Raw genomic sequence first — 57437 nt, 5'->3', positions numbered from 1 at the left:
CGTCGCCGAACATCTCGATCCGGACGGCGAGCTCCTCGTACACCGGGAAGATCTCGATGGTGTCGCCGCGCACCCGGAAGGTGCCACGGGTGAAGGCCAGGTCGTTGCGGGTGTACTGGATGTCGACGAAACGGCGCAGCAGCTGGTCCCGGTCGATCTCCTCGCCGACCTTGAGGGGGACCATCCGGTCCACGTACTCCTGGGGCGTGCCGAGGCCGTAGATGCAGGAGACGGAGGCCACCACGACCACGTCCCGGCGGGTCAGGAGCGAGTTCGTGGCGGAGTGGCGCAGCCGCTCGACCTCCTCGTTGATCGAGGAGTCCTTCTCGATGTAGGTGTCCGACTGGGGGACGTACGCCTCGGGCTGGTAGTAGTCGTAGTACGAGACGAAGTACTCGACGGCGTTGTTCGGCAGGAGCTCGCGGAACTCGTTGGCCAGCTGGGCGGCCAGGGTCTTGTTCGGCGCCATCACGAGGGTGGGGCGCTGGAGCTTCTCAATCATCCAGGCGGTCGTCGCCGACTTGCCGGTGCCGGTCGCGCCGAGCAGGACGACGTCCTTCTCGCCCGCGCCGATACGACGGGCCAGGTCGGCGATGGCCGCCGGCTGGTCGCCGCTGGGCTGGAAGGGGCTGACGACCTCGAAGGGCGCCACCGAGCGTTCGATCTTGGAAACGGGCCGCATGCAACCACCGTACGACCCGGCACCGACAGTCGGGGGGCCGAGCGCCGTGCCCGGCCCCGATCGCGCGGTTCCGGCGGGCGCCGGCGGGCCCGTCAGCGGCCGTCAGCGGCCCTCGGCGCGCTCCCGGCGGCGGAGCCCGCGGAACGGCGGACGCCCGGCCGCCGCGCCGTAGGGAGGGCTCTCCCACCCGGCGGACACGGCGGTGCGGGGCGCCGCGAGGGCGGGCCGCCGCCGGTCGCCGTCCCCCGTCACCAGCAGCGGGTCGATCATCACCATGACCCCGGCGAGCAGCAGGAACACCGCCGGGCCGATGAGCATCGGGGCGAGGAGCGAGCTCGCGGCGTCGCCGCCGGCCGGCGTGGCGCCGTCGCCGTGCAGGTGCACGCTGACGGCGGCCATGCCGGTGTAGTGCATCCCGGTGACCGCGACGCCCATGCCGACGCTGCCGCCGAGGCTGGGCAGGAACCCGTGGATCGAGACGGCGGCCCACAGGGCGGAGGTGGCCGCCACGACCGCGATCACGACGGAGAGGGTGACGGTGGGGGTGTCGTACCGGAGCTCGCCCGCCAGTCGCATTCCGGCCATGCCGAGGTAGTGCATGGTGGCGATGCCGAGGCCGGTGATGGTGCCGCCGGTGACCAGGGCCAGCGCGGTGGCGCCCCGGTACCCGACGATGAAGATGCCGATGCCGACCATCACGATCGCCACGGCCAGGCCGGCGAAGGTGGTGGCGGGGTCGTAGCCGATCGGCGTCTCCCTGACGGTGAAGCCGAGCATCGCGATGAAGTGCATGGTCCAGATGCCCGAGCCGATGGCGGTGGCGCCGAGCGCGAGCCAGCCGAGCCTGGGGGCGCCGTGTTTCCGCAGGGACCGGGTGGTGCAGCGCAGTCCCAGGGCACCCCCGAGGCACGCCATCAGGAAGGCGGCCAGAGGTGTGACGAAGCCGTGGCTGAAACCGTCGACCGTGCCCTGCATCCCGTACGCCCTTCACTCTTGGTGCCCCGTCGTCCGGATGTCTCGCGCGCGTGCCGCGGCGCCGGTGCTGCCATGTGTACCGGCTGGTACGGGTGCGAGGCTATGGCGCTTCCGCGGTGGAGCAAACATTCACAGGTGGATTTGTCGACAGAAGTGTTCCGGTCACGCCACGCGTCGGCGGTGTCCGCGTTCCGGCCGCCCCGCCCCGGCCGCCCAGGGGGAGGCGGCCCCGGACGGGCGGCGTTGTCAGTGCCCGGTCGTACCGTGGTCCGCATGGAGAACAACGGGCACCGCGTGGAGTGGGCCGTCGTCGGCAGCGGCATCGGCCCGCTGATGCTCGCCGCGACGGGCGAGGGGCTGGTGAGCGTGTTCTTCCATGCCGACGACGCGGTGCGCGACCGGGCGCTGGACCGGCTGCGCGGGCAGCTCGGCGCGGAGCTCGTCGAGTGCTCGACGGGGCGGCTGGCCGAGCCGATACGCATGCTGGAGGCGTACTTCGCGGGGACGCTGCGGGAGTTCCGGCTGCGTCTGGACTGGTCGCTGACGGCCGGGTTCAACCGGCAGGTGCTGCGCGAGCTGGCGTCCGGCGTGCCGTACGGCTCGGTGGTGGGGTACGGGGAGCTGGCCGGCCGGGTGGGGCAGCCGGGGGCGGCACAGGCGGTGGGTGCGGCGATGGGCGCCAACCCGCTGCCGGTCGTCGTGCCGTGCCACCGGGTGGTGGAGAGCGGCGGGGGGATCGGCGGGTTCGGCGGCGGGCTGGAGACCAAGCGCCGGCTGCTGGCGCTGGAGGGGGTGCTCCCTCAGCCCCTGTTCTGATCCGGTAAGGAAGGCACACTGCTGCGGTGACTACAGACCCCGACATACCCGAGCCGCCGGACCGGGTACGGACCGTCGCCCCGGACACCGGCTCGCCGGCCGTGCGCCGGGGGGCCGTCACGGCCGCCGGGCTGCCCGCCCTGCGGCGGCGGGTCACGGCCGTCCTGATCGCCACGCAGATCCTGGGCGGGCTGGGGGTGGCGACCGGGATCGCCCTCGCCTCCGTCCTCGCGCAGGAGGTGAGCGGCACGGAAGCACTGTCCGGGCTCGCACCGACCGCGATGGTCGCCGGGACCGCGCTGCTGTCGATGCCGCTGGCCGCGCTGATGTCCTCCCGCGGGCGGCGGCCCGGCCTGGTGCTGGCGTACCTGGTCGGCGCGGCGGGCGCGGGTGTCGTGGTGCTGGCCGCGGTCCTCGGGAGCTTTCCCCTGCTGCTGGCCGGCATGGCGGCGTTCGGGGCCGGGTCGTCGGCCAATCTGCAGGCCCGCTTCGCGGCGGCGGACCTGGCGGAGCCGGAGCGGCGCGCGCGAGCCATCTCCACCGTGGTGTGGGCGACGACCATCGGGGCGGTGCTGGGCCCCAACATCGCCGCGCCCGCCGGGCGGAGCGTGGTGGGCCTGGGGATACCGGCGGCGGCCGGCCCGTTCTTCTGGGCGGCCGGGGTGTTCCTCGTGTCGGCGGCGACGGTCGCGGTCCTGCTGCGGCCCGATCCGCTGCTGACCGCGAGGGCACTGGCGGAAGGCACCGAGGAGGCCACCGGGCCCGAGGGCCGGTCACTGCGGGCGGGCGTCCGGGCGGTACGCGAGTCGCCGCGGGCCCGGCTGGCACTGGTCACCGTGGCGGTCTCGCACACCGCGATGGTCTCGATCATGTCGATGACCCCGGTGGCACTGAGCCACCACGGAGCGGACATCACCCTGATCGGGCTGGTCATCAGCGGTCACATCGCGGGCATGTACGCCTTCTCGCCCGTGATGGGCTGGCTGTCGGACCGGCTCGGGAGGTTGTCCGTGATCGGTCTGACGGTGGGTCTGCTGGCGCTCGCCGCGCTCCTGGCCGGTACCGCCGGGGCCAGTCACGGCCGCACCGCGGCGGGACTGTTCGTGCTGGGCCTGGGATGGTCGGCGGGACTGGTCTCGGGGTCCGCGCTGCTGACCGACTCCGTGCCGCAGGCCGCCCGGGCGGCGGTGCAGGGCCTGTCGGACCTGACCATGAACACGGCGGCGGGCCTGGGCGGCGCGGGCGCCGGCCTGATCGTCGCCCAGGCGGGCTACGGCCGGCTGAACGCGGTGGGCGCGCTGCTGCTGATCCCGCCGGCCGTCCTCCTCCTCCTCCGGCGGAAGTCCCCGGACACGACCGGCTGACCCGGCACCGGCGTGGCGCGCCCGTGCGCGCCGGGGCAGGGGCGGTGTGCCGGGTGGTGCCCCGGGCACGGGTGCGGAGCGGTGGCGTGGGCGAAAAGCCGTCCGGACGTTTGCACGGGCCTCCGCCGCGCCAGGGATGGGACATGCCGGAGACCACAGTGACGCTGTCGGAAGAGGTGCGGGAGGCGCTGGCCGAGCGCCGGCCGGTCGTCGCCCTGGAGTCGACGATCATCGCGCACGGCCTGCCCCGCCCCCGGAACCTCGCGGTGGCAAGGGAGTTGGAGGACCTCGTACGGGCCGGTGGGGCCGTTCCGGCCACGATCGCCGTGCTGGACGGGGTGGCGCGGGTGGGCCTGGACAAGGACCAGGTGGAGCGGATCGCGGCCGGTCCCGGCGTACGGAAGCTGGGTCACCGCGATCTGGCGCCCGCCCTGGCCGCCGGGGCGAGCGGCGCCACCACCGTGTCCGCCACCGCGTTCCTCGCGGCGCGGGCCGGCATCCGGGTCTTCGCGACCGGCGGGCTGGGCGGGGTCCATCGTGAGTGGGCCCGGGCCCAGGACGAGTCGGCCGACCTCCGGCTGCTGGCGCGGACCCGGATCGCGGTGGTGTGCGCGGGGGTCAAGTCGATCCTCGACGTGCCGGCGACGCTCCAGCGGCTGGAGACGCTGGGCGTGGGCGTCCTCGGGTACGCGACGGAGCACTTCCCCGGCTTCTACCTGACCTCCTCCGGTGAACCGGTCGACTGGACGGTGAGCTCGCCCGAGGAGGTGGCGGCGGTGATACGGGCGCAGGACGCGCTGGGCGGCCCGGAGGCGGCGCTGGTCGTCGCCAACCCCGTACCGGAGCGGGAACAGCTGGACCCCGGACTGCACGACCGGGTCCTCGCGCGGGCGCTGGCCGAGTGCCGGGAGCGGGGGATCACCGGGCAGGCCGTGACGCCGTTCCTGCTGGAGTACCTGATGCGGCACACCGGCGGGGCGTCCCTGGAGGCCAACCTCGCGGCGGTGCGCGGCAACGTGCGGCTGGCGGCGCGGGTCGCGGCCGCGCTGTGAGCGGCGCGCTGCTGGTCGTCGGGGACGTGGTCACCGACGTGGTGGCCCGGCACCGCGCCCCGCTCGCCCCGGCCACGGACACGGCCGCCGAGATCCGGACGCTGCCGGGCGGCGCGGGCGCGAACGTGGCGTGCTGGGCGGCGCGTGCGGGCTGCGCCGACGTGCGGCTCCTGGGGCGGGTGGGCACCGACGACCGGGCGGCCTGGCACGAGGAGAGGCTGCGGCTCGCGGGGGTGCGGCCGTCGTTGGTACGGGACGCGGGCGCGCCGACCGCGACGGTGGTCGTCCTGGTCGACGCGGCGGCCGAGCGGACGTTCCTCACGGACAGCGGCGCGGCGTTCCGGCTCGCGCCTGGCGACTGGTCGCCAACCCTGCTGGACGGTGTGTCCCACCTTCATCTGTCCGGGTACCTCTTCTTCGCCGGGGTCAGCCGCGAGACGGCGCGGCTGGCCCTGGCGACAGCGCGTGAGCGGGGCGTGCCGGTGAGCGTGGACCCCGCGTCGGCGGGGTTCGTGGGCGAGCTGGGCGTGGCTCCGTTCCTGGCCTCGGTCGCCGGCGCGGACGTCTTCCTGCCCAACGCAGGCGAGGCCGCGCTGCTGACGGGCCTGGTCGGTCCGGAAGAGGCCGCGGCGGCGCTGAGCCGCCGGTTCCCGCTGGTGGCGGTGACGACCGGCGCGGCGGGCGCCCTGGTGGCCGAGGCGGGGCGGGTCGTCGCGCGGGTCGCGGCCCCCGCGGTCCGGGCGGTCGACTCGACCGGGGCGGGGGACGCGTTCACCGGCGCCTTCCTGGCGGCCCGCCTGTCCGGCGCCGGCCCGGTCGCGGCGGCGGAAGCCGGGTGCCGCGCCGGCGCGGTGGCCGTCACGGTGCTGGGCGGCCGCCCGCCGGCAAGCTGACGCGGGCAGGGGGCCGGGGCGGGTACGGGGCCCCGGTCAGGGCAGGCCCGTCCAGGCGGGGTGGCGGGGGTCGTCGGCGCGGACGACGACGTCGGCGGCCTCGGCCGGGGCGACCTCGGCCTCGTACCGCCGGAAGGCCGGGAGCGTCCACGGCTGGTCCGTGCGGCGGGCCAGCGCTCCGGGCGACAGACGCAGGTGGACCGTCAGGTCGAAGGGGAACCAGTGGCCGAGCAGTAAGGGGCCGTGCAGCACCAGGACCCCGCCGGGGGCCAGCGTCCGGTACGGACTGCGGGTCGCCCGGTCGGTGACCGGGTCCCACAGGTCGGGCAGCACCTTCCCGCTGCCGCCCGGCTCCAGCGGGCCGAAGACCTCCCGCCACAGCGCGCCGGTGTCGAACCAGCCGCTGTAGTACGTGTCGGGGTCCTCCTTGCCGTACTCGTACCGCAGCGACGCCGGCCGCAGGAACCCGCCCGTCCCGACGGCCGCCACCGCCCGGCCGCGCAGCCTGAGGGCCTCGGCCAGCAGCCCGGCCGGCCCCTCGGGACGGGCGGCGGGCGCGCCGTCGACGGCCACCTTGAGCCACGACCCCCCGTCGGCCGGAGCCAGGCCGTCCACGTGGGCGGCGACGGCGTCGGTCAGGCGTTCCCAGGTGATCGGTTCGAACTTCACGCCCCCATGCTGCCCGAGGACGGGGCGGGTCGACCTCCGCGCCGGCGCCCACGGCCGCCTCGACGCTTCGTCGACAACGGCGCCGTCGTGGGCGCCGGCCGCCGCCTGGGCCTCCGCACCCGTTCCTCCACGGCGCCTGGGCCGGGCGCCCACCTCGTCGGGCCGTCCCGCTGACCCGGGGCCGCGGGGCCCGCGCCGCGAGCGGCGGGCGGCGTGGCTCGTCGGCGTCGCTGCGGGCCGTGTCACCGCTCGCCCCGTGACGGTCCGCCATGACAGCGCCCCCGCTCCCCCGCCGGCCGCGTCCTGGCGACATGGCGCCGCCGACGCCCGCCGCCCCGGCCGCTACGCCGCCCCGGACGTGACGGCACTCCCGCCGCCCAGCCCGGCCGCGAAGGCGTCCCCGACCGCGCCGACGACCTCGACCCGCCCGGTGGCCACGCCCTCCGCGACCGAAAACGCTCCGCGCGCCACGGCCAGGCACGTGGCCGCGTCCATCCGCAGCCGCAGGTCCGGCTCCGGGGCGGCGGGGCCGTCGGCGTACTCCGCCGCGCCGCCGTCACCGCCCACGCGCGCGTGGAACGTGCCCTCGTCGAGCCGGACCTCGACCACCCCCGGTCCGGTCGCCGCCGCATCCAGGGCGGTCAACAGCGGGATGGCGAACCAGTGCGCCCGCACCGCGTCCGTGGGGCGGGGCGCCTCCAGAGCCGGGAGCCCCCAGGCCGCCAGGGCGCGCAGCACGGGGAGCAAGCCCCTCCCCCGGTCCGTCAGTTCGTACACGTGCGCCGAGGCGGGCGGCGGGAGGCGGCGACGGGTCACCAGGTCGTCGCGCTCCATGTCCTTCAGCCGCGAGGCGAGCATGTCCGTGCTGACACCCGGCAGATCGGCGTGCAGATCGGTGTAACGGCGCGGACCGGCGAGCAGTTCGCGCACGATCAGCAGGGTCCAGCGATCCCCGACGGCGTCCAGGGCACGGGTGGCGGCGCAGAACTGGTCGTAGCTTCGTCGACGTGGCATGCGACGCAGTCTAGACAACTTGTTGGACTTTCCAAGCTCTTACTTGGTAAAACCAAGCAACACCACTTCTGGGAGGTCGCGCGCTATGGAGTTCCGGCAGTCGAGCAAGCTCAGTGAGGTCTGCTACGAGATCCGCGGCCCCGTGATCGAGCACGCCAACGCATTGGAGGAGGCGGGTCACAGCGTGCTGCGCCTGAACACGGGCAACCCGGCGCTCTTCGGCTTCGAGGCTCCCGAGGAGATCGTCCAGGACATGATCCGGATGCTGCCCCGGGCCCACGGCTACACCGACTCCAAGGGCGTCCTCTCGGCCCGCCGCGCCGTGGCCCAGCGCTACCAGGCCCTCGGCCTCCCCGATGTCGACGTGGACGACGTCTTCCTCGGCAACGGCGTCTCCGAACTGGTATCCATGGCCGTCCAGGCCCTCCTGGAGGACGGCGACGAAGTCCTGATCCCCGCCCCCGACTTCCCCCTGTGGACCGCCGTCACCACCCTCGCCGGCGGACGGCCCGTCCACTACCTGTGCGACGAGTCCGCCGACTGGTACCCGGACCTGGACGACATGGCCTCCAGGATCACCGACCGCACCAGGGCCGTCGTCATCATCAACCCCAACAACCCCACGGGGGCGGTCTACCCCCGTGAGATCGTCGAGGGCATCCTCGACCTCGCCCGCCGCCACCAGCTGATGGTCTTCGCCGACGAGATCTACGACCAGATCCTGTACGACGGCGCCGTCCACCACACCGCCGCCTCCCTCGCCCCCGACCTGGTCGTCCTGACCTTCTCCGGGCTGTCCAAGACGTACCGCGTCGCCGGCTTCCGTTCCGGCTGGCTGGTCGTCACCGGCCCCAGGCAGCACGCGCGCGACTACCTGGAAGGGCTCACCATGCTCGCCTCCATGCGCCTGTGCCCCAACGCGCCGGCCCAGTACGCCATCCAGGCCGCCCTCGGCGGCCGCCAGTCCATCCACGAGCTGACCGCCCCGGGCGGTCGCCTCCACGAGCAGCGCGACAGGGCCTGGGAGAAGCTCAACGCCATCCCCGGTGTCTCGTGCGTCAAACCCAAGGGCGCGCTGTACGCCTTCCCCCGCCTCGACCCGAAGGTGCACCGCATCCACGACGACGAGAAGTTCGTGCTGGACCTGCTGCTGCGCGAGAAGATCCAGGTCGTCCAGGGCACGGGCTTCAACTGGCCCCGCCCGGACCACTTCCGCATCCTGACGCTCCCCCACGCCGACGACCTCGACGCGGCCATCAGCCGGATCGGCCGCTTCCTGAGCGGCTACCGCCAATAGCGCCGACGACCCGGCTGCATCACCCGGGGGTCCTGGCCCCGGAAACGGGAGCGGGCCCGGGGGCGTAGCCGGCCCCCGAGCCCTGTGGTCACCGCTCACATCACACGCCGGCGCGGTGGGACCCGGATGAATCTCATGTCGCCGCGTCCTGCCTTTGGACGACCGCGCATCGAGCTGCGCGGGCCGGAGTCGAACCGGCATTTCGGCGCACCGGGTTCCGGGCCCGGTCGTTCCGGCGATGAGCGGCGAATGCTGAGTCTGGAGCAATAGTCTGAGTCTGAGGGCGGCCCCTCACGGGGAACCGCTCCGTCACGACAAGCTTCAGCTTCAGCTTTGCGCTCCTCGCGCACCCCGGCCCTACGGTGCGTACGGCCGGGGAGTCCAGTGGGTGTGCCGCTGTGCCGGGCGCGGGCTACCCGAACAGGTAGCCGAACACGGCGTCGCCGACGCGCTGGTCGGTGACCTCCGCGCTGTTCGCCTCCTCGCGGGCGAACTTCACCGCCTGCTGGAGCTTGTCCACCCGCTCCAGCAGCTCGTTGACACGCCGCGCGGGCAGCGCTCCGGAGAACTTGACGGTGGTCCAGTACCCGACGGGCACGTCCTCGTAGTACACCTCGACCTGGGCCGGGTGCTTGTCCGTCGCCTCGGCCTTCACATGATTGCGCGGCACCTTCTTGGTGCGCACCGTCCGTACCGGCTCCGTCTTCCAGGCGTCGGTCGACGGGTCCTGGCTCCAGGACTCGGCGGCGTCGAGCACTGGCAGCTTACGGAGGAAGCCGGCCATGTCCGCCAACTGCTTCTCCAGGAAGAGGAGATACGCGACCGGCGCGCCGGCCACCAGTACGCGCCCGTCGACGACGACGTCCGCGCGGGCCTCGCAGTTCGCCCAGTCCTTGGTGGCGGTGACGTCGAACAGCCTCGTCAGCGTCTTCGCCGTGTCCCGCAGCACGTCCTCGGCCTTGACCTGCACGAGGGTGGACTCGGGCGGCAGCTGCTCCCCCTCCTCGTCCTTCGGCTGGTACGTCCGGGCGATCCCGGCGAGGAGCGCGGGCTTCTGCAGCCCGTGCTGCGCAGCGGCCAGGTCCTGCTGCGCCTTGGCCTTGACGCCCTTCTCGACGGCGATGATCTGATTGAGTCGTGTCGTTGCCACGGGGGAATTGAAGCAGTACCGGCGCGCCCCGCTCGAACGATTTTCGGGAGTACGGATCGATGGAGACGACGGTCCTCACGGTGATCGGCACCCTGCTCGGCGCGGTCGTCACGCACCTTTCGCAGGGCCGGGCGGTACAGCGCGCCGCCGCCCTGACCGGGGCCGAACAGCTGCGCCGGGAACGGATTTCGACGTACAGCGCCTTCGCGGACGCCGTCGACGAGTACCGGCGTGCGCGAAACGCCCGCTGGTACCGGCGCAACGGCGGCCGGGCCTTCGAGGTGACGCACCGCATGCACGAGGCGCGGGACGAGGCGGAGCGGGAGCGGCGCCCGGAGGCGGACGTGGCGGCGCTCGCCTCGTTCACCGAGGCCGCGGCACCGGGCGTGCGCTGAGATGGCGGGCCAAGGGGTGCCGGCGCCGCTGGTGGTGATCGTGCCGCTCAAGCGCCGCCACTGCGCGGAGTGCCGCGGCGGGCCCCTCCCCCGGCTCGTCCTGGAGTTCCACGCGCCCCTCTGTCTGGACTGCGCCGACCTCGGCCACCTGGTCTACCTGCCGCGTGGCGACGCGGCGCTGACCCGCCGGGCCCGGGAGGCCAGCGGGCTGTGGGCGGTGGTGGTACGCCACAACCGGCGCCGTACGCGCTACGAGCGCCAGGGCATCCTCGTGGAGGAGGCCGCCCTCGCGCGGGCGGAGTCGGCGTGCCTGGCCGACGCCGAGGCGCGGGCCCGGCGGCGGGCCCGGGACGCGGAGCGGCGGGCCGCCGAGGACGTACGGTTCCGGTCCGCGCTGGCCGCCGAGATCCTGCGCCTGTTCCCCGGCTGCCCGCCGGAGCGGGCGGCCGGGATCGCGGCGCACGCCGGGGAGCGCGGAAGCGGCAGGGTCGGGCGCACGGCGGCGGGGCGGGCACTGGACGAGGGCGCGGTCACGGCGGCGGTGCGGGCGTCGGTCCGGCACCTCGACAGCGAGTACGACGCGCTGTTGATGCGCGGTGTCCCCCGCCGCCAGGCGCGTACCCGCGTGGCACCGGTCATCGAGTCGGTGCTGGCCGCCTGGCGGCGGTGACCTCCGGGCGGTCGGTCAGGCCCGGTCGGCCGCGGGGCGGAAGCGGCGGTACAGGAGCCCTCCGCCGAGCATGAGGCCCATGGCGGCGGGCACGCCCACGCCGATGAGGCCGGTGCCGGAACCGGTCGCGGCCAGCGACGTCGAGCTGGTCTGCGGCAGCGGGGCGGGGGCCTCGTCGGCCGGCGCGGGCACCGGGGCCGGCGCGTCGGGCGCGTCGGGCTCGTCGCTCTCGGGCGGTGCGACGGGCTCGTTGCCCTTCGGCGGCTTCTGCGGCGTGACGGGCGGCTTGCCGCCGCCGTTGCTCGACTCGTTGCCGAACGTGGGGTTGAGGATGCCCACCAGGTTGATGGAGTTGCCGCTGGCGTTGACCGGCAGGTCGATGGGCAGCTGGATGCCGTTGCCGGAGATCACGCCGGGTGACTTCACCGCGGCGCCGTCCGCCGAAGCGCCGCCGCCGTTGCCGCCCTTGCCGCCGTTGGTGCTTCCGTGGCCGCCGTGCGAGGTGCCGGGACGGTCCTTGTGCTGGTGACCGCCGCCCTTGTTCTGGCACGTGTTGCCGGCCGCGGGGTTGAGCAGCCCGACCACGTTGACGGTGTTACCGCAGATGTTGACCGGGAGGTTCACCGGCAGCTGGATGGCGTTGCCGGAGATCACCCCCGGCGATTCGGCCGTCGCGCCGGCCGCGTCGGAGTCGGCGTGCGCATATCCCGCCGCCAGAGCGAGCGCGCCGCCCGTGGCCATCAGTGTGACCAGACCATTTCGGCGAGTGTGCCTCATGGCTTCCTGCCTTCCGGAGACTTTCACGGGCACTTGCCCGCACCGGAATTAACGCCTTACAACCAGGCCGGGTTATGACGCATCCGCCATTCACCCCATCGAGTGGTGGCTCATTCGAACCCTCACATGCTCTGCACCTGTTGTCCCCGGGCGGGGCAACGCGTCCGTCAGCTCTCCAGCAGGTCGGTGAGCGCGCCGACCGGATCGGCGTCCGGGGTGCCCCTCGGCCACCAGTCCTCCCGGTCGGGGTCCGATTCGTACCCGTACCAGAGGCCGTCGCGGCCGTACCGCAGTTGCAGTGAGCGGCTGGAGAGGCGGTTGCGCCAGGGGCGGAAGTGGGGCAGGTCGGCGGCGATCAGGGCGGGCCGGGCCCGGTCGAAGGGGCCGGCCGGGGGGTCCCAGGGCTCCTCCAGGACGGCGAGTCCCGCCGGTCCGCCCTGGCGCCAGGCGGCGACGGCGCGGGCCAGGTCGCCGGGGCTGCGGTCCAGGGCGGCGGCGAGGTCGCGGTACAGGGCGCGGGTGGAGGCGGTGAGGCCCGAGCCGGGGTGGGCGGCCGCCAGCCGGACGGCGTCCTGCCAGGGGGTGAGGGCGGCGACCGGGTCCTCTCCGGTGGTCAGGAGGGTGTGCGCGCGGGCCGCCGCCTCGGTGGCCAGCATCTCCAGGGCCAGCGGATCGGGGGCGTCCGGGTCCTCCGGGTAGAGCGGCGGCCGGCCGGGCCGGTCGGGGGCCGGCAGCGGGGGCGGCAGGGCGGCGGCGGGCACGGCGGTGACGGCCTCGCCCGCGGGGACGGTGGGCATGGGCGGCGGCGCGGCGCCGGCCTCGGCCGCCTCGTGGGCGGCGTTGCGGTGGCTGAGCGCCGCCAGGATCTCCTGTTCCCCCCGGCCGCGCATCAGGAACAGCACGAACGGGTCCTCGTCGAGGAGCCGGGCCGCCTGGTAGCAGAGGGCGGCGGCGTGCTTGCAGGGGTAGCCGTGGTCGGGGCAGGAGCAGTCCGGGATCAGGTCGCCGGGGCCGGGCAGCAGGTCGACCGCCGCCGCCAGGGCGTGCGGCACGTCCTTGTCGAGCAGGGCGGCGATGTGGTCGGGGCGGGCGGCCGCGGCGTCCAGGAAGCGCTCCCAGTCGTCGTCGCCGAGGACGCGCAGCCGGATCTCCGTGCGGTACGGGCGGGGGCGGCTGCCGTGCACGTAGGCCGTGACCCGGCCCGGTGTCACGGTGATCGCGTCGACGTGCCCCGTGGTGGCGTACGCCCGCCCGCGGGCCAGGCGCGCCGGGTCCAGGGCGGTGTCCTCCAGGGCTTCCACCCAGGCGTTGCCCCACCAGGTGGCGGCGAACTTCCCGTCGGTACCCCGCGCGGGGGCGAGCTGCGGGAACGTGCGGCGACGGTCGTCGTGCAGCGGGGTTCGCCGGGCGCCGGGGCGCGGGCCGGGGCGGTGCGGGCTCATGACAGCCTCCGCAGGGAGACGAGGTCGGCCAGCTCGCGGTCGGTCAGCTCGGTCAGGGCGGCCTCCCCGGATCCCAGGACGGCGTCGGCGAGCGCGCGCTTGGCCAGCAGCATCTCCGCGATACGGTCCTCCACCGTCCCCTCGGCGATCAGCCGGTGCACCTGGACGGGCTGGGTCTGCCCGATGCGGTACGCCCGGTCGGTGGCCTGTTCCTCGACGGCCGGGTTCCACCAGCGGTCGTAGTGCACGACGTGGCCGGCCCGGGTGAGGTTGAGGCCGGTGCCGGCGGCCTTGAGCGACAGGACGAACACCGGGACCTCGCCGGACTGGAACCGGTCCACCATGCGCTCCCGCTCCGGCACCGGTGTCCCGCCGTGCAGCAGTTGGGAAGGGACCGCGCGGGCCGCCAGGTGCGCGGTGAGCAGCCGGGCCATGGCCACGTACTGGGTGAAGACCAGCACGGAGCCCTCCTCGGCCAGGATCGTGTCGAGGAGTTCGTCGAGCAGTGCGAGCTTGCCGGAGCGGCCCGCCAGCCGGGCCGGCTCCTCCTTCAGGAACTGGGCGGGGTGGTTGCAGATCTGCTTCAGGGACGTCAGCAGCTTCATCACCAGGCCGCGGCGGGCGATGCCCTCCGCACCCTCGATCCGCGCCATCGTCTCGCGCACCACCGCCTCGTACAGCGACGCCTGTTCGCGGGTGAGGGGGACCGGATGGTCGGACTCCGTCTTGGGCGGCAGCTCGGGCACGATGCCCGGGTCGGACTTCTTGCGGCGCAGCAGGAAGGGGCGGACGAGCCGGGCGAGGCGCTCGACCGCCTCGTCGTTCTCGATCTGGTCGGCGTTCTCGACGGCGCGCGCGTGGCGCGAGCGGAACGCCTTGAGGGGGCCGAGGAGGCCGGGTGTGGTCCAGTCGAGCAGCGCCCACAGCTCGGAGAGGTTGTTCTCGACGGGGGTGCCGGTGAGGGCGACGCGCGCGGGCGCGGGGATGGTGCGCAGGGCCTTGGCGGTCGCCGAGAACGGGTTCTTGACGTGCTGGGCCTCGTCGGCGACCACCATGCCCCACTCGCGGGCGGCCAGTTGCTCGGCGCTGGTGCGCATCGTGCCGTACGTGGTGATCACGAAGCCGCCGTCGAGGCCGTCCAGGGTGCGGTCCGTGCCGTGGAAGCGGCGCACCGGCACGCCGGGGGCGAAGCGGGCGATCTCGCGCTGCCAGTTGCCCAGCAGGGAGGCGGGGCAGACGACGAGGGTGGGGGCCCGGCGGGCGCGGCGCAGGTGGAGGGCGATGAGGGTGACGGTCTTGCCGAGGCCCATGTCGTCGGCGAGGCAGCCGCCGAGGCCCAGGGACGTCATCAGGTCCAGCCAGGCCAGGCCGCGCAGCTGGTAGTCGCGCAGGGTGGCGTGGAGGCCCGGTGGCGGGCCGGTGGTGCCGGGGCCCGCCACCAGCCGGTCGCGCAGCGCCGCGAGCGCTCCGGTGGGCACCGCCTCGACCGTCTCGCCGTCCACCTCGGCGGTGCCGCCGAGCGCCACGGCCAGCGCGTCGACCGGCTGGAGCAGGCCCAGTTCCCGCTTGCGCGCCTTGCGCACGAGCGCGGGGTCGACGACCACCCACTGGTCGCGCAGCCGCACGACGGGGCGGTGCGCCTCGGCCAGGGCGTCCATCTCGCGCTCGGTCAGCGGGTCGCCGTCCAGCGCCAGCTGCCAGTCGAACCTCAGCAGCTCCTCGCTGTCGAAGAACGCCGTGCCGTCGGTCGCCGAGCCGGGCGCGGGCCGGACGACCGCTGCGGCGGTGAGCGACCGCGCCAGCTCCCTGGGCCAGTGCACGGTGACACCGGCCGCGCCGAGCCGTGCCGCCGCCGGGCCGAGCAGCTCGTACAGCTCGTCCTCGGTGAGGGACAGCACGTCGGGGACGTCGCGCTCCAGCAGGCGGGCGAGCGGTGCCCAGACGCGGGCCGCCCGCCGCAGCGCCAGTACGGCGTCGATCCTGGCGCGCGGCCCGAAGTGCTCGGGGGCCTCCCCCGCCCACAGCGCGGCGGCGTCGACGACCAGAGTGGGATCGGCGAGGCTGTGAACCTGGAGCAGCGCGGCGGCGGCCTCCCGCTCGCCGCCGCCCTCCACGACGGTGTCGAACAGCTCGTAGCCGGACAGGTCGAGGCGCAGCGAGACGCGCACACCGGCGTCCATGCCCGCCGCCGCCTCGGCGGCCCAGGCACGCGCGCGGGGCAGGTGCTGCGGGGCGCGGGCCGCGAACGGCGCCCCGGCGGCGTGCGCGGCGGCCGGTGTGCGGGGCAGGGTGTCGGCGACCGCGTCGAGGAAGGCCCGCACCAGGGCCTCGGGCTCGGGCAGCCGGAGCGGACGCACGCCGGCCACGGGCACGGCGTGGGCCTCGTGGGGCATCGCGGCGGCGACCGCGCGCAGATGGGCGATGTCGTCCGCGTCCAGCGGTCCGGCCCGCCAGGCGTCCAGGTCGCCGGCCGTGAGACCCGGCAGCAGCCGGCCCCGGCCGGCCAGATGGAGGGCGTGCAGGGCGGCGGCGCCCCAGCAGGCCGCCGCGGGATGGGCGTCCGGGGCGTGCCGCGCGGCGACCAGGACCGGCAGGGCGTCGGCGACGGGCAGCAGCAGCGCCGGCACGGCCTCGCCGCGCACCCCGCTGCCGTGCGCCCGCACCACCGTGACGGTGTCGTGGCCGGTCCCGCCCGGCGACGCGGGGCCGCCCGCCCCCGCCGGGAGGGGCGGGGGCCCGGTGTCCGCTCCGGCCGGCAGCGGCAGAGGCGCGCCGTCGGGGGACCAGAAGGCGACCCGGCCCTCGCGCGGCAGCGCGGCGGGGAGGAAGACGGCGGCGAAGGCGTGCGGCGGCCGCTGCGGCATGGGCCGGTCACCTCCCTCACGCTGGTCGTGTCCTGGATCTACGACCTTACGGCGGGGGTCTGACAATCGGCTCCGGCGACCGCTCGCGCGCGGTCAGCGCACGCCCTCCCACAGGGCTCGCTCGGCCCCGCGCGGGTCGTCGACCGGGCCCGGCAGGACGTCGTCGAAGATCATCGTGGTGCGGTCGCCGCGGTCGTAGGCGGGCCACCCCGGGTCGCCGGTCTCCGCGAACGCCACCCATGCCCCGTGCATCGCGTCCGCCACCGCCTGGGCCGGGTCCTCGCCGATCACCGGCGCGTACCCGGGGTCGTCGAGCCGGTCGAAGACATAGGCCAGCTCACCGGCGTGGCAGGCCCCGAGCTGCCCGTCGTAGGCCGAGGAGCGCCGCGCGAACTCGTACACGTACGAACCGGGCACCGACTCCGCCAGCCGGATCGCCGGGATCCGGTAGAACCAGTCGGTCACCAACGCGTCGAAGAGCTCCCCGGGCCCGGCGCCGGGCCGCGCGTCCCGGTAGACGGGCAGGGCCTCGTCCGGGTCCAGACCGTACGCCTCGGCGGTGGCCCGGAGCTTCGCCTCCGGCAGCAGGTGCAGCCGTCCGGTGGGGACGAGGAAGAGCCGGTACTCCTCGCGGTTGCTGCCGACCAGCAGGTCGACACCGCTGTCCGGGTCGGGCAGGGCCAACCCCTCGGTCACCGGCTCGAACGGCATGGCGTTGAGTGCCGCCTCACCCCAGACGGCCGGGTCCGGGCGGGCGCCGATCTCGCCGCGCAGCTCCGCCTGGGCGGCGAGGAGGCGGTCGAGCGGGACGGCGGCGAAGGCGTCGGCCTCCGGCGCGACCGCGAGCTTCTCGGCCATGCGGGCGGTGATCCGGCGGGCCGACGCGGGGCGGAGGAAGTGGTGCGCCGCCCCGCTCTGGAGTATCGCCCGGTGGAACAGGCCGCGCGCACGCGCGTCCGCCAGCAGTACGCCGATGCTCATGGCCCCGGCGGACTCACCGAAGAGGGTGACCCGGTCCGGGTCGCCGCCGAAGTTCGCGATGTTGTCCCGGACCCATTCCAGCCCGGCCACCTGGTCGAGCAGGCCCCGGTTGTCCGGGACACCGTCGAGGTGGAGGAACCCGTCCGTCCCGATGCGGTAGTTGAGCGAGACGAAGACGACGCCGTCGCGCGCGAAGGCGCTGCCGTCGTACGCGGACGTCGACGCCGTCCCGTTGGCGAACGCCCCGCCGTACAGCCACACCATGACCGGCAGCCGGTCGCCGGGGCCCGGGGACGGCGTCCACACGTTGAGGTTGAGGCAGTCCTCCCCCGGGATCGTGGTCTCCGGGAGGAGGGCGTCGAACGGCGGCGCGTAGGGCGCCTTCGGCGGGGTGGGCCCGTAGGCCGTCGCGTCCCGGGTCCCGCGCCACGCGCGCGGTGGGGCCGGAGGCCGGAAGCGCAGAGGGCCGAACGGCGGGGCGGCGTACGGGATGCCGAGGAACGAGGCGGTCCCGTCGGCCGAGATGTCACCGCGTACCGCGCCCTGCCTGGTCATGCACACCGGTCGCATCGGGGTCCCTTCGTCGTGTGCACCTCTCGTACCGTGCCGCCCCGGCCGGGGTAAAGGGCCCCGCGCCACTCGTGTGCCGGCTCACACCCGGCCGCGAACCCGGCGCAGCAGTGCGGCGGTACGGTCCCGGCGGGTGCGGGCCACGACGCCCAGCAGCACCGCGAAGATCACCGGCGTGAACCAGAACCGCCCGTCCAGGAAGGCGAGCTGGGTGACGAGAGCGCCTGCCATCAGGCCGGTCAGGGCGAGTGCCGCCACCCCGGAGAGGGCGGGGACCACCAGTGCGACGGCACCGGCCAGCTCCAGGACGCCCACCAGGTACATGAGCCAGTCGCCGGCACCGATCGCGTCGAAGGACGCCGCCGCCGAGGAGTGCCCGACCAGCTTGGGCCCGGCGCTCGGGATCGCGAAGAAGAGGGCGAGGACGATCTGCAGGGCCCATGCGCCGATGTCGGCGCGGCGGGAGGGGGCCGCGCCGCCGGCGGCCCCCGCGGCGGGGGTCGCCGTGCCGGTGGCGGTGGCGGGGGTCGTCGTGCCGGTGGCGGTGATGTCGGTCATGCCGGTCTCCTCCTGCGGGCGTTGCCCGAGCGGTGCGTCGCTGTCGTGGAGGTTGACCGGCGGGCCGTCCGGAACTCATCGGTGTTCCGGCGGCGGGGCCGGCATTTCGCCGGCCGCGCGGGGTCCGGGTTTTGTCACCGGCGTTCCGGCCGCGCCCGTACCCATGTCCCGTCGTCGGTCAGGTACGCGTCGACGGCCAGCCCGGCCGCGGACAGGCAGCCCTCGAAGGCTTCCTTCGTGAGCGGCCGCGACAGGAAGGTCTGCGTCCAGCGGGCGTCCGGGAAGACGTACTCGCAGACCACGGAGTTGACCCCGTCCCCGACCGGCTCCGCCGAGACGATCCGCACCGTGCAGCCGGAGGGGTCCTCGCGCTCGCGGGGCACCCGGGTGTGCCAGTCGAGGCCCTCCCGCTGGATCAGCACGCAGCCGTCCTCCCCGATGTGCCGCCGGCAGGCCGCGAGCAGCCCGTCGCGCACCCGGCGGTCGCCCGTGTGGACCAGGAACGACGCGAGCAGCACGGCGTCGAACCGCTCCTCCAGGTCCAGGGTCTCGATGGGGCTCTGCACGGTCCTGATGCCCGGGACCCGCTCGCGGACCCGTGCCAGCATCTCGGCCGACTCGTCCACGGCGGTCACCACCAGGCCCCGCTCGGCCAGCGGCCGGGTCAGCCGGCCCGCCCCGCTGCCCAGCTCGAGCAGGGTCGCGTGCGCCGGCAACGCGGCGGCGACGACGTCGGGCTCTGCGCCCGCGACGAGCCTGCTGTACAGGTCGACCGCGCAGCCGTCCGGGGAGATGGCGCCCGGTCCGGATCCCTTGTGTCCGTCACGCGTCCGTCGGCTCATGTGCTGCTGAACGGGCGACCGCGCCAGCCCGTTCCCGCCCGCTCCACCATGGCCGGGATCGATCGGTGCCGGGCGGGTACTCGCCGTGCGGGAGAGCGATCATCATGCGCGTGCGTACCGGCAGTGAACCGAGAACGGCCCGCAGCCCCCTGCGGATCCGCTTCTGGCTGGGCGTGTGGGGGCTGATCTGGGCGGGCGCCGGAACCGCGGCCTTCGCCCTGGCCGGCCGTCCCGGCTGGGCGGCGGCCTGCGGGCTGCTGGCCGTGGTCGTCGTGGTCGACCTCATGGCCGTACGGCGCCACATCCGCCAGGGCCCGCACTACCAGCCGGGTCCCGACGTACCCCCGTACGATCCGGGCGACGGACGCCCGGGTGGACGCTAGCGGCGCCTGCGGGGCGCCGCCCGGCGGACTACGGCCCGGTGGGCGGGGCAGTCCCCGGCGCGGCGCGGGCCGGTCACTCCTCGGGCGGCATGTCGGCCGGGAAGTCCACCGGGAAGCGCGCCGCCTCCAGGTACTCCGGCTTGGGGTCCAGCGCGGCCGCGAGACGGAAGTGGCGTTTCGCCTGCTCGGGGCGGCCCGATCGCTGGAACGTGCGGGCCAGCGCGAAGTGCGCGAACGCGTTGTCCGGCTCGCGCTCCAGCACCAGCTCGAATTCCAGCTCGGCGGGCCGCAGCTGGGCGGCCGCGAAGAACGCCCGGGCGCGCAGCAGGCGGGCGGCGGTGTTCTCGGGGTGGGCCGCGATCACGGAATCGAGGAGCTTGACGGCCCCGCGCGGGTCCCGGGCCGCGAGCAGCTGCTCCGCCGCGCGGTAGTCGATGACGTGGGTCTCGGGGTTGGTCTCGGGCACGCTCGGATCCTTCCCTCGCTCCGGCGGTTCAACATGTGCGGCCGGGCCCGTATTCCACCGGCCACCGGCCACGGCGTCGGCGCACGGCGTCCCCGCACGGTATCCGCGCGCCGTCCCCGCCCGCCCGGCATCCGGCGCCGCGCCCCCGCGTACCGGCGCCGTCACGCCTCCGGGGCGGTCCCCGGACCGGCGGCGGCCCGTTCGGTCAACCGGTCCCAGACGGCGCGCACCTGGGGCTCCAGGGCCTCCAGCGGGCCGTCGTTGTCGATGACCAGGTCGGCCACGGCCCGCCGCTGCTCCCCGGTCGCCTGCGCGGCCATGCGCGCGCGGGCCTCCGCCTCGGTCATCCCGCGCAGCCGTACGAGCCGGTCCAGCCGGGTCTCCTCCGACGCGTCGACGACCACGACCAGGTCGTACAGCGGCGCCAGGCCGTTCTCCGTGAGCAGCGGTACGTCGTGGACGACGACCGCCCCGGGGCCCGCCGCCGCTTCGAGTTCCGCCGAGCGGGCGCCCACCAAGGGGTGGACGATCCCGTTGAGCGTGGCCAGCGACGCGGGGTCGGAGAACACGATCGAGCCCAGCTTGGGGCGGTCCAGGGTCCCGTCGGCCGTGAGGACGTCCGGGCCGAACGCCGCCACGACGGCCGCGAGCCCGGGTGTTCCGGGCTCGACGACCTCGCGGGCGATCTTGTCGGCGTCGACGAGGACCGCCCCGTAGGACGCCAGGAGCCGCGACACCTCGCTCTTCCCGGCGCCGATTCCGCCGGTCAACCCAACCTTCAGCATGCACCGAAGCCTAGGCGCTGCCGGGCGGCGCCTAGAGGTCGCCCTCCCGCTCGGCGAGGAACCGCTCGAACTCCCGGCCCAGCTCGTCGGCGGACGGCAGCTCGACCGGTTCGGCGACCAGGCTGCCGCGCGTCTCGGCCCCGGCCATCGCGTCGTACTGGTGCTCAAGGCCCTGCACCAGCGCGGTCAGCTCCTCGTCGCCCTCGCCGATCTGGCGCTCGATCTCCGTCTGGGTGCGCTGGGCCTGCGTGCGCAGCGTGTGGGCGATGCCGGGCAGGACCAGACCGGTAGCCGCGGTGATGGCCTCCACGGCGGTCAGCGCCGCGTCCGGGTAGGCCGACCGGGCGACGTAGTGCGGGACGTGGGCGGCGACGCCGAGGACGTCGTGCCCGGCCTCCATCAGGCGGTACTCCACCAGCGCCTCGGCGCTGCCGGGCACCTGCGCCTCGTCGAACGGGCTGCGGTGCCCCGGCATCAGGTCGGTGCGGTTGCCGTGCGGCGTGAGGCCGACGGGCCGGGTGTGGGGGACGCCCATGGGGATGCCGTGGAAGTTGACCGAAAGCCGTACGCCGAGCCGCTCGACGATCTGCCGTACGGCCGCCGCGAACCGCTCCCACTCCACATCGGGCTCGGGACCCGACAACAGCAGGAAGGGCGCCCCGGTGGCGTCCTGCACGAGGCGGACCTCGATGGCCGGGGTCTCGTACCCCGTCCAGCGGTCGCGCCGGAAGGTGAGCAGCGGACGGCGTGCCCGGTAGTCCACGAGGCGGTCGTGGTCGAAACGGGCGACCACCTGGTGGGGCAGCGTCTCCAGCAGGCTGTCGACGATCTGCTCGCCGGTCTCACCCGCGTCGATGTATCCGTCGAAGTGGTAAAGCATGACGAGGCCCGCCGACTCCTGCGCCAGCGCCACGTCGACGACGGCCAGGCCCTTGGGGTCCCATGCGTACAAATCCTGCGGATCAAGCACGATTACCGCTCCTCCTCGTGTTCCTAGGGAAGAACGTCACTCGGTGTACAGGCATTCCCCCGGAGGGCTCGTTTCCGGCCTGCGCTCCACGGGAACGGGAGGCCGGCTCCACGGCGGCGGGAGTCCCTTCCGGGAACACGACCGAGGCCCGCCCCCTTCCGGGGACGGGCCTCGATGTTCAGCCGTTACCGCTCAGCCGTTGCCGCTCAGCGATGAGCCGGGATTCAGCTCTGGCCGCCGGCCAGCTTCTCGCGCAGGGCGGCCAGGGCCTCGTCCGACGCCAGGGCGCCGGAGTTGTCGTCCGACTCCGAGGAGTACGAACCACCCGAGACGCCCGCCGGGGCACCGGCCGCGGCGGCGGCGGCGCCACCCTCGGCAGCGGCGGCCTCGTCGGCCTCGCGGGACTTGATGACCTGGGCCTGGTGCTGCTCGAAGCGCTGCTGCGCCTCGGCGTACTGGGTCTCCCACGCCTCGCGCTGGGTCTCGTAGCCCTCGAGCCAGTCGTTGGTCTCGGGGTCGAAGCCCTCGGGGTAGATGTAGTTCCCCTGGTCGTCGTACGACGCGGCCATGCCGTACAGGGTCGGGTCGAACTCGACCGAGGCCGGGTCGGCACCGAAGGACTCGTTGGCCTGCTTCAGCGAGAGGCTGATGCGGCGACGCTCGAGGTCGATGTCGATGACCTTGACGAAGATCTCGTCGTTGACCTGGACGACCTGCTCCGGGATCTCTACGTGGCGCTCGGCCAGCTCGGAGATGTGGACCAGACCCTCGATGCCCTCGTCCACGCGGACGAACGCACCGAACGGAACCAGCTTGGTGACCTTACCCGGGACGACCTGACCGATCTGGTGCGTGCGGGCGAACTGCTGCCACGGGTCCTCCTGCGTCGCCTTCAGCGACAGGGAGACACGCTCGCGGTCCATGTCCACGTCGAGCACCTCGACGGTGACTTCCTGGCCGACCTCGACAACCTCGGACGGGTGGTCGATGTGCTTCCAGGACAGCTCGGAGACGTGGACCAGACCGTCCACGCCGCCCAGGTCGACGAACGCACCGAAGTTGACGATCGAGGAGACGACGCCGGAGCGGACCTGACCCTTCTGCAGGGTCGTGAGGAACGTCTGGCGAACCTCGGACTGGGTCTGCTCGAGCCAGGCGCGGCGGGACAGGACCACGTTGTTGCGGTTCTTGTCCAGCTCGATGATCTTCGCCTCGAGCTCCTTGCCCACGTAGGGCTGGAGGTCGCGGACACGGCGCATCTCGACGAGGGAGGCCGGCAGGAAGCCACGGAGGCCGATGTCGAGGATGAGACCACCCTTGACGACCTCGATGACGGTGCCGGTGACGATGCCGTCCTCTTCCTTGATCTTCTCGATGGTGCCCCAGGCACGCTCGTACTGGGCGCGCTTCTTCGAGAGGATCAGGCGGCCTTCCTTGTCCTCCTTCTGGAGAACAAGGGCCTCGATCTCGTCGCCGACCTTGACGACCTCGTTCGGGTCGACGTCGTGCTTGATCGAGAGCTCGCGGCTCGGGATGACACCTTCGGTCTTGTAACCGATGTCGAGCAGGACCTCGTCCCGGTCGACCTTCACGATGACGCCGTCGACGATGTCGCCGTCGTTGAAGTACTTGATCGTCTCGTCGATCGCGGCGAGGAAAGCTTCCTCGTTACCGATGTCGTTGACCGCAACCTGCGGGGTGGTGGCGGTGGTCTCGGTGCTGCTCGTCATGTGGGAAAGGGCTCCGGTACGGACATTGAAGTCGTAGGTACTGCTACGCCGAGAGCCCGTATCGCAGCTGAAGAAGCCGGACAGCCAAGGAAGCGCCCATCCCTACCAGGGGAGGCGCCTCGACAACCGAGGGGACATACAACAGATGCGAGCGCGGCCTGCTCCGTCTGAGGCGCGCAGGCCCGCAGCGCAACCTTTAGCATACGGGGACGGCCGGACACGGTCAATGCGCGAAGGCGCACACCCGGGGCAGAACGCCGCATACCCGGCACATTTAATGTTTGCCAAGGCCATCGTGGCCGCGGCTGCCCGCTTCCGCAGGAGCCGTGCGCAACCTACAACGGCGGGCGGGATGATCCAAGAGTACGAGCCTGAAGCCACTCGGCGCCAAGCCGGTGACCAGGAAAGCAGCCGGGCCAGCCGCGGCTGGTGGGACCGGAACGCGGACGAGTACCAGAGCGAGCACGGGGCGTTCCTCGGGGACGACCGGTTCGTCTGGGGCCCGGAGGGACTGGACGAGGCCGAGGCGGGCCTGCTGGGGGACGTGGCGGGGCTGGACGTCCTTGAGATCGGCGCGGGCGCGGCCCAGTGCTCGCGCTGGCTGGCCGCCCGGGGCGCCCGCCCCGTGGCGCTCGACCTGTCCCACCGGCAGCTCCAGCACGCCCTGCGCATCGGCGACGACGTGCCCCTGGTGGAGGCCGACGCCGCCGCGCTGCCGTTCCGGGACGGTTCCTTCGACCTGGCGTGCTCGGCGTACGGGGCGGTGCCGTTCGTGGCGGATCCGGTGCGGGTCTTCCGGGAGGTGCGCAGGGTCCTGCGGCCGGGCGGACGGTGGGTGTTCTCGGTGACCCATCCGATCCGGTGGGCCTTCCCGGACGAGCCGGGGCCCGAGGGCCTGTCGGTCTCGGCGTCCTACTTCGACCGCACCCCTTATGTGGAGCAGGACGGGGAAGGGCGTGCCGTGTACGTCGAGCACCACCGCACGATCGGGGACCGGGTGCGGGACGTGGTCGCGGGCGGGTTCCGCCTCGTCGACCTGGTGGAGCCCGAGTGGCCGGCCTGGAACAGCCAGGAGTGGGGCGGCTGGTCCCCGCTGCGCGGGAACCTGATCCCGGGGACGGCGATCTTCGTGTGCGAGCGCGCCTGATGCGCCTGCGCGAGGAGGCGTCGGCCCTTCCCGTGCGTACCGCCCTGCCCGCCCTGGAGCGGGCACTGGACGAGCACGGGTCGGCGGTGCTGTGCGCGCCGCCGGGGACGGGCAAGACCACCCTGGTCCCGCTGGCTCTCGCCGGGGCCGGCGCGCGCGTGGTGGTCGCCGAGCCCCGGCGGATCGCGGCGCGGGCCGCGGCCCGGCGGATGGCGTGGCTGCTGGGCGAGCGGGTGGGCGGCCGGGTGGGTTTCACGGTGCGCGGCGAGCGGGTCGTCTCGCGCGGGACGGTCGTCGAGGTGGTGACGACGGGGGTGCTGCTCCAGCGGCTCCAGCGGGACCCGGAGCTGGCCGGGGTGGACGTGGTGATCCTGGACGAGTGCCATGAGCGGCACCTGGACGCGGACACCGCCGCCGCGTTCCTGCTGGACGTACGGGCGGCGCTGCGGCCCGAGCTGCGCCTGGTGGCCGCTTCGGCGACGACCGACGCGGAGGGCTGGGCCCGGTTGCTGGGCGGGGCTCCGGTGGTGGAGGCCGAGGGCGTGGCGCATCCGGTGGAGGTGGTGTGGGCCCCGCCGTCGGGGACGGTGCGGCCGCCGCACGGGATGTACGTGGACCCGGCGCTGCCGGCGCACGTGGCGTCGGTGGTGCGGCGGGCGCTGGCGGAGCAGACGGGTGACGTCCTGTGCTTCCTGCCCGGTGTCGGGGAGATCGCGCGCGTGGCGGGGCTCCTGTCGTCCGTGGAGGCCGAGGTGCTGCAGGTGCACGGGCGGGCGTCGGCGGGCGCGCAGGACGCCGTGCTGTCGCCCGGCCGCGGGCGGCGGGTGGTGCTGGCGACGTCGGTGGCGGAGTCGTCGCTGACGGTGCCCGGTGTACGGGTGGTGGTGGACTCGGGGCTGGCCCGTGAGCCACGGGTGGACCACGCGCGGGGCCTCGGTTCGCTGACGACGGTACGGGTGTCCCGGGCGTCCGCCCGGCAGCGGGCGGGGCGGGCCGGGCGCGAGGCGCCGGGCGTGGTGTACCGGTGCTGGTCGGAGGCGGAGGACGGGCGTCTGCCGCGGTTCCCGGCGCCCGAGATCCAGGTCGCGGATCTGGCGGGGTTCGCGCTGCGGGCCGCCGCCTGGGGCGACCCGGACGCGGCGGGCCTGGCGCTGCTGGACGCGCCGCCCGCCGGCGCGATGGCCGCCGCGCGGTCGGTGCTGGCGGCGATCGGCGCGGTGGACGCGGCGGGCCGGGTGACCGGGCGGGGTGCCATCATGGCCCGCCTGGGCCTGCACCCGCGGCTGGCGCGGGCGCTGCTCGACGGGGCGCCGGCGGTCGGTGCGCGGCGCGCCGCGGAGGTGGTGGCGCTGCTGAGCGAGGAGCCGCCGCGCGAGTACGGCGACGACCTGGCGGGCGCGTGGCGCGCGGCGCGGCGGGGTGGTGACGCGTACGGGGCGCGCTGGCGGCAGGAGGCGCGGCGCCTGGCCCGCCAGCTGGACGCGCCGGAGGCGGGCACCGCGGCGGAGGTCGGTGCCGGTGCGGGTGCCGAGGCTGACGCGGGCGCGGGTGCCGGAGTCGTCGTCGCGCCGGGGGACGACGCCGCCGCCGGTCTGGTGGCCGCGCTCGCCTTCCCGGAGCGGGTGGCGCGGGCCAGGGGTGACGGCGGGTTCCTGATGGCCTCCGGGACGGGGGCGGAGCTGGCCCCGGAGTCCCGGCTGCGGGGCTCGGCGTGGCTGGCCGTCGCCGTCGCGGACCGGTCCTCGCACGCCGCCTCCGCGCGCGTGCGGCTGGCCGCCGTGGTGGACGAGGGCACCGCGCGGGCGGCGGCCCGGCACCTGCTCGTGGCGGGTGACGAGGTGCGGTGGGAGGACGGGGACGTGGTCGCCCGGTCGGTGGAGCGGCTGGGCGGCGTCGAGACGGCCGTACGCCCTCTGCGGAATCCGGACCGCGCACTCGTGCGGGAGGCCCTGTCGGAGGGGCTGCGGCGCGAGGGGCCGGGATTGCTTCGCTGGTCCCGGGAGGCGGACGAGCTGCGCCGGCGGCTGGCGTTCCTGCACCGGGTGGTGGGTGCGCCGTGGCCGGACGTCTCCGACGCCGCGCTGCTGGAACGTGCGGATGAGTGGCTGGAACCGGAGCTGTCCCGGGCCGCGCGCCGGGCGGACCTGGGCCGGATCGACGCGGGCCGGGCGCTGCGGAGACTGCTGCCCTGGACCACCGGTGACGCGGCCCGGCTGGACGAGCTGGCCCCGGAGCGGATCGAGGTCCCGAGCGGGTCGCGGATCCGCGTCGAGTACGGCGGCGAGCAGCCCGTGCTGGCGGTGAAGCTCCAGGAGATGTTCGGTCTGACCGAGTCGCCGTCCATAGCGGGCGTCCCGGTCCTGGTGCACCTGCTGTCGCCGGCCGGGCGCCCCGCGGCCGTGACGGCGGACCTGGCGTCCTTCTGGCGCGACGGCTACCGCTCGGTACGCGCGGAGCTGCGCGGCCGGTACCCGCGGCATCCGTGGCCGGAGGACCCGGCGGCGGCCGTGCCGACCCGCCGGGCCAACACGCGCCGCTGAGTCCGCGGCGACGGGGACAGTCCTTGGCACCGCCCCGCCGGAGCGGGGCGGTGTCGTACGGGCGGGTGGCGCCCGGCGGGTCAGGCGACCTTGAGCTCGACGGTGAGGGTCGCGCCGCCGGTGGTGGTCAGGCGGAGCAGGTATGTGCCGGCCTGGGCGTCCGCGTGGATCTTCGGGAGCGTCAGCAGGCCGTCCGCGTCGGTCGTCAGGCCCTCCAGGGTGCGGACCGGGTTGCCCTGCGCGTCCTTGAAGAAGGGCCCCTGGTCGTTGGCGGTCGCGTCGCCGGCCGCCTTGACCATGGTGGCGGTCAGGGCGACACCGGGGGCGGCGGTCCCCTTGTACGTCGCCTTCACCTGGACCTGGTTCGCGAACTCCGCCTCGGGCGCGGCCGTCAGCTCCTTGTCGTCCGTCCTGGCCAGGGCGTCGGCCTGGCGGGCGGTGACGGTCGCGCCGTACTCGACGGGGGTGAGGGTCCGGCCGGCCACGGTGGCCCGGACGGTGAACGTCCCGGTCCGCTCGCCCGCCCGGAGCGCGGGCGCGGTGGCGGTGCCGTCGGCGCCCGTGAGGACGGTGACGGTGGTGGCGCCGCCCGGGAAGCGGGAGTCGGTGTCCGAGACGATCGCGAACCGCACCCCGACCCCGGCCACCGGCCGGCCCGCCAGGTTCAGCGCCTTGACGGCGGGACGCTCCGTGAACAGGCTGCCGGCGGTCGCGGTCAGCGGTCCGGTACCGGCGTCCTTGAGCCGTGCGACGGCCGCGGACGGCGAAGGCGAAGGCGTCGGCGGGGGCGTGGGCGTGGGCGTGGGCGTGGGCGGCTGGGTCGGCTTGGGCGTGGGGGACGGCGTCGGCGTCGGCGGCTTGGGGGCCGGGGTACCCGGCTTGGCCGGCTTGGGCGTCGTCGTGCCACCACCGGAGCCCGGTGAGGGCGAGGGGGCGGGCGTGACGGGCCGGGGCGTGAGCGACGGGCTGGGAGCCGGCGTCGGGAGGGGGCTCGGATCGACGCCGGTGTCGCTGAGGTCGACCGGCAGGACACCCGTGCCGTCCGGCACCTGGTGGCTGTTGTTCCGGTAGTACTCGAACCAGGTCAGCACCGTGCGGAGGTACTCCGTGGAACGGTTGTAGCTGAGGATCGCCTTGTCCAGGTCGGCCTTGACGGCGAGGTCCCGGTCGTTCGCGCACAGGTACATGCCGGCGGCCCTGGCGGCGTCGTAGATGTTGTTCGGGTCCTTGCGGCCGTCACCATTGGCGTCCTGCCCCCAGGTCGCCCACGTGGAGGGGATGAACTGCATCGGGCCGACGGCGCGGTCGTGCGTGGAGTCGCCGTCGTAGGCGCCGTCGTCGGTGTCGGAGATGTTCGCGAAACCGACACCGTTGAGGACGGGGCCGAGGATCGGCGTGAGGGTGGTGCCGTCGGCGGAAACACGGCCACCGCGCGCCTGTCCGGACTCGACCTTGCCGATGCCGGCGAGGAGCTGCCAGGGGAGGTTGCACCCCGGGTCGCCGGCCTTCAGGTGCTGCTCGGCCTGCTTGTAGGCGGCGAGCACGGTCGCGGGGATGCCCGCCTCCGCGGGGCCCGTGACGGGCGGCTGGGTGGAACCGCCGGGCGGCGCGGGGGTGTTGAGGGGCGGCAGATCGGTGTAGTACGGGGAATTGCCGGTCGCCGACCCGTCGGGCGAGGGCGGTGTCGCGTCCGTGAGCGGCTGGTCGGTCCCGCCGCCCGCGACGGCGGCCGTCACCCCCGGTCCCTGCGAGGCGGACAGTGCCGCGACCGCCACAGCGGCCACCGCCGTGCTGGTGGCTCCCTTGCGCAGCCGACGGCCGATACGCGCTGCCATTCGTCTGGTCCCTCCCCGTTGGCCGGCCCTTCGCGCTCCCCAGCGCGGTGACTCAGGCGACCCTACGTCAACTCGCCGATCCTGCACACCGCCACCTGACCGGTTTTCACGTATTCGTCACCTCCGGGTCGTCCGGAATCCGGTGTGCGAACGTCGCGCATACTGGGCGCCATTGATCGGCGGTACGCATTCGGGGGCACACAGCCATGCCATTCACGCTCAGCCACGCCGCGGCGGTACTGCCCGGCATACGGAGATCGGGCACCGCGCGGGGGCCGTTCGTCGCCTCGGCGCTGGTGATGGGATCCTTTTCGCCCGATATGACGTATTTCGCGGACACCGCGCTGCCCGGGGCGATGCTCTTCGGGGACGTCACGCACAGCCTGCCGGGGATCCTGACCGTCGACGTCGCGATCGCCGCCGCACTGGTGGCGGTGTGGCTGATGGTCCGTGAGCCGCTGCTGGCACTGGCGCCGGGGCGGTGGCAGGGGCGGGTGCACACGCTGGTGCGGGGGGAGAACTGGCGGGGGCGGAACCCGGCGTCCCTGGCGGCCCGGTTCTACGTCTCGGCCGTCGTCGGGGCGACGACGCACGTGGTGTGGGACCTGTTCACCCACGCCGGCCGGTGGGGCACGCAGGTGTTCCCGGCGCTCGGGACGGTGGTGGCGGGATTCCCTCTGTATCTGTACGCGCAGTACGGCGGTTCCGCCGTCGCGCTGGTGGTGCTGGTGTGGTTCACGGGCGCCGCGCTGCGGGGGGTTCCGCCGGAGGCGTCGGGGCCGGCTCCGGCGTCGGTGCCGGTACTGGACAGGCGGGGGCGGTGGCTGGCCGCCGGTCTGCTCGGGACGTGCGTGGCGGCGGGGGTCGTGCACCGGTGCGTGCGGTGGTACGCGTACTGGGGCCGGGTCGACACGCCGCTGGACATCATCCCGACCGCGTGTTTCGGTGCCGGGGCGGGGCTGGCGGCGGGGCTGCTGCTGTACGGCGCGGGCATGCGGCTGCGGTCCGGCCGCTGAGGAGCCGGTCCGCCGCCCCGGACCTCCGCGTCGGCGCGGAGGTCCGGGGCGGCGGGCGTCGCGTCAGTGCGCCGCCGAGTCCCAGTCCGGGCCCACGCCCACCGAGACGTCCAGCGGGGCGCGCAGTTCGACCGCGGTGGACATCTCGTGCCGGACGAGCTCCTCGACGCGCTCGCGCTCGCCCGGGGCGACCTCCAGCACGATTTCGTCGTGGACCTGGAGCAGCATCCGGGTGTTCAGGCCCGCCTCCCTCAGCGCCCGGTCGACGTTGAGCATGGCGACCTTCACGATGTCGGCGGCGGTGCCCTGGATCGGGGCGTTGAGCGCCATCCGCTCGGCCGACTCACGGCGCTGGCGGTTGTCGCTGTTCAGGTCCGGCAGGTACCGGCGGCGGCCGAGCATGGTCTCCGTGTACCCGGTGGCACGCGCTTCGTCGACGACCCGGCGCAGGTAGTCGCGCACGCCGCCGAACCGCTCGAAGTAGGTGTCCATCAGGGCACGTGCCTCGCCGGCCTCGATGTTCAGCTGCTGGGAGAGCCCGAAGGCGGACAGGCCGTACGCCAGGCCGTACGACATGGCCTTGATCTTGCGGCGCATCTCGGCGTCGACGGCGGACCGCTCCACCGAGAACACCTGGGAGGCGACGGTGGTGTGGAGGTCCTCGCCGGAGGTGAACGCCTCGATCAGGCCCGCGTCCTCGGAGAGGTGGGCCATGACCCGCAGCTCGATCTGGCTGTAGTCGGCCGTCATCAGCGACTCGAAGCCCTCGCCGACGACGAAGCCGTGCCGGATCGCGCGGCCCTCGTCGGTGCGGACCGGCACGTTCTGCAGGTTGGGATCGGTGGAGGACAGGCGGCCGGTGGCCGCGACCGTCTGGCTGAACGTGGTGTGGATGCGGCCGTCCGCCGCGATCGTCTTGATCAGGCCCTCGACCGTGGAGCGCAGCCGGGCCTGCTCGCGGTGGCGCAGCATGATGACCGGCAGCTCGTGCTCCGTCTGGCCCGCCAGCCAGGCCAGGGCGTCGGCGTCCGTGGTGTAACCGGTCTTCGTCTTCTTCGTCTTCGGCAGGTTCAGCTCACCGAAGAGGACCTCCTGGAGCTGCTTGGGCGAGCCGAGGTTGAACTCGTGCCCGACGGAGGCGTGCGCCTCCTTCACCGCCTGCTGCACCGCGCCCGCGAACTGCTGCTCCATCGCCTCCAGGTGGGCGCGGTCGGCGGAGATGCCGTGCCGCTCCATCCGGGCGAGCAGCAGCGAGGTCGGCAGCTCCACCTCGTGCAGCAGCTCGGTGGCGCCGACCTCCGTCAGCTTCTCGCCGAACGCCTCACCCAGGTCGAGGACCGCGCGGGCCTGCGCCATCAGGGCGTCGGCCTCGGCCTGCTCGTCGGTGCCGAAGGCGAGCTGCCCGTCGGCCGCGGCGGGCGCCAGCTCGCGGTGCAGGTACTCGACGGACAGGGCGTCCAGCGCGAAGGACCGGCGGCCCGGCTTGACCAGGTAGGCGGCGAGGGCGGTGTCCATGGTGATGCCCTCGATGTGCCAGCCGTGCTCGGGGAAGACCCGCAGCGCGTCCTTGGCGTTGTGCACGATCTTCGGCCGGCCGGGGTCGGCGAGCCAGCCGGCGAAGGCCTTCTCGTCGGCCTCGTCGAGCTGGGTGGTGTCGAACCAGGCCGCCTTGCCGTCGGCGGCCGCCAGCGCGACCTCGCCGACATTGCCCACGCCCAGCGCCCAGGTGGCGACGGTGGCCACGCCGAGCGGCTGCCGGCCGTGCTCCTCCAGCCAGGGTGCCACCTCACCGGCGCCCAGCACCGAGCCGTCCAGCTCGACGCCGGCGGCGGGGGCAGGGGCCTCCTCCTCCTCGGCGCCCGGGTCGACCGCGAGCAGACGCTCCCGCAGGCTGGGGTTGCGGATCTCCAGGATCTCCAGGAAGCCCTTCAGCGCCGTCCTGTCGTACGGCCTGCGCTCCAGGTCCGCGACGGCCTTGGGCAGCTCCACGTCACGGACCAGCTCCGTGAGGTGGCGGTTGAGCTTGACCGACTCCAGGTGGTCGCGCAGCGCCTGGCCGACCTTGCCCTTGACCTCGTCGGCCCGCTCGACCAGCTCCGCGAACGACCCGAACTGGTTGATCCACTTCGTGGCGGTCTTCTCACCGACACCGGGGATGCCCGGCAGGTTGTCCGACGGGTCGCCGCGCAGAGCGGCGAAGTCCGGGTACTGGGCGGGGGTCAGTCCGTACTTCTCCTGGACCTTCTCCGGGGTGAAGCGGGTCAGCTCCGAGACGCCCTTGGTGGGGTACAGCACGGTGATGTGGTCGGAGACCAGCTGGAACGAGTCACGGTCACCGGTGACGATCAGCACCTCGAAGCCCGCCGCCTCCGCCTGGGTGGCCAGGGTGGCGATGATGTCGTCGGCCTCGAAGCCCTCGACCGCGAACCGGTCCGCGTTCATGGTGTCGAGCAGCTCGCCGATCAGCTCCACCTGCCCCTTGAACTCGTCCGGGGTCTTGGAGCGGTTCGCCTTGTACTCGGGGAAGTCGGCCGAGCGCCAGGTCTTGCGCGACACGTCGAACGCCACCGCGAAGTGTGTGGGCGACTCGTCGCGCAGCGTGTTCGCCAGCATCGACGCGAAGCCGTAGATGGCGTTGGTCGTCTGGCCGCTCGCGGTGGTGAAGTTCTCCGCGGGCAGCGCGAAGAACGCCCGGTACGCCAGGGAGTGCCCGTCCATGAGGAGCAGGCGCGGACGGTTGTCGTCGGTCTTCTTCGATGCTGTCTCTACCACGGGGACGATCCTGCCACGGACCACTGACAATCCCGACCGAGCGAGCCTTGAGTCCGCCGCTGTCGGTGCCGCGTGACAGGATCGGAGACGTACGGATGTACAGACGTACACCGAGGAACGTCCCACGGACACGACCGCTCAAGGGAGAGCGCGATGGCCAGCAAGCCGCCCGCAGGTGACCCGGTCCAGGACGCGCCGCAGGTCACGCCGCCGCAGCACGCCGCCGCCGGCCTCCCGGCCGTGGGGCACGCCCTCAGGATGTCCCGGCGGCAGATGGGCGTGAGCCGTACCGCGCGCACCCTGCTCAAGGTCAACCAGAAGGACGGCTTCGACTGCCCCGGCTGCGCCTGGCCGGAGGGCGACAAGCGGCACGTCGCGGAGTTCTGCGAGAACGGGGCGAAGGCCGTCGCCGAGGAGGCGACGCTGCGCCGCGTCACGCCGGAGTTCCTCGCCGCCCACCCGATCGCGGACCTCGCCACCCGCAGCGGCTACTGGCTGGGCCAGCAGGGCCGCATCACCCAGCCCGTGTACGCCGCGGAGGGCGCCGACCGGTACGAGCCGGTGAGCTGGGAGCGCGCCTTCGAGATCATCGCGGAGGAGCTGACGGCGCTCGCCTCCCCCGACGAGGCCGTCTTCTACACCTCCGGCCGCACCAGCAACGAGGCCGCCTTCCTGCTCCAGCTCTTCGCCCGCGAGTTCGGCACCAACAACCTGCCGGACTGCTCCAACATGTGCCACGAGTCGTCCGGCTCGGCGCTCACGGAGACCATCGGCATCGGCAAGGGCAGCGTCTCCCTGGACGACCTGCACCGGGCCGACCTGATCGTCGTGGCGGGGCAGAACCCGGGCACGAACCACCCGAGGATGCTGTCCGCCCTGGAGAAGGCCAAGGCGTCGGGCGCGCGGATCATCTCGGTGAACCCGCTGCCCGAGGCCGGCCTGGAGCGGTTCAGGAACCCGCAGACCCCACAGGGCATGATCAGGGGCGCCGCCCTCACCGACCTGTTCCTCCAGATCCGCATCGGGGGCGACCAGGCCCTGTTCCGGCTGCTCAACAAGTTGATCCTGGAGACCGAGGGCGCGGTCGACGAGGACTTCGTCCGTGAGCACACGCACGGGTTCGAGGAGTTCGCCGCCGCCGCGCGGGCGGCCGACTGGGACGAGACCCTCGCGGCCACCGGTCTGCGGCGCGACGAGATCGAGAGTGCCCTGCGCATGGTGCTCGGCTCGCGGCGCACCATCGTCTGCTGGGCCATGGGACTCACCCAGCACAAGCACTCCGTGGCCACCATCCGCGAGGTCGTCAACTTCCTCCTGCTGCGGGGCGACATCGGCCGCCCCGGCTCCGGGGTGTGCCCGGTGCGCGGCCACTCCAACGTGCAGGGCGACCGCACCATGGGGATCTTCGAGCGCCCCTCGGCCGGTTTCCTGGACGCCCTCGACAAGGAGTTCCGCATCGTCTCGCCCCGGCACCACGGCCTCGACGTCGTCCGCGCCATCCAGGCGCTGCGCGACGGGAAGGCGAAGGTCTTCTTCGCCATGGGCGGCAACTTCGTCGGCGCGACACCCGACACCGAGGTCACCGAGGCCGCCGTGCGGCGCGCCCGGCTCACCGTGCACGTGTCGACCAAGCTGAACCGCTCGCACGCGGTCACCGGCAGGCGTGCGCTGATCCTGCCCACGCTGGGCCGCACCGACAAGGACGTAACTGAGAGCGGCAAGCAGTTCGTGACCGTCGAGGACTCGATGGGCCTGGTCCACGCCTCCCGGGGCAACCTGCCGCCGGCGAGCCCGCACCTGCTGTCCGAACCGGCGATCGTGGCCCGCATGGCGCGGGCCGTGCTGGGCGGGGCGTCCGCCACGCCGTGGGAGGAGTTCGAGAGGGACTACGCCACGATCCGCGACCGCATCGCGCGCGTGGTGCCCGGGTTCGAGGACTTCAACGCCAGGCTGGCGGCGAACCCCGGCGGCTTCGCCCTGCCGCACGCCCCCCGCGACGAGCGGCGCTTCCCCACGAAGACCGGGAAGGCGAACTTCACCGCCGCGCCGGTCGAGTACCCCGAGGTCCCCGACGGCCGGCTGCTGCTGCAGACGCTGCGGTCGCACGACCAGTACAACACCACGATCTACGGGCTGGACGACCGTTACCGGGGCATCAGGGGAGGCCGCCGGGTCGTCCTGGTCCACCCCGAGGACGCCCGGGAGCTCGGCTTCGCCGACGGCGCGTACACCGACCTCGTCAGCGAGTGGAAGGACGGCACCGAGCGCCGCGCGCCCGGCTTCCGCGTCGTCCACTACCCGACCGCGCGCGGCTGCGCGGCCGCCTACTACCCGGAGACCAACGTCCTGGTGCCGCTGGACTCGACCGCCGACGTCAGCAACACCCCCGCCAGCAAGTCCGTCGTGGTGCGTCTGGAACAATCGCCCTCTGCCTGAGCGTTTGCTTAGGCAGTACGGCAGTGCAGGGACACGACGGTACGACGATCGGAGCCGGGCCCCATGGGCGAGCAGACACAGGTGAAGTTCCCGCAAGAGGTCATCGACGAGTACGCCTCGCTCGGTGTGGACCTGCCCGCCCTCTTCTCCGCCGGGCACCTCGGCAACCGCATGGGCGTCCAGATCGTCGAGGCGTCCGCCGAGCGGGTCGTGGGCACCATGCCGGTCGAGGGCAACACCCAGCCCTACGGGCTGCTGCACGGCGGCGCCTCCGCCGTGCTGGCCGAGACCCTCGGCTCGGTCGGCTCCATGCTCCACGGCGGCGTCTCCAAGATCGCCGTGGGGGTCGACCTGAACTGCACGCACCACCGCGGGGTCCGCAGCGGCCTGGTGACCGGCGTGGCCACCCCGGTCCACCGCGGGCGCTCCACCGCCACGTACGAGATCGTCATCACCGACGAGCAGGACAAGCGGGTCTGCACGGCCCGCCTGACCTGCCTGCTGCGCGACGTCTCCCCCAAGGACGCGGACGCGGTCCCCGGAGCGACGGCCCCCGGCACCACGAGCTGACCCGGGACGATCAGGGCCGTCCGGCGTCGCCCGGGCCGGTCCCGGCGACCCACCGGTGAGCGGCCGCCGGCCGGCGGCATGACACCCCGGCCGGCCCGCCGCCACCCACCCGACCACGCCCCGCCCCGCGACCTCCGCCCGGCCGTCTCACGCTCCACGACCTCCGCCCGGCCGGCCCGCGATCCCGGCCGGCCCGCGATCCCGGTCGGCCCCGCCCCCGCCGACCCCCCTGCCGGGGCATCGAGGCGTAACACCTGAGGCGCACCAGCGCCCCTTTCCCTGTGCTCGACGGGACATCCGGCAGCGACCCGGCATCCCCCTCCGGGCGTCCGCGCACCCCCTCCGGGCGCTCGGCAACCCCCTCCGGGCCGCCGGAAAGTGTCCACCCCTTGGACACCCCCTCCGCGCCGCCCCGGCACGCGACCTGCCCCCGACCGGCAGTGAAACGCCCTCGGAAACAGGCCCGCACCCACCCTGCGCCCCTTACCTCGCCCCGCCCCGGCGCCCCCGGGGCGCACGCTCCAGGAGGCCCGCGACCGCCGCCCACCAGGGGGTGCCCGGCGCGCGGCCGGAGGGGTTTCCGCAGGCCGAGGGACCGGGACGGGCCCGGCGCCGAGGTCGCCGGCTCCGTCGCTGTCCGTCGCCACCCCAGGAACGCACCCACCGCCGGCCGCATCCGCGGGGGCGCGGCACGAACCGGCCCCTCCCCCGCGTCCGGCCGTGCGTGAGCCCCCGGCGGCGAGCCGTACGGAGCCCGGAGCGACCCCCATCGAGGTGGAGCGGCGGCACCCGTCGAGGCGAGCCGACCGGCCCCGCCCGCCCCGCACCAATCCGGGCTGATCGCGACAAAGCACCCACACCGGAGGCTCCCGGACGCGACACCACCACCGCATGCGCCCACATGCTTCACGTCGCGCCCACCACTCTCACCGGCCCCTCCCAACCCCCCGACGCTCACTCACAGTTGACATCCCCGGGCTCTGGCCCGCCGCTCCGGATACGCCGTAACGTCTGCCGGATGACGCCCGGTGTACCGCACCGCGGGCGACGACACCCCCTGCCGCTCGCCCTGCTCTCCTGCGCCGCCCTGCTCCTCGGGTGCGGCTCCCCGCCGCACGGCGGCGACCGTCCCAATTCGCCCGCGCCCGGCACCACTTCACCTATCGAACTCTGCGTCTCCCTCATCGGACACTGGGCACGCGAAGAGCTGGCCGGGCGGGCGAAAGGGGACTTCATGCAGAAGGGTCTGTCCGGTGGCCAGAACGAGATCCTCGAAGCGGTCGTCGCCGAGGCCCTCGAGGAGCGCCGGCGGACCGGCGCGGACGGCGCCCGGAAGGTGGTCGAGAGGGAGACGAACCGGCGGTGCGCCGAGCGCCACCGGAGCGGCGGACCCACCGGCCATCCCTGGCGATGAGCCGGACGGCCGACCGCCGACGGTTACGCTGAGTAATATACGGACCGAAACATGATCATGCTCACCGAGGGGCTCCGGGCGCTCCGGGACACCCTCGGCGACCCCTTCCGGGCACCTGTGGCCCGAGGCCCCCGTAAGCACCAAGATCGACCCAAGCCCCTTAGCGGAACTGGGCGTTCTCGGCATGTGAGAGGGACGCCGGATCATCGTCGAAGGGTGTAAACGCCACGCATCGAAACGTTTGGCCACGGCATAACAAGAGAGTCACATCCTGCCGATGGCGCTCCCCGAGCCGCCCCGGCTGCGCTTAGAGTCACGGCCAGTCACCGCGCCGCCGGGCGCGTCAACTGCACGGCTGTACCACTCCATGTACGGCCCGGCGCTCGACACGGCTCCTCGACCCGAGGAGACCGCGCCAGGGAAAGGACCCCTTCGTGCGACAGCGTTCGTTGCTCATACTCACCGCAGTGCTCACGACCGGAGCACTGTCCCTCACCGCCTGTGGCTCGCGCGACGACAAGGGTGGGGACTCCGCCGGAGGTGGCGGCACCACCGTGGTCATCGGTGTGGACGCCCCGCTGACCGGCGACCTCTCCGCCCTGGGCCTCGGTATCAAGAACTCGGTGGACCTCGCCGCCAAGCAGGCCAACGAGAAGAAGTACGTCGACGGCGTCACCTTCAAGATCGAGGCGCTCGACGACCAGGCGCAGCCCTCCTCGGGCCAGCAGAACGCCACGAAGCTCGTCGCCGACAAGAACGTCCTCGGCGTGGTCGGCCCGTTGAACTCCTCCGTGGCCGAGTCCATGCAGAAGGTGTTCGACGACGCCAAGCTCGTCCAGGTCTCCCCCGCCAACACCAACCCCGCCCTCACCCAGGGCCAGGACTGGAACGGCGGCACGAAGAAGCGGCCGTACGCCTCGTACTTCCGCACCGCGACCACGGACGCCATCCAGGGCCCCTTCGCGGCGCAGTACCTCTTCAACGACGCCAAGAAGAAGAAGGTCTTCCTTGTCGACGACAAGAAGACCTACGGCGCCGGACTGGCCGCCACCTTCAAGGCCGAGTTCACCAAGCTCGGCGGCAAGGTCGTCGGCGAGGACCACGTCAACCCGGACACCAAGGACTTCTCCGCGGTCGTCACCAAGATCAAGAACTCGGGTGCCGACGTCGTCTACTACGGCGGCGAATACCCCGCGGCCGGCCCGCTGAGCAAGCAGATCAAGGCCTCCGGCGCCAAGATCCCGCTCGTCGGCGGCGACGGCATCTACAGCGCCGAGTTCATCAAGCTGTCCGGCAAGGAGGGCGTGGGCGACCTCGCCACCTCCGTCGGCGCCCCGGTCGAGACCCTCCCCTCGGCCAAGGAGTTCGTCGAGAACTACAAGAAGGCCAACTACAAGGACGCCTTCGAGGCCTACGGCGGCTACTCCTACGACTCCGCCTGGTCGATCATCGAGGCCGTCAAGAAGGTCGTCGACGACAACGGCGGCAAGCTGCCCGACGACGCCCGCGCCAAGGTCCTCGACGCCATGAAGGGCGTCTCCTTCGAGGGTGTCACCGGCAAGGTCTCCTTCGACGAGTTCGGTGACGCGACGAACAAGCAGCTCACCGTCTACCGGTACGAAGGCGGCGCCTGGAAGCCCGTGAAGTCCGGCACCTACACCGGCTGATCACGACTCCGCATCACATCCCTGGCCGCGCGGGACGCTGCACAAAGCGCCCCGCGCGGTGTCACATCCGGCGAAAGACTTCGGAGGACCTGCGGTGAACGAACTGCCGCAACAGCTGGTCAACGGCCTGCTACTCGGATCGATGTACGGGCTGGTCGCCATTGGCTACACGATGGTCTACGGCATCGTCCAGCTCATCAACTTCGCCCACGGCGAGATCTTCATGACCGGTGGCTTCGGCGCACTCACGGTCTGGCTGATACTCCCCGGCGGCACCACCATGTGGCTCGCCCTGCCACTCATGATCATCGGCGCGGTCATCGTCGCCGTCACCATCGCGGTCGGAACCGAACGCTTCGCCTACCGGCCCCTGCGCGGGGGCCCACGCCTGGCCCCCCTCATCACCGCCATCGGCATATCGCTGGCGCTCCAGCAGGCGGTCTGGGCCTGGTACCCGGGAGCCACCTCCTCCCTCACCTTCCCCGAGATCCCCGGCGGCCCCTTCCACCTCGGCAGCATCACCATCCAGACCGGTGACGTCTTCCTCCTGACCGCCGCGCCCATCTCCATGGCCGTCCTCGGCTACTTCGTGATGAAGACCCGGACCGGACGCGGCATGCAGGCCACGGCACAGGACCCGGACACCGCCAAGCTCATGGGCATCAACACCGACCGCATCATCGTGGTCGCCTTCGCCCTCGGAGCCGCCTTCGCCGCCATCGGAGCCGTCGCCTACGGCCTCAAGTACGGCGAGGTCAACTTCCGCATGGGCTTCATCCTCGGCCTCAAGGCGTTCACCGCGGCCGTCCTCGGTGGCATCGGCAACATCTACGGCGCCATGATCGGCGGGCTCGCCCTCGGCCTCGCCGAAACCCTCGCCACCGCCTTCATCGCCGACATCCCCGGCATGCAGCAGCTCGGCGGCCAGTCCTGGGCCGACGTCTGGGCGTTCGTACTCCTCATCCTCGTGCTCCTCTTCCGGCCCCAGGGCCTCCTGGGCGAGCGCGTCGCGGACAGGGCGTGACACCACCATGACCACACAGACCACCACCGCGGACACCCCGCACACCACCACGGCCGACGAGCGCACCGGGCTCATAGCCCTGCCCCCGCACATCGCGCGGGCCACCGCCACCGCAGGCGGCGCGCTCACCGTCGTCTCCGCGTTCCTGGCCTGGACCTGGACCCCCGCCTTCCCCGGCGACCTCACGTACTACGGCTACCCCGGCGGCCTCCAGTGGCTCGTCCTCATCGGCGGCGCACTGACCGCCCTGTTCGGGCTCGCCTCGTACGGCGTCAAGGGCACCCGCTGGCTCGTACCCGCCGGCGCCGACTCCGCCATCAAGCTGTCCGCCCTCGCCGCGTTCGTCACCGCCTGGTACACCGTCATCGCCATCAGCGTCCAGCTCGGCGGCGTGATCAACCTCGAGCCCGGCGGCTACGTCGTCGCCCTGACCACCCTCGCCGCGCTCGTCGGCGCCCTTGCCCTCCCGTTCGAACGGCCGCACCTGCTGCCCGCCGACCCCGAGGACAGCGGCTGGGACCAGTTCAAGCACCGCGCCGGCAACCAGTGGGCCACCGTCAAGGCCGCCCTCGCCACCGGCCCCGTCGCCCCGGCCCGCAAACTGCCCGGCTATGTCGAGATCCTCATCATCACCGCCGTACTCGCCCTCGGCCTCACCGTCTTCACCTACGGCATCGGCACCGAGTACGACGAACTCTTCCTCGGCTTCCTGATGACCGCCGGCTTCGGCCTCGCGGCCCTCAACAAGGCCGGCCTCATCGCCCGCGTCTCCGGACTCACCGCACGGCACCGCAACGTCGCCATGATCGGCGCCTTCGTCGCCGCCGCGGCCTTCCCCTTCACCCAGAGCGACGACCAGTACGCCACCATCGGCGTCAACATCCTCATCTTCGCCACCGTCGCCCTCGGCCTGAACATCGTCGTCGGCCTCGCCGGCCTCCTCGACCTCGGCTACGTCGCCTTCCTCGGCGTCGGCGCCTACGCCGCGGCCATGGTCTCCGGCTCCCCCTCCTCGCCGTACGACGTCCACCTCCCCTTCTGGGCGGCCATCCTCGTCGGCGCGACCGTCTCCATGATCTTCGGCGTCCTCATCGGCGCCCCGACGCTCCGGCTGCGCGGCGACTACCTCGCCATCGTCACCCTCGGCTTCGGTGAGATCTTCCGCATCACCGTGCTCAACCTCGACGGCACCTCCGGCCCCGACGTCACCAACGGCTCCAACGGCATCTCCTCGATCCCGAACCTCAACATGTTCGGCTTCGACTTCGGCGCCGCCCACACCATCGGCGGCTTCACCATCGGCCGGTTCGCGAACTACTTCTTCCTCATGCTGCTGGTCACCCTGATCGTCGTCGTGGTGTTCCGCCGCAGCAGCGAATCGCGCATCGGCCGCGCCTGGATCGCCATCCGCGAGGACGAGACCGCCGCACTCGCCATGGGCATCAACGGCTTCCGCGTCAAGCTCGTCGCCTTCGCCCTCGGCGCCACGCTCGCCGGCCTCGCCGGCGCCGTCCAGGCCCACGTCACCTACACCGTCACCCCCGAGCAGTACCAGTTCGCCCACGTGGTCCCGCCCAACTCGGCCTTCCTGCTGGCCGCCGTCGTCCTCGGCGGCATGGGCACCATCAGCGGACCGCTCGTCGGCGGCGCACTGCTCTTCCTCATCCCCAACAAGCTGCAGTTCCTCGGCGACTACCAGCTCTTCGCCTTCGGCGTCGCGCTCGTCCTGCTGATGCGCTTCCGCCCCGAGGGAATGATCCCCAACCGCCGCCGCCAGCTCGAATTCCACGAGAACGAGGAAGCGCCCGCCACCCTCACCAAGGCAGGTGCCTGAACATGACCACCACCACGACGGCCACCACGGCCAAGGCCCCGGCTCCTGGCGAAACCGTCCTCGACGCCCGCGGTGTCACCATGCGCTTCGGCGGCCTCACCGCCGTACGCTCGGTCGACCTCACGGTCAAGAGCGGTGAGATCGTCGGCCTCATCGGACCCAACGGCGCCGGCAAGACCACCTTCTTCAACTGCCTCACCGGCCTCTACATCCCCACCGAGGGAGAAGTCCGGTACAAGGGCAAGGTCCTGCCGCCCAAGTCCTTCAAGGTGACCGCCGCCGGCATCGCCCGGACGTTCCAGAACATCCGGCTCTTCAGCAACATGACCGTGCTGGAGAACGTCCTCGTCGGCCGCCACACCCGCACCAAGGAAGGGCTCTGGTCCGCCCTCCTGCGCGGCCCCGGCTTCCACAAGGCCGAAGCCGCCTCCCGCGCCCGCGCCCTCGAACTCCTCGAGTTCGTCGGCCTGGCCGCCAAGGCCGACCACCTCGCCCGCAACCTCCCCTACGGCGAGCAGCGCAAGCTCGAGATCGCCCGCGCCCTCGCCAGCGAACCCGGCCTGCTGCTCCTCGACGAGCCCACCGCCGGCATGAACCCGCAGGAGACCCGCGCCACCGAGGAACTGGTCTTCGCCATCCGGGACATGGGCATCGCCATCCTGGTCATCGAGCACGACATGCGGTTCATCATGAACCTGTGCGACCGCGTCGCCGTGCTCGTCCAGGGCCAGAAGCTCGTCGAGGGCGACGGCCAGACCGTCCAGCGCGACGAGCGAGTCATCGCCGCCTACCTCGGCGAACCCTTCGAGGGCGAGCCCGGCGAGGCGGAGGCCGCGGAAGTCGCCGCCGCGGAAGCCGCCGCCGAAGAGGCCGCCGCCGAAGAGGAGGCCGCCGCACCGGCGGTCGCCGCCACCGGCACGGCCGCGGACGCCTCGGACGACGACACGGACGCCGACGCCGACGCATCGGACGCCGACGCATCGGACGGCACCGCCGCCGGCACCGGCCCGGACGCCGCCCCCTCGGCCGACACCGACGGCGACGGCGACACCGACCGCACCACCGCCCCGACCACCGCCGCCGAAGCCTCGGGCGCCTCGGGTACCGGCAAGGAGAACGACTCATGACCGCCCTGCTCGAAGTCGAGGACCTGCGCGTCGCCTACGGCAAGATCGAAGCCGTCAAGGGCATCTCCTTCACCGTCGACGCGGGCGAGGTCGTCACCCTCATCGGCACCAACGGCGCCGGCAAGACCACCACCCTGCGCACCCTCTCCGGGCTCCTCAAGCCCGTCGGCGGCCAGGTGAAGTTCGACGGCAAACCGCTCAGGAAGTACCCCGCCCACAAGATCGTCTCCTTCGGGCTCGCGCACTCCCCCGAGGGGCGGCACATCTTCCCCCGCATGACGATCGAGGACAACCTCCGCCTCGGCGCCTTCCTCCGCAGCGACCGGACCGGCATCGAGAAGGACATCCAGCGCGCCTACGACCTCTTCCCCATCCTCGGGGAACGCCGCAAGCAGGCCGCCGGCACCCTCTCGGGCGGCGAGCAGCAGATGCTCGCCATGGGACGCGCCCTGATGTCCCAGCCCAAGCTGCTCATGCTCGACGAGCCCTCCATGGGCCTCTCCCCGATCATGATGCAGAAGATCATGGCCACCATCGCCGAACTCAAGGCGCAGGGCACCACCATCCTGCTCGTCGAGCAGAACGCCCAGGCGGCGCTCTCCCTCGCCGACCAGGCCCATGTGATGGAGATCGGCAAGATCGTCCTCTCCGGCTCCGGACGGGACCTCCTGCACGACGAGTCCGTCCGCAAGGCCTACCTCGGCGAGGACTGACGGCCCCGCGCGCACGACGAGGAGGGCCCACCCGGCACCGGGTGGGCCCTCCTCGTACGCGCGCTACTGGCCCTTCGCGGCCTTCTTCTCCTCGGCGTCCTCGATGACCGCCTCCGCGACCTGCTGCATCGACATCCGCCGGTCCATCGACGTCTTCTGGATCCACCGGAACGCCGCCGGCTCCGACAGCCCGTACTGCGTCTGCAGGATGCTCTTCGCCCGGTCCACCAGCTTCCGCGTCTCCAGCCGCTGCGAGAGGTCCGCGACCTCCTTCTCCAGCGCCTTCAGCTCCGCGAACCGCGACACCGCCATCTCGATCGCCGGCACCACGTCGCTCTTGCTGAACGGCTTCACCAGGTACGCCATGGCCCCGGCGTCCCGCGCCCTCTCGACCAGGTCGCGCTGCGAGAAGGCGGTCAGCATCAGGACGGGCGCGATGGACTCGCCGGCGATCTTCTCGGCGGCGGAGATCCCGTCCAGGACGGGCATCTTCACGTCCAGGATGACCAGGTCCGGCCGGTGCTCCCGCGCCAGCTCGACGGCGCGGGCGCCGTCACCGGCCTCGCCGACGACCGAGTAGCCCTCTTCCTCGAGCATCTCTTTGAGGTCGAGGCGGATGAGGGCCTCGTCCTCGGCGATGACGACGCGGGTCGTCAGCGGCGGGACGTGCGACTTGTCGTCGTCGGCGGCGTCGGGCTGGGGCGACTCGGGGGCGGTCACGTGGGCTCCTCGTTCCAAGGGCAGGTACAGCTCCCCATGAGCCTACCCACCTCCTGTAAGGTAGGGACACGGCGGGTGAGCCCAAACCTTCGTTTCGAAGGATGCCCCGGTAGCCCAGCGGTAGAGGCAGTGGTCTCAAACACCATCCAGCGTGGGTTCGAATCCCACCCGGGGCACTTACCTTAGATCTCAAGGTCACTACCTGTTCGGGCGATCTTCACTCGTCCCGATGAACGGATGGCCGTCTCCCCCTCGCCCGGCGAACCGGCGGTCCACAGTCGTCCGTGTGTACGACATCGAGACGCGCAAGCGGGCACTGGCGCTGGTCGCACAGGGCCGGAGCGTGAACTCCGTGGCCAAGCAGACCGGCATATCGCGGGCTGCCATCAGCTCCTGGAGGATCCGCCTCGACCCCTTGGTCCGCACCGGCGAACCATGCCCGCGTTGCAGGGCCGTGCCCGGCGCACCCGAAGACCCGGCGGCCTACGCCTACCTCCTCGGCCTGTACCTCGGAGACGGGTGCATCAGCGAGCACCGCAGGGGCGTCCACTGCCTCCGCATCGCGTGTGCCGACACCTGGCCCGGCCTCATCGACGCCTGCGAGGCGGCGATGCGTGCCGTGCGCCCGGACAACAGCGTCTCCCGTGTCCAGGCGCAGGGTTGCGTCTCCGTGACGAGCACCAGCAAACACTGGCCCTGCCTCTTCCCCCAGCACGGTCCCGGCAGGAAGCACGAGCGGCGGATCCTGCTCGAAGGGTGGCAGCAGGAGATCGTCGACGAGCACCCCTGGGAGTTCGTCCGGGGGCTCATCCATTCCGACGGGTGCCGGATCACCAACTGGGCCACGCGGGTCGTGGCGGGCGAGAAGAGGCGGTACGAGTATCCGCGGTACTTCTTCACCAATGTGTCGGAGGACATCCGGCGGCTGTTCACGGACACCCTCGACGCGCTCGGCGTCGAGTGGACGGGCTGCGCGCGGAACGGGCATCCGTACAACGTCTCGGTCGCCCGACGCGCGTCCGTGGGGTTGATGGACGCGCACGTCGGGCCGAAGCACTGAGCGGCGGGTTACGCCAGGGGTTCGCCGATGTGGTGGACGCGGACGAGGTTGGTGGAGCCGGAGACGCCGGGCGGGGAGCCGGCGGTGATGATGACGACGTCGCCCTTCCGGCAGCGGCCGATCTTCAGCAGGTGCTCGTCCACCTGGGCGACCATCGCGTCCGTGGAGTCCACGTGCGGGCCCAGGAAGGTCTCCACGCCCCAGGTGAGGTTGAGCCGGGAACGGGTGGCGGGGTCGGGGGTGAACGCGAGGAGCGGGATCGGGGAGCGGTAGCGGGAGAGGCGGCGGACGGTGTCGCCGGACTGGGTGAAGGCGACGAGGTACTTGGCGCCGAGGAAGTCGCCCATCTCGGCTGCGGCGCGGGCGACGGCGCCGCCCTGGGTGCGGGGCTTGTTGCGTTCGGTGAGGGGCGGGAGGCCCTGGGCGAGGACGTCCTCCTCGGCCGCTTCGACGATGCGGCTCATGGTGCGGACGGTTTCGACGGGGTAGCGGCCGACGCTGGTCTCGCCGGAGAGCATGACGGCGTCGGTGCCGTCGAGGACGGCGTTGGCGACGTCGCTGGCCTCGGCGCGGGTGGGGCGGGAGTTGTCGATCATCGAGTCGAGCATCTGGGTGGCGACGATGACCGGCTTGGCGTTGCGCTTGGCGAGCTTGATGGCGCGCTTCTGGACGATGGGGACCTGCTCGAGGGGCATTTCCACGCCGAGGTCCCCGCGGGCGACCATGATGCCGTCGAAGGCGGCGACGATGTCGTCGATGTTGTCGACGGCCTGGGGCTTCTCGATCTTGGCGATGACGGGGACGCGGCGGCCTTCCTCGTCCATGACGCGGTGGACGTCGTCGATGTCGCGTCCGCTGCGTACGAAGGAGAGGGCGATGATGTCGGCGCCGGTGCGCAGGGCCCAGCGGAGGTCTTCGACGTCCTTGTCGGAGAGGGCGGGGACGGAGACGGCGACGCCGGGGAGGTTGAGGCCCTTGTTGTCGGAGACCATGCCGCCTTCGATGACGGTGGTGTGGACGCGGGGGCCGTCGACGGTGGTGACTTCGAGGGTGACGCGGCCGTCGTCGACGAGGATGCGTTCGCCGGGGGTGACGTCGGCGGCGAGGCCGTCGTAGGTGGTGCCGCAGGTGTGGCGGTCGCCCTGGACGCCGGGTTCGACGGTGATGGTGAAGTCGTCGCCGCGTTCAAGGAGTACGGGGCCTTCGCGGAAGCGTCCGAGGCGGATCTTCGGGCCTTGAAGGTCGGCGAGGATGCCGACGCTGCGGCCGGTCTCGTCGGAGGCTTTGCGTACGTGCTGGTAGCACTCCTCGTGGTCGGCGTAGGTGCCGTGGCTGAGATTGAAGCGGGCGACGTCCATTCCGGCTTCGACCAGTGTCTTGATCTGGTCGTATGTGTCGGTGGCTGGGCCCAGGGTGCAGACGATTTTGGCTCGGCGCATGGGGCGAGCCTATGGCTTACCGGTGGGTAGAGATTTGGTCCCGCGTGACTGTCCAACAACCTTTGCATGAAGCTCTCTTGACAAGTGTTGAATTGTGCGGGGGTCCGCTCCGATGAGCGTCAGAGCTGGGGCGGGTGCATGGTGAACCGGGCGTTGACCTGGGCCGTGACGGTCTGGCGCTGGGGTTCGAGGTCGAGGGGCGGAGGGGGCGCTTCGGTGGACGCGGCGGCGGCGAAGGCCATGCGGGTGCCGCCGGCGGGCGGGAGGTAGGGGGTCGCGGTCTCGGCGCCGAGGTCGGCGAGTTCGACGAGGGCGTCGAGGCGGGTGCCGAGGGCCTCGGCGTACTCGCGGGCGCGCTGGACGGCTTCCCTGACGGCGAGGCGGCGGGCTTCGCCGTGGGCGGGCGAGTCGGGGCGCAGGGCCCACCAGGGGCCGTCGACGCGGGTGAGTTCGAGGTCGGCGAGGCGGGTGGCGAGTTCGCCGAGGGTGGTGAAGTCGGTGAGCTCGGCGGTGATGTGGACGGTGCCGTGGTAGGCGCGGACGCGTTCGGCGCGGCCGTGGCGGCCGAGTTCGGGGCTGATGGAGAAGGCTCCGGTGCGGAGGTTCTCGACGGTGTCGCCGTAGCTCCTGATGAGGTCGAGGACGGTGGTGTTGCGGCGGGTGAGGTCGTCGAGGGCGGTGCGGCGGTCGGTGCCGCGGGCGGTGACGGTGACGCCGACGCGGGCGATCTCGGGGTCGACTTCGAGGTGGGCTTCGCCGCGTACGGCGACGCGGGGTGCTCGGGGGGTGCCGTGGGGGAGGTCGCTGGGCTGGGTCATCGCCGGTGGGTCCCTTCGCTCGGGGGTTCCACTCTTCCGTAGGTGGTCACCGGATCGAAACCTGGAGGGACTGTTGCGGGGGGCGTGTCTGCGCCAGAATCTACGCGCGTCATGCACTGAACGAAGGAGATCACATGCCGCTGAATCGTAGGACGTTCCTGGGCACTTCGGCCGCGGCCGGTGCCGGCGCGGCGGTCGCCGGGGCGGTCGGCGCCACTCCCGCGGCCGCGGCGCCCCGGGCGAAGCGGTACTCCTTCACGGTCATGGGCACCACCGACCTGCACGGCAATGTCTTCAACTGGGACTACTTCACGGACAAGGAGTTCGACGACAAGGCGCACAACGACGTCGGCCTGGCGAAGATCTCCACGCTGGTGGAGCGGGTCCGCGAGGAGAAGGGGCGCGGGAACACGCTCCTGATCGACGCGGGCGACACCATCCAGGGCACGCAGTTGTCGTACTACTACGCCAAGGTCGACCCGATCACGGCCGCGCGCGGTCCGGTGCACCCGATGGCGCAGGCGATGAACGCGATCGGGTACGACGCCGCGGCTCTCGGCAACCACGAGTTCAACTACGGCATACCGGTGCTGCGGAAGTTCCAGGAGCAGTGCGACTTCCCGCTCCTCGGTGCCAACGCGCTGGACGCGAGGACGCTGCGGCCGGCGTTCCCGCCGTACAGCATGCACCGGCTGCGCACGCCGTGCGGGCGGGACGTGCGGGTGGCGGTCCTCGGGCTGACGAACCCGGGCATCGCGATCTGGGACAAGGCGAACGTCAGCGGGAAGATGGTGTTCCCGGGGCTGGAGGAGCAGGCCGCGAAGTGGGTGCCGAGGCTGCGGTCGATGGGCGCGGACGTGGTGGTCGTGTCGGCGCACTCGGGGTCGAGCGGGACGTCGTCGTACGGGGACCAGCTGCCGTACGTGGAGAACGCGGCCGGGCTGGTGGCGGAGCAGGTGCCCGGGATCGACGCGATCCTGGTGGGTCACGCGCACACGGAGATCCCGGAGTACCGGGTCACCAACAAGGAGACCGGCAAGGACGTCGTGCTGTCGGAGCCGCTGAAGTGGGGGCAGCGGCTGACGCTGTTCGACTTCGACCTGGTGTGGTCGAAGGGGCGCTGGACGGTGGAGCGGGTCGCCGCCCGGGTGCTGAACTCCAACACGGTCGAGGAGGACCCGGAGATCGTCAAGCTGCTGGGTGACGAGCACGAGAAGGTCGTGGCGTACGTCAACCAGGTGATCGGTACGTCGACGGCGGCGATGTCCACGGCGGAGGCGCCGTGGAAGGACGAGCCGATCATCGACCTGATCAACCAGGTGCAGGCCGAGACGGTGCGGGCGGCGCTGGCGGGCGGGGAGTACGCGTCGCTGCCGGTGCTGTCGCAGGCGTCGTGTTTCTCCCGTACGGCGCGGATCCCGGCGGGGCAGGTGACGATCAAGGACGCGGCGGGGCTGTACCCGTTCGAGAACACCCTGGAGGCCCGGGTGCTGACGGGGGCGCAGCTGAAGGACTACCTGGAGTTCTCGGCGCGGTACTACGCGCAGACTCCGGCGGGTGCGCCGGTGGACACGGCGAAGCTGACGAACGCGGGCGGGACGCCGGATTACAACTACGACGCCGTGCTCGGGCTGTCGTACGAGATCGACATCGCGAAGCCGGCCGGGTCGCGGATCGTGAACCTGTCGTTCGAGGGGAAGCCGCTGGATCCGGCGGCGCGGTTCGTGCTGGCGGTGAACAACTACCGGGCGTCGGGTGGTGGTGCGTTCCCGCACGTGGCGGGGGCGAAGCAGGTGTGGGCGAATTCGGAGGAGATCCGGAACACCATCATCCAGTGGGTGAAGGCGCGGGGGACGGTCGACCCGGGCAGCTTCGCCTCGGTGGGCTGGAGGCTGACCCGGGACGGTGTGCCGGTGTTTCAGGAGGGCGCGGCCTAGCGGCTGTGCCGGCTGGTGAGGGGAGGCGTCTGGCGGGGAATGCCGGGCGCCTCCTGGCGTTCGAGGCCGAAGGTGGTGAAGGCGGTGCGGCGTGGGAGCGGGTAGGGCTCCTTGCCGGTGAGGTGGTTGAGGATGGTGGCGCTGCGCCAGGCGGCGAGGCCGAGGTCGGGGGTGCCGACGCCGTGGGTGTGGGTCTCGGCGTTCTGTACGTAGAGGGAGCCGGTGACCGAGGGGTCGAGGACGAGCCGGTGGTGGGCGTCGACGCGGGGGCGGTCGCGGGAGTCGCGGCGCATGTAGGGGTCGAGTCCGGCGAGGATGCGGCCGAGGGGGCGTTCGCGGTAGCCGGTGGCGAGGACGACGGCGTCGGTGGTGAGGCGGGAGCGGGTGCCCTGCTGGATGTGTTCGAGGTGGAGTTCGACCTTGGTGGTGGCGAGGCGGCCTGCGGTGCGGACGAGGACGCCGGGGGTGAGGACGGCGTCGGGCCAGCCGCCGTGGAGGGTGCGGCGGTAGAGCTCGTCGTGGATGGCGGCGATGGTGTCGGCGTCGATGGCTTTGTGGAGCTGCCATTGGCGGGGGACGAGGTCGCGGCGTACCTGTTCGGGCAGGGCGTGGAAGTAGCGGGTGTAGTCGGGGGTGAAGTGTTCGAGGCCGAGTTTGGAGTACTCCATGGGGGCGAAGGCCTCGGTGCGGGTGAGCCAGTGGATCTTCTCGGCTCCGGTGGGGCGGGTGCGCAGGAGGTCGAGGAAGATCTCGGCGCCGGACTGGCCGGAGCCGATGACGGTGACGTGTTCGGCGGCGATGAGGCGTTCGCGGTGGTGAAGGTAGTCGGCGGAGTGGATGACGGGGACGGAGGGCTGTTCGGTGAGGGGGAGCAGCGGTTCGGGGATGTGGGGTTCGGTGCCGACGCCGAGGGCGATGTTGCGGGCGTGGGTGCGGCCGAGGGCTTCGGCTTCTCCGGCGGCGTCGAGCTGGGTGTAGTCGACTTCGAAGAGGTCGCGTTCGGGGTTCCAGCGGACGGCGTCGACCTGGTGGGCGAAGTGGAGGCCGGGTAGGTGGGCGCTGACCCAGCGGCAGTAGGCGTCGTACTCGGTGCGGTGGGTGTGGAACCGTTCGGCGAAGTAGAAGGGGTAGAGGCGGTCGCGGCCGCGGAGGTAGTTGAGGAACGTCCAGGGGCTGGTGGGGTCGGCGAGGGTGACGAGGTCGGCCATGAAGGGGACTTGGAGGGTGGTGCCCTCGATGAGCTGGCCGGGGTGCCACTGGAAGGTGGGGCGCTGTTCGTAGAAGGCGGTGGCGAGTCCTCCGGGTACGCCGTGGGCGAGGGCGGCGAGGGAGAGGTTGAACGGGCCGATGCCGATGCCCACCAGGTCGTGGGGCTGGTCGGGGTCGCGCTGGGGTGTGCTGCCGGTCATCGGGTGGTGCTGCCTTCCACGAGTGCGAGGAGTTCTCGGAGGTCGTCGGGGGTGGTGTGGGGGTTGAGGAGGGTGGCTTTGAGCCAGAGGCGTCCGCCGGCGTGGGCGCGGCCGAGGACGGCGTGGCCGCGGGTGAGGAGGTCGCGGCGGGTGGTGGCGACGGTGTGGTCGGTGGCGCCGGTGGGGCGGAAGAGGACGGTGCTGAGGGTGGGGCGTTCGTAGAGGTCGAGGCGGGGATCTTCGTCGATCTGGTCGGCGAGTCGTGCGGCGGCGTCGCAGACCTGGTCGACGAGGTGGCCGAGGCCGGTGCGGCCGAGGGCGCGGAGGGTGACGGCGATCTTGAGGACGTCGGGGCGGCGGCTGGTGCGGTAGGAGCGGCCGAGGAGGTCGGGGAGGCCGGCGCGGGTGTCGTCGTCGGGGTTGAGGTAGGGGGCGGTGTGGCCGAGGGCGTCGAGCAGTGCGGTGTCGGGTACGGCGAGGAGGCCGGCGGCGACCGGTTGCCAGCCGAGTTTGTGCAGGTCGAGGGTGACGGTGCGGGCGCGGTTCAGGCCGGTGAGCAGGTGGCGGCGGGTCTCGCTGAACAGGAGCGGGCCGCCGTACGCGGCGTCGACGTGGAGGGTGGCGCCGTGCCGGTCGCACAGGTCGGCGATCTCGGGGAGGGGGTCGATGCTCCCGGTGTCGGTGGTGCCGGCGGTGGCGGTGACGAGGAGGGGGCCGCGCAGGTCGGTGAGGACGGCGTCGAGGGCGGCGAGGTCGAGGGTGCCGTGGGGGGCGGGGACGGTGACGGGTTGGGGTAGGCCCAGCAGCCAGGCGGCGCGGTGGAGGGAGTGGTGGGCGTTGGCGCCGCAGACGGTCTGGAGGGTGGGGCCGTGGTGCTCGCGGGCGAGGAGCAGGGCGAGTTGGTTGGACTCGGTGCCGCCGGTGGTGACCAGGGCGTCGGGGGCCGGCCCGGTGGGGTGCGTCTCGGTGGCGAGGGCGCGGGTGACGAGTGCTTCGAGGGTGGAGGCGGCGGGGGCCTGGTCCCACGAGTCGAGGGACGGGTTGAGCGCGGAGGCGGCGAGGTCGGCGGCGGCGGCGACGGCGAGCGGCGGGGTGTGGAGGTGGGCGGCGCAGTGCGGGTGGGCGGGGTCGGCGGCGCCGTGGGCGAGGGCGGTGACGAGAGTGCGGAGGGCTTCCTCGGCGCCGGTGCCCTTGTCGGGCAGGACGTCCGCGAGGGCGTCCCGGAGGTGGGCGGTCACGGCTCCGGGTCCGCCGGGCGGCAGTGGGCCGCCGCGGGCGGTGGCGCCGTCGCGGAGGGCGTCGAGCACGGTGCCGAGGAGGGGCCGCAGGGCGTCGGCGCCCTCGGGGCCCCCGGCGAGGGGCGGCGTGCTCCACGGGGTGCTCGGCGGGGTGCTCCACGGGCTGCTGCTCATGTCGCCCAGCGTGGCCCGGTACGACCGGACGTGGTTGCGCTGCGGGGCGATCACAACCCGAAAGGGGGATGAGGGGGTGGCAGGTCGGGCCTGCCGTGCTATGGGCGGGGCGGCGGTACGGGCCCGGCCTCCGCGGCGGCGGGCCGGAGGGCGTCGGCGCGGGCGGCGCGGGGAGGGCGGCGCGGGGAGGGCGCGGGGGGGTGCGGGGAGGGCGCGGAGGGGGCGGCGCGGGGAAGGCGGCGCGGGGGGGCGCACCGCACGCCCCGCCCGGGCCGCCGGACGGGAGTTGCCGGGCGGGGGGTGCGGGGCGTGCGGGGCGTGCGGGGTCAGGTCTTGCGGACCGCCAGGGCGCGGCGGAGGTCGTCGATCTGGTCGGTGAGCTTGCGGCGCAGGGCCGGCAGGAGGTCGTCGGACGCCAGGTGCTGTTCGGCGAGGCGCAGGTGCGCGGCGTCGACGGCGTGGGCGGGGAAGGCGTACCGTCCGGCCGCTTCCGCGATGGCGGGGCCCCGGCGGTCGGCGAGGGCGGTCGCGTCGGGGTAGAAGCGGGCCACGTACTCCCGTACCAGCTCGGCCTGTTCGGGTTGCCAGAAGCCCTGGGCGGTGGCGGTGAACAGGTAGTTGGAGAGGCTGTCGGAGGTGAACATGCGCTCCCACGCGGCGGCCTTCGCCTCGGCGGTGGGCAGGGCGGCGCGGCAGCGGGCGGCACCCTCCTGGCCGGTGGCGCTGGCGTCGCGGTCGAGCTCGGCGGCGATGGCGGCCTCGTCGGTGGCGCCGAGGACGGCGAGCCGGCCGAGGATGCGCCAGCGCAGTTCGGGGTCGAGTTCGGGGCCGCCGGGGACGCCGCCCTCCTCCAGCCAGCCCTGGAGGGTGCCGTCGCGGTCGGTGGCGTCGATGTAGTGGCGTACGGCCGTGAGGCGCAGGCCCGGGTCGCGGCCGTCCTCGGTGCGGCGGATCAGGTCGCGGGTGAGGTCGGTGATCAGGGCGAGGGCGGCGGGGCGTTCCTCGGCGGGGACGTACCGGTCGGCGATGTGGGCGGAGGCGAAGCCGAGGACGCCCTGGACGATCGCGAGGTCGCTCTCCTCGGGGAGGTGCGCGCGGGCGGTCTCCAGGTAGGCGACGGGTTCGAGTTCGCCGTCGCGGACCATGTCGCGCAGGCTGTTCCACACGACGGCCCGGGTGAGGGGGTCGGGGATGCCGGAGAGGGTGCGCAGGGCGCGTTCCAGGGAGTTCTCGTCGAGGCGGATCTTGGCGTAGGTGTGGTCGCCGTCGTTGAGGACGACGAGCGCCGGGCGGGGCCCGGGGAGGTGTGCGGGGGCGTCCTGCGGGAGGTCGATCTCCAGGCGGTCGCGCAGGACGAGGCGCCTGCCGTCGGCGAGGTCGTGGTCGTAGACGCCGGCGGTGATGCGGTGGGGCCGGCTGCCGGTGCGGCTGACGGTGAGGGTGCCGGTGGCCTGGTCGTACGCGGGACTGAGGGTGTCGACGCCGGTGGTGCGCAGCCACTGCTCGGCCCAGGTGTGGACGTCGCGGTCGGTGGCGGAGGCGAGGTTGTCGATGAAGTCGGCGAGGGTGGCGTTGGCGAACTTGTGGCGGGCGAAGTGGGCGTTGATGCCGGCCAGGAAGTCCTTCTCGCCGAGCCAGGCGACGAGCTGGCGGAGGGCGGAGGCGCCCTTGGCGTAGGAGATGCCGTCGAAGTTGAGCATCGCGGAGGCGGTGTCGGGGACGGCGTCGGGGTCCGGGGCGACGGGGTGGGTGGAGGGGCGCTGGTCGGCGTCGTAGCCCCAGGCCTTGCGGGCGATGCCGAAGTCGATCCAGGTGTCGGGGTAGCGGCTGGTGGCCTCGTTGACGGTCTGGTAGCCCATGTACTCGGCGAAGGACTCGTTGAGCCAGATGTCGTCCCACCACTTGAGGGTGACGAGGTCGCCGAACCACATGTGGGCCATCTCGTGGGCGATGACCATGGCGCGGGTCTGGCGTTCGGTGACGGTGACGGCGGAGCGGTAGACGAACTCGTCGCGGAAGGTGACGAGGCCCGGGTTCTCCATGGCGCCGGCGTTGAACTCGGGGACGAACGCCTGGTCGTAGGAGTCGAAGGGGTACGGCTCGTCGAACTTCTCGTGGTACCGGTCGTAGCACTGCCGGGTGACCTCGAGGATCTCGTCGGCGTCGGCGTCCAGGTACGGGGCGAGGGAGCGGCGGCAGTGGATGCCGAAGGGCAGGCCGGCGTGCCGGGTGCGGACGGAGTGCCAGGGGCCGGCGGCGACGGCGACGAGGTAGGTGGAGATGAGGGGGGTGGGGGCGGCCTGCCAGCGGCCGTCGCCCTGGTGGGTGGTGATGCCGTTGGCGAGGACGGTCCAGCGCTCGGGGGCGGTGACGGAGACGTCGAAGACGGCCTTGAGGTCGGGCTGGTCGAAGGCGGCGAAGACCCGCTGGACGTCCTCCATGAACAGCTGGGTGTAGACGTAGGTCTCGCCGTCGCTGGGGTCGGTGAAGCGGTGCATGCCCTCGCCGGTGCGGGAGTAGCGCATGGCGGCGTCGACGCGGAGGGTGTGCTCGCCCTCGGTGAGGGTGAGGGGCAGCCGGTTGCCGGCGAGCGTCTCGGGGTCGAGGTGCGCGCCGTCGAGGGTGGCGGAGCGGAGGGTGGCCGGCTTCAGCTCGACGAAGGTGGTGCCACCGGCGCGGGCGGTGAAGTGGATGACGGTGGTGGAGTCGAAGGTCTCGTCTCCGGTCGTCAGGTCGAGGCCGACCGTGTACCGGTGGACGTCGAGGAGCTGGGCTCGGGTCTGCGCTTCGTCGCGCGTCAGTACGGGCATGGGGCCATGCTGCCCGATGGGGCGGGGGCGGGGCACGGGGGTTCGTCCACGGCTGATCGGGTGGCGGGCCCGCTCGGCGGTCCGCCGGCCGCCCCGGGGCGGTCGCGGGGCGGCCGGCGCGCCGCGGGCGCCGGGCCCGCGGGTGGGGGTGCGGGGGTCGCGGGCGCGCCGGTCAGGTGGTCCGCGCGCCGCCCGCGATGGTCTCGTGGTGGCGGATCACCTCGGCGATGATGAAGTTCAGCAGCTTCTCGGCGAACGCCGGGTCGAGGTTGGCGCTCTCCGCGAGCTGGCGCAGCCGGGCGATCTGGCGGGCCTCGCGGGCCGGGTCGGCCGGCGGCAGGTGGTGCCGGGCCTTGAGGTGGCCGACCTGCTGGGTGCACTTGAAGCGCTCGGCCAGCATGTGGACGACCGCCGCGTCGATGTTGTCGATGCTTTCGCGCAGCCGGGTCAGCTCGGCGTGTACGGAGTCCTCGGTCTCGCTGGTGCTCATGAGGAGCGAGCTTAGACGTGTCCCGTGATGATCGTCGGTGGGTGTTCGGCATCCGGGATCCGGGTGCTCCAGCCGCCCGGTACGGTGCGCCCCTGCCGCTCGCGGAAGCGGACGGGGGCGATGCCGACACGGCGGGTGAACAGGCGGGAGAAGTAGGCGGGGTCGTCGTAGCCGACGCGGCGGGCGACGGCGGCGACCGGCAGGTCGGTCCCGGCGAGGAGGTCCTTGGCGCGGCCCAGCCGGATGCCGAGGAGGAAGTCCTTGGGGCTGCAGCCCGCGCCGCGGCGTACCGCGGTGCGCAGCTCGGCGGGGGTCATGCCGTGCCTGGCGGCGTGTTCGGCGACCGACAGGGGCTGGAATGCGTCGCGGGCGAGGACCTCCAGGACGAGGTCGCCGTCGGCGTTGGTGTCGGCGCGGGAGCGGCGCAGGGCGACGAGCAGTTCGTGGACGGCGGCGGAGGTCTCGACCTCGAGGAGGGGGTTGCCGCGCCGGGCGGCGCGGGCGATGCGGCCGATGACGGAGCGGGCGGGGCCGGCGTCGGCGAGGGGGACGACGGGGCGGTCGGGGTCGATGTAGCCGAGTTCGGTGTAGGTGGTGGTGACCGGTCCGGTGAAGTCGACGAATCCCTCGTCCCAGCCGGTGGCCGGGTCGGGGGCGTAGTGGTGCGGGACGCCGGGGGTGAGCCAGAGGAGGGCGGGCGCGGTGACCGTGGCGCGCCGCCCGTCGGGGAACCGGTACCAGCCGCCGCCGGCGTTGATCACCACGGCGACGTGGTGGTCGAGGGTGCGGGGGCCGACCGTGGGGAGGGTGCCGTGCTGGAGGCCGACGCCGAGGCAGACGAGGCCGAGGCGCCGGTGCTGCGGTCCGGGCGTGAAGAACCGCATCCAGGTGTGGTACATCCGTCGGCCTCCCCGCGTCGTCGCGATCGCTGTCCGCTGTCCGCTGTTCCGCTTGTTGCGTTTGTTGCGTTCACTGCCCGCTGTTCGCGGGCCGTCGTCGCCGCTCGCTCGGGTCCAATCAGCGCTGATCTTTGTCCATGGACCGGCCTCCCGCCAGAGGGCGACAGTGGGTCGCGGTACGTGACCGGGAGAGGGGCGGGTTCGTGGCCGGATTCACTGTGGGTGATCGGGATTTTCTGCTGGACGGCAGGCCGGTGCGGCTGTTGTCGGGGGCGTTGCACTACTTCCGGGTGCACGAGGGGCAGTGGGGCCACCGGCTGGCGATGCTGCGGGCGATGGGGCTGAACTGCGTGGAGACGTACGTCCCGTGGAACCTGCACGAGCCGGAGCCCGGCCGTCTCCGGGACGTGGGGGCACTGGGGCGGTTCCTGGACGCGGTGCGCGCGGCCGGGATGTGGGCGATCGTGCGGCCGGGTCCGTACATCTGCGCGGAGTGGGAGAACGGCGGGCTGCCGCACTGGCTGACGGGGCGGGTGGGGCGGCGGGTGCGGACGCGGGACGCGGAGTACCTGGGGCACGTCACCCGCTGGTTCCGCACGCTGCTGCCGCAGGTGGTGGCGCGGCAGATCGACCGGGACGGCCCGGTGATCATGGTGCAGGCGGAGAACGAGTACGGGAGCTACGGCTCTGACCGGAGCTATCCGCGGTACGTCGCGGACCTGCTGGAGGCGTGCGGGGTGACCGTGCCGCTGTTCACCTCGGACGGGCCGGAGGACCACATGCTGACGGGAGGCTCGATCCCGGGCGTGCTGGCCACGGTGAACTTCGGGTCGGGGGCGCGGGCGGCGTTCGAGGTGCTGCGGCGGCACCAGGCGCGGGGGCCGTTGATGTGCATGGAGCTCTGGTGCGGCTGGTTCGACCACTGGGGCGACGAGCACGCGGTGCGGGGAGCGGACGACGCGGCGGCGGCGCTGGCGGAGGTGCTGGAGTACGGGGCGTCGGT

General features: G+C 73.0%; 47 protein-coding genes and 1 tRNA gene (2 of these 48 only partly in view). 23 read left to right on the top strand and 25 right to left on the bottom strand.

Going from position 1 to position 57437, the window contains the following annotated elements:
* Together uvrB and IE109_RS02045 are read right to left on the bottom strand one after the other, a co-directional pair.
* Window positions 1-682 carry the beginning of an excinuclease ABC subunit UvrB gene (uvrB, locus tag IE109_RS02050; RefSeq protein WP_189548649.1) on the bottom strand. Its footprint begins 1457 nt before the window's first position, so 682 of the gene's 2139 nt are visible here — the first part of the coding sequence; the start codon lies at window positions 680-682; its stop codon lies beyond the left edge, outside the window.
* Window positions 683-784: 102 nt separating this feature from the next.
* Window positions 785-1657 carry an MHYT domain-containing protein gene (locus tag IE109_RS02045; RefSeq protein ID WP_189548648.1) on the bottom strand — a complete coding sequence of 291 codons (873 nt, stop codon included), beginning with the start codon at window positions 1655-1657 and terminating at the stop codon, window positions 785-787.
* Between the two features lie 273 nt (window positions 1658-1930).
* Here IE109_RS02045 and IE109_RS02040 point away from each other — a divergent pair, with 273 nt between their 5' ends.
* The 4 genes from IE109_RS02040 (at window position 1931) to IE109_RS02025 (ending at window position 5782) form a co-directional block, all read left to right on the top strand.
* Entirely contained in the window at window positions 1931-2473 is a 543-nt protein-coding gene (locus tag IE109_RS02040) for a methylated-DNA--[protein]-cysteine S-methyltransferase (RefSeq protein WP_189548647.1), read from the top strand.
* Window positions 2474-2574: 101 nt separating this feature from the next.
* A complete protein-coding gene (locus IE109_RS02035) occupies window positions 2575-3837 on the top strand; it encodes an MFS transporter (protein ID WP_229890486.1) in 1263 nt (420 codons plus the stop codon).
* 143 nt (window positions 3838-3980) lie between these two features.
* A complete protein-coding gene (locus IE109_RS02030) occupies window positions 3981-4889 on the top strand; it encodes a pseudouridine-5'-phosphate glycosidase (RefSeq protein ID WP_189548646.1) in 909 nt (302 codons plus the stop codon).
* Window positions 4886-5782 (top strand): carbohydrate kinase family protein, encoded by an 897-nt coding sequence (locus IE109_RS02025; RefSeq protein ID WP_189548645.1) that lies wholly within the window; start codon window positions 4886-4888, stop codon window positions 5780-5782. Before IE109_RS02030 ends, IE109_RS02025 begins: the two co-directional genes overlap by 4 nt.
* A 36-nt stretch (window positions 5783-5818) precedes the next feature.
* On the opposite strand, the gene IE109_RS02020 is transcribed toward IE109_RS02025, so the two are convergent.
* Window positions 5819-6451, bottom strand: coding sequence for a nucleoside/nucleotide kinase family protein (locus IE109_RS02020; protein ID WP_189548644.1), 633 nt, complete (start codon window positions 6449-6451; stop codon window positions 5819-5821).
* A gap of 342 nt (window positions 6452-6793) precedes the next feature.
* Window positions 6794-7465 (bottom strand): winged helix-turn-helix transcriptional regulator, encoded by a 672-nt coding sequence (locus IE109_RS02015; protein WP_189548643.1) that lies wholly within the window; start codon window positions 7463-7465, stop codon window positions 6794-6796.
* A gap of 85 nt (window positions 7466-7550) precedes the next feature.
* On the opposite strand from IE109_RS02015, the gene IE109_RS02010 reads away from it, so the two are divergent.
* Window positions 7551-8762, top strand: a complete 1212-nt coding sequence (locus IE109_RS02010) for a pyridoxal phosphate-dependent aminotransferase (RefSeq protein ID WP_189548642.1) — start codon at window positions 7551-7553, stop codon at window positions 8760-8762.
* 412 nt (window positions 8763-9174) lie between these two features.
* On the opposite strand, the gene IE109_RS02005 is transcribed toward IE109_RS02010, so the two are convergent.
* Complete coding sequence (locus IE109_RS02005) at window positions 9175-9912, bottom strand: DUF7873 family protein (RefSeq protein WP_189548641.1); 738 nt, start codon at window positions 9910-9912, stop codon at window positions 9175-9177.
* 59 nt (window positions 9913-9971) lie between these two features.
* Here IE109_RS02005 and IE109_RS02000 point away from each other — a divergent pair, with 59 nt between their 5' ends.
* Complete coding sequence (locus tag IE109_RS02000; protein ID WP_189548640.1) at window positions 9972-10307, top strand: hypothetical protein; 336 nt, start codon at window positions 9972-9974, stop codon at window positions 10305-10307.
* A 1-nt stretch (window position 10308) separates the two neighbouring features.
* Window positions 10309-10977: a DUF2293 domain-containing protein gene (locus IE109_RS01995; RefSeq protein WP_189548639.1), complete on the top strand. Its 669-nt coding sequence runs from the start codon at window positions 10309-10311 to the stop codon at window positions 10975-10977.
* Window positions 10978-10992: 15 nt separating this feature from the next.
* Here the strand turns inward: IE109_RS01995 and IE109_RS01990 are convergent, their stop codons facing one another.
* From IE109_RS01990 to IE109_RS01965, 6 genes are all read right to left on the bottom strand, one after another.
* Entirely contained in the window at window positions 10993-11754 is a 762-nt protein-coding gene (locus IE109_RS01990) for a chaplin (protein ID WP_189548638.1), read from the bottom strand.
* A gap of 167 nt (window positions 11755-11921) precedes the next feature.
* Window positions 11922-13196 carry an SWIM zinc finger family protein gene (locus IE109_RS01985; protein WP_189548637.1) on the bottom strand — a complete coding sequence of 425 codons (1275 nt, stop codon included), beginning with the start codon at window positions 13194-13196 and terminating at the stop codon, window positions 11922-11924.
* Window positions 13193-16060 carry an SCO1167/SCO6262 family helicase gene (locus IE109_RS01980; RefSeq protein ID WP_189548636.1) on the bottom strand — a complete coding sequence of 956 codons (2868 nt, stop codon included), beginning with the start codon at window positions 16058-16060 and terminating at the stop codon, window positions 13193-13195. Before IE109_RS01980 ends, IE109_RS01985 begins: the two co-directional genes overlap by 4 nt.
* Before the next feature lie 93 nt (window positions 16061-16153).
* A complete protein-coding gene (locus IE109_RS01975) occupies window positions 16154-17596 on the bottom strand; it encodes a carboxylesterase/lipase family protein (protein WP_229890449.1) in 1443 nt (480 codons plus the stop codon).
* A gap of 96 nt (window positions 17597-17692) precedes the next feature.
* On the bottom strand, window positions 17693-18169 hold the full coding sequence (locus IE109_RS01970) for a DoxX family protein (RefSeq protein WP_189548634.1): 477 nt from the start codon (window positions 18167-18169) through the stop codon (window positions 17693-17695).
* 134 nt (window positions 18170-18303) lie between these two features.
* On the bottom strand, window positions 18304-19011 hold the full coding sequence (locus IE109_RS01965) for a class I SAM-dependent methyltransferase (RefSeq protein ID WP_189548633.1): 708 nt from the start codon (window positions 19009-19011) through the stop codon (window positions 18304-18306).
* A 104-nt stretch (window positions 19012-19115) separates the two neighbouring features.
* On the opposite strand from IE109_RS01965, the gene IE109_RS01960 reads away from it, so the two are divergent.
* The gene (locus IE109_RS01960; RefSeq protein ID WP_229890447.1) at window positions 19116-19394 is read left to right on the top strand and encodes a DUF6343 family protein; all 279 of its coding nucleotides are present in this window, start codon (window positions 19116-19118) and stop codon (window positions 19392-19394) included.
* 73 nt (window positions 19395-19467) lie between these two features.
* Here IE109_RS01960 and IE109_RS01955 read toward each other — a convergent pair whose 3' ends face one another.
* The 4 genes from IE109_RS01955 to rpsA all read right to left on the bottom strand — a co-directional run bounded on the left by IE109_RS01955 (window position 19468) and on the right by rpsA (window position 23345).
* Window positions 19468-19860, bottom strand: a complete 393-nt coding sequence (locus IE109_RS01955; protein ID WP_189548631.1) for a tetratricopeptide repeat protein — start codon at window positions 19858-19860, stop codon at window positions 19468-19470.
* A gap of 161 nt (window positions 19861-20021) precedes the next feature.
* The gene (coaE, locus tag IE109_RS01950; RefSeq protein ID WP_189548630.1) at window positions 20022-20645 is read right to left on the bottom strand and encodes a dephospho-CoA kinase; all 624 of its coding nucleotides are present in this window, start codon (window positions 20643-20645) and stop codon (window positions 20022-20024) included.
* A gap of 31 nt (window positions 20646-20676) precedes the next feature.
* On the bottom strand, window positions 20677-21615 hold the full coding sequence (locus tag IE109_RS01945) for a PAC2 family protein (protein WP_189548629.1): 939 nt from the start codon (window positions 21613-21615) through the stop codon (window positions 20677-20679).
* A 224-nt stretch (window positions 21616-21839) separates the two neighbouring features.
* Window positions 21840-23345, bottom strand: a complete 1506-nt coding sequence (gene rpsA / locus IE109_RS01940) for a 30S ribosomal protein S1 (RefSeq protein ID WP_126888935.1) — start codon at window positions 23343-23345, stop codon at window positions 21840-21842.
* Window positions 23346-23697: 352 nt separating this feature from the next.
* On the opposite strand from rpsA, the gene IE109_RS01935 reads away from it, so the two are divergent.
* Window positions 23698-24492, top strand: coding sequence for a class I SAM-dependent methyltransferase (locus IE109_RS01935; protein WP_189548628.1), 795 nt, complete (start codon window positions 23698-23700; stop codon window positions 24490-24492).
* Window positions 24492-27032, top strand: a complete 2541-nt coding sequence (hrpB, locus tag IE109_RS01930; RefSeq protein WP_189548837.1) for an ATP-dependent helicase HrpB — start codon at window positions 24492-24494, stop codon at window positions 27030-27032. The genes IE109_RS01935 and hrpB overlap by 1 nt, the downstream gene beginning before the upstream one ends.
* A gap of 80 nt (window positions 27033-27112) precedes the next feature.
* Here the strand turns inward: hrpB and IE109_RS01925 are convergent, their stop codons facing one another.
* Window positions 27113-28867 carry a lytic transglycosylase domain-containing protein gene (locus IE109_RS01925; RefSeq protein WP_189548627.1) on the bottom strand — a complete coding sequence of 585 codons (1755 nt, stop codon included), beginning with the start codon at window positions 28865-28867 and terminating at the stop codon, window positions 27113-27115.
* A gap of 206 nt (window positions 28868-29073) precedes the next feature.
* On the opposite strand from IE109_RS01925, the gene IE109_RS01920 reads away from it, so the two are divergent.
* The gene (locus IE109_RS01920; protein ID WP_189548626.1) at window positions 29074-29883 is read left to right on the top strand and encodes a DUF4184 family protein; all 810 of its coding nucleotides are present in this window, start codon (window positions 29074-29076) and stop codon (window positions 29881-29883) included.
* Window positions 29884-29946: 63 nt separating this feature from the next.
* On the opposite strand, the gene polA is transcribed toward IE109_RS01920, so the two are convergent.
* On the bottom strand, window positions 29947-32601 hold the full coding sequence (polA, locus tag IE109_RS01915) for a DNA polymerase I (protein WP_189548836.1): 2655 nt from the start codon (window positions 32599-32601) through the stop codon (window positions 29947-29949).
* Window positions 32602-32808: 207 nt separating this feature from the next.
* Here polA and IE109_RS01910 point away from each other — a divergent pair, with 207 nt between their 5' ends.
* The 8 genes from IE109_RS01910 to IE109_RS01875 all read left to right on the top strand — a co-directional run bounded on the left by IE109_RS01910 (window position 32809) and on the right by IE109_RS01875 (window position 43440).
* Complete coding sequence (locus tag IE109_RS01910; RefSeq protein WP_189548625.1) at window positions 32809-35091, top strand: FdhF/YdeP family oxidoreductase; 2283 nt, start codon at window positions 32809-32811, stop codon at window positions 35089-35091.
* A gap of 63 nt (window positions 35092-35154) precedes the next feature.
* On the top strand, window positions 35155-35661 hold the full coding sequence (locus IE109_RS01905; protein ID WP_189548624.1) for a PaaI family thioesterase: 507 nt from the start codon (window positions 35155-35157) through the stop codon (window positions 35659-35661).
* A gap of 1018 nt (window positions 35662-36679) precedes the next feature.
* Window positions 36680-37075, top strand: coding sequence for a hypothetical protein (locus IE109_RS01900; protein ID WP_189548623.1), 396 nt, complete (start codon window positions 36680-36682; stop codon window positions 37073-37075).
* 434 nt (window positions 37076-37509) lie between these two features.
* Window positions 37510-38742: a branched-chain amino acid ABC transporter substrate-binding protein gene (locus IE109_RS01895; RefSeq protein WP_189548622.1), complete on the top strand. Its 1233-nt coding sequence runs from the start codon at window positions 37510-37512 to the stop codon at window positions 38740-38742.
* Between the two features lie 94 nt (window positions 38743-38836).
* A complete protein-coding gene (locus IE109_RS01890; protein ID WP_189548621.1) occupies window positions 38837-39766 on the top strand; it encodes a branched-chain amino acid ABC transporter permease in 930 nt (309 codons plus the stop codon).
* A 7-nt stretch (window positions 39767-39773) separates the two neighbouring features.
* Window positions 39774-41600: a branched-chain amino acid ABC transporter permease gene (locus IE109_RS01885; protein WP_189548620.1), complete on the top strand. Its 1827-nt coding sequence runs from the start codon at window positions 39774-39776 to the stop codon at window positions 41598-41600.
* Window positions 41601-41602: 2 nt separating this feature from the next.
* Window positions 41603-42727 carry an ABC transporter ATP-binding protein gene (locus IE109_RS01880; RefSeq protein ID WP_229890443.1) on the top strand — a complete coding sequence of 375 codons (1125 nt, stop codon included), beginning with the start codon at window positions 41603-41605 and terminating at the stop codon, window positions 42725-42727.
* Window positions 42724-43440, top strand: a complete 717-nt coding sequence (locus tag IE109_RS01875; RefSeq protein ID WP_064073040.1) for an ABC transporter ATP-binding protein — start codon at window positions 42724-42726, stop codon at window positions 43438-43440. The genes IE109_RS01880 and IE109_RS01875 overlap by 4 nt, the downstream gene beginning before the upstream one ends.
* A 63-nt stretch (window positions 43441-43503) precedes the next feature.
* On the opposite strand, the gene IE109_RS01870 is transcribed toward IE109_RS01875, so the two are convergent.
* A complete protein-coding gene (locus IE109_RS01870) occupies window positions 43504-44160 on the bottom strand; it encodes an ANTAR domain-containing response regulator (RefSeq protein WP_189548619.1) in 657 nt (218 codons plus the stop codon).
* A gap of 103 nt (window positions 44161-44263) precedes the next feature.
* Here IE109_RS01870 and IE109_RS01865 point away from each other — a divergent pair.
* Together IE109_RS01865 and IE109_RS01860 are read left to right on the top strand one after the other, a co-directional pair.
* Window positions 44264-44336 (top strand) — tRNA-Leu (locus tag IE109_RS01865).
* A gap of 110 nt (window positions 44337-44446) precedes the next feature.
* Window positions 44447-45220: a helix-turn-helix domain-containing protein gene (locus tag IE109_RS01860; RefSeq protein WP_189548618.1), complete on the top strand. Its 774-nt coding sequence runs from the start codon at window positions 44447-44449 to the stop codon at window positions 45218-45220.
* An 8-nt stretch (window positions 45221-45228) separates the two neighbouring features.
* On the opposite strand, the gene pyk is transcribed toward IE109_RS01860, so the two are convergent.
* On the bottom strand, window positions 45229-46659 hold the full coding sequence (gene pyk / locus IE109_RS01855) for a pyruvate kinase (protein ID WP_189548617.1): 1431 nt from the start codon (window positions 46657-46659) through the stop codon (window positions 45229-45231).
* A 119-nt stretch (window positions 46660-46778) separates the two neighbouring features.
* Complete coding sequence (locus tag IE109_RS01850; protein ID WP_189548616.1) at window positions 46779-47477, bottom strand: SIMPL domain-containing protein; 699 nt, start codon at window positions 47475-47477, stop codon at window positions 46779-46781.
* 134 nt (window positions 47478-47611) lie between these two features.
* On the opposite strand from IE109_RS01850, the gene IE109_RS01845 reads away from it, so the two are divergent.
* Entirely contained in the window at window positions 47612-49414 is a 1803-nt protein-coding gene (locus tag IE109_RS01845; RefSeq protein ID WP_189548615.1) for a bifunctional metallophosphatase/5'-nucleotidase, read from the top strand.
* Here IE109_RS01845 and IE109_RS01840 read toward each other — a convergent pair.
* The 5 genes from IE109_RS01840 to IE109_RS01820 all read right to left on the bottom strand — a co-directional run bounded on the left by IE109_RS01840 (window position 49411) and on the right by IE109_RS01820 (window position 56434).
* Complete coding sequence (locus IE109_RS01840) at window positions 49411-50823, bottom strand: lysine N(6)-hydroxylase/L-ornithine N(5)-oxygenase family protein (RefSeq protein WP_189548614.1); 1413 nt, start codon at window positions 50821-50823, stop codon at window positions 49411-49413. The genes IE109_RS01845 and IE109_RS01840 overlap by 4 nt on opposite strands.
* Window positions 50820-52235: a pyridoxal phosphate-dependent decarboxylase family protein gene (locus IE109_RS01835; RefSeq protein WP_189548613.1), complete on the bottom strand. Its 1416-nt coding sequence runs from the start codon at window positions 52233-52235 to the stop codon at window positions 50820-50822. Before IE109_RS01835 ends, IE109_RS01840 begins: the two co-directional genes overlap by 4 nt.
* A gap of 326 nt (window positions 52236-52561) precedes the next feature.
* A complete protein-coding gene (gene pepN / locus IE109_RS01830; protein WP_189548612.1) occupies window positions 52562-55045 on the bottom strand; it encodes an aminopeptidase N in 2484 nt (827 codons plus the stop codon).
* Window positions 55046-55217: 172 nt separating this feature from the next.
* A complete protein-coding gene (locus IE109_RS01825; RefSeq protein ID WP_064073031.1) occupies window positions 55218-55535 on the bottom strand; it encodes a chorismate mutase in 318 nt (105 codons plus the stop codon).
* Window positions 55536-55546: 11 nt separating this feature from the next.
* Window positions 55547-56434: a helix-turn-helix domain-containing protein gene (locus IE109_RS01820; RefSeq protein ID WP_189548611.1), complete on the bottom strand. Its 888-nt coding sequence runs from the start codon at window positions 56432-56434 to the stop codon at window positions 55547-55549.
* Between the two features lie 203 nt (window positions 56435-56637).
* Here IE109_RS01820 and IE109_RS01815 point away from each other — a divergent pair, with 203 nt between their 5' ends.
* A protein-coding gene (locus tag IE109_RS01815; protein ID WP_189548610.1) for a beta-galactosidase crosses the window boundary here: on the top strand, window positions 56638-57437 show its 5' portion. 952 nt of this gene lie beyond the right edge of the window; 800 of the gene's 1752 nt are visible here — the first part of the coding sequence; its start codon is at window positions 56638-56640; its stop codon lies off the right edge, out of view.

The organism is Streptomyces lavendofoliae (genome assembly GCF_014649735.1).
Classification (GTDB): Bacteria; Actinomycetota; Actinomycetes; order Streptomycetales; family Streptomycetaceae; genus Streptomyces; species Streptomyces lavendofoliae.
This window is presented reverse-complemented; position numbering and strand designations above follow the sequence as displayed.

Coding starts and splice junctions, on each gene's coding strand:
- IE109_RS01885 (WP_189548620.1), top strand. CDS start 39,774: ATGACCACACAGACCACCACCGCGGACACCCCGCACACCACCACGGCC.
- IE109_RS01980 (WP_189548636.1), bottom strand. CDS start 16,060: ATGCCGCAGCGGCCGCCGCACGCCTTCGCCGCCGTCTTCCTCCCCGCC.
- IE109_RS01850 (WP_189548616.1), bottom strand. CDS start 47,477: ATGACCCAGCCCAGCGACCTCCCCCACGGCACCCCCCGAGCACCCCGC.
- rpsA (WP_126888935.1), bottom strand. CDS start 23,345: ATGACGAGCAGCACCGAGACCACCGCCACCACCCCGCAGGTTGCGGTC.
- IE109_RS02040 (WP_189548647.1), top strand. CDS start 1,931: ATGGAGAACAACGGGCACCGCGTGGAGTGGGCCGTCGTCGGCAGCGGC.
- IE109_RS01960 (WP_229890447.1), top strand. CDS start 19,116: ATGCGCGTGCGTACCGGCAGTGAACCGAGAACGGCCCGCAGCCCCCTG.
- hrpB (WP_189548837.1), top strand. CDS start 24,492: ATGCGCCTGCGCGAGGAGGCGTCGGCCCTTCCCGTGCGTACCGCCCTG.
- IE109_RS01985 (WP_189548637.1), bottom strand. CDS start 13,196: ATGAGCCCGCACCGCCCCGGCCCGCGCCCCGGCGCCCGGCGAACCCCG.
- IE109_RS01880 (WP_229890443.1), top strand. CDS start 41,603: ATGACCACCACCACGACGGCCACCACGGCCAAGGCCCCGGCTCCTGGC.
- IE109_RS01840 (WP_189548614.1), bottom strand. CDS start 50,823: ATGACCGGCAGCACACCCCAGCGCGACCCCGACCAGCCCCACGACCTG.
- IE109_RS01900 (WP_189548623.1), top strand. CDS start 36,680: ATGACGCCCGGTGTACCGCACCGCGGGCGACGACACCCCCTGCCGCTC.
- IE109_RS01925 (WP_189548627.1), bottom strand. CDS start 28,867: ATGGCAGCGCGTATCGGCCGTCGGCTGCGCAAGGGAGCCACCAGCACG.
- IE109_RS01910 (WP_189548625.1), top strand. CDS start 32,809: ATGGCCAGCAAGCCGCCCGCAGGTGACCCGGTCCAGGACGCGCCGCAG.
- pepN (WP_189548612.1), bottom strand. CDS start 55,045: ATGCCCGTACTGACGCGCGACGAAGCGCAGACCCGAGCCCAGCTCCTC.
- IE109_RS01970 (WP_189548634.1), bottom strand. CDS start 18,169: ATGACCGACATCACCGCCACCGGCACGACGACCCCCGCCACCGCCACC.
- IE109_RS01990 (WP_189548638.1), bottom strand. CDS start 11,754: ATGAGGCACACTCGCCGAAATGGTCTGGTCACACTGATGGCCACGGGC.
- IE109_RS02015 (WP_189548643.1), bottom strand. CDS start 7,465: ATGCCACGTCGACGAAGCTACGACCAGTTCTGCGCCGCCACCCGTGCC.
- polA (WP_189548836.1), bottom strand. CDS start 32,601: ATGGACGGGCACTCCCTGGCGTACCGGGCGTTCTTCGCGCTGCCCGCG.
- IE109_RS02010 (WP_189548642.1), top strand. CDS start 7,551: ATGGAGTTCCGGCAGTCGAGCAAGCTCAGTGAGGTCTGCTACGAGATC.
- IE109_RS01825 (WP_064073031.1), bottom strand. CDS start 55,535: ATGAGCACCAGCGAGACCGAGGACTCCGTACACGCCGAGCTGACCCGG.
- IE109_RS01875 (WP_064073040.1), top strand. CDS start 42,724: ATGACCGCCCTGCTCGAAGTCGAGGACCTGCGCGTCGCCTACGGCAAG.
- IE109_RS01975 (WP_229890449.1), bottom strand. CDS start 17,596: ATGACCAGGCAGGGCGCGGTACGCGGTGACATCTCGGCCGACGGGACC.
- pyk (WP_189548617.1), bottom strand. CDS start 46,659: ATGCGCCGAGCCAAAATCGTCTGCACCCTGGGCCCAGCCACCGACACA.
- IE109_RS01905 (WP_189548624.1), top strand. CDS start 35,155: ATGGGCGAGCAGACACAGGTGAAGTTCCCGCAAGAGGTCATCGACGAG.
- IE109_RS01935 (WP_189548628.1), top strand. CDS start 23,698: ATGATCCAAGAGTACGAGCCTGAAGCCACTCGGCGCCAAGCCGGTGAC.
- IE109_RS01965 (WP_189548633.1), bottom strand. CDS start 19,011: ATGAGCCGACGGACGCGTGACGGACACAAGGGATCCGGACCGGGCGCC.
- IE109_RS02045 (WP_189548648.1), bottom strand. CDS start 1,657: ATGCAGGGCACGGTCGACGGTTTCAGCCACGGCTTCGTCACACCTCTG.
- IE109_RS01920 (WP_189548626.1), top strand. CDS start 29,074: ATGCCATTCACGCTCAGCCACGCCGCGGCGGTACTGCCCGGCATACGG.
- IE109_RS01835 (WP_189548613.1), bottom strand. CDS start 52,235: ATGAGCAGCAGCCCGTGGAGCACCCCGCCGAGCACCCCGTGGAGCACG.
- IE109_RS01820 (WP_189548611.1), bottom strand. CDS start 56,434: ATGTACCACACCTGGATGCGGTTCTTCACGCCCGGACCGCAGCACCGG.
- IE109_RS01845 (WP_189548615.1), top strand. CDS start 47,612: ATGCCGCTGAATCGTAGGACGTTCCTGGGCACTTCGGCCGCGGCCGGT.
- IE109_RS02030 (WP_189548646.1), top strand. CDS start 3,981: ATGCCGGAGACCACAGTGACGCTGTCGGAAGAGGTGCGGGAGGCGCTG.
- IE109_RS02000 (WP_189548640.1), top strand. CDS start 9,972: ATGGAGACGACGGTCCTCACGGTGATCGGCACCCTGCTCGGCGCGGTC.
- IE109_RS01995 (WP_189548639.1), top strand. CDS start 10,309: ATGGCGGGCCAAGGGGTGCCGGCGCCGCTGGTGGTGATCGTGCCGCTC.
- coaE (WP_189548630.1), bottom strand. CDS start 20,645: ATGCTGAAGGTTGGGTTGACCGGCGGAATCGGCGCCGGGAAGAGCGAG.